This is a genomic window from Aurantiacibacter odishensis (assembly GCF_003605195.1).
Taxonomy (GTDB): Bacteria; Pseudomonadota; Alphaproteobacteria; order Sphingomonadales; family Sphingomonadaceae; genus Alteraurantiacibacter; species Alteraurantiacibacter odishensis.
Genome location: NZ_QYOS01000025.1, coordinates 502,646 through 557,921, shown reverse-complemented (window position 1 = coordinate 557,921; position 55,276 = coordinate 502,646). Strand labels below are relative to the sequence as shown.

58 protein-coding genes and 2 tRNA genes (2 of these 60 cut by a window edge) are annotated in these 55,276 nt (G+C 62.7%); 38 read left to right on the top strand and 22 right to left on the bottom strand.

What is annotated here, in order from left to right:
- Together D4Q51_RS14645 and lpdA are read left to right on the top strand one after the other, a co-directional pair.
- Positions 1–296: the 3' end of a dienelactone hydrolase family protein gene (locus D4Q51_RS14645; RefSeq protein ID WP_120078552.1), read on the top strand. It extends 502 nt beyond the left edge of the window; the window shows 296 of its 798 coding nt (coding positions 503–798); the start codon falls outside the window, past its left edge; its stop codon occupies positions 294–296.
- A 56-nt stretch (positions 297–352) separates the two neighbouring features.
- Complete coding sequence (lpdA, locus tag D4Q51_RS14640; RefSeq protein ID WP_120078551.1) at positions 353–1,765, top strand: dihydrolipoyl dehydrogenase; 1,413 nt, start codon at positions 353–355, stop codon at positions 1,763–1,765.
- 210 nt (positions 1,766–1,975) lie between these two features.
- Here lpdA and D4Q51_RS14635 read toward each other — a convergent pair.
- Positions 1,976–2,065: transfer RNA gene (locus tag D4Q51_RS14635), tRNA-Ser, on the bottom strand.
- A gap of 154 nt (positions 2,066–2,219) precedes the next feature.
- Between D4Q51_RS14635 and D4Q51_RS14630 the strand changes: the two genes are divergently transcribed.
- From D4Q51_RS14630 to mazG, 11 genes are all read left to right on the top strand, one after another.
- Complete coding sequence (locus D4Q51_RS14630; protein WP_120078550.1) at positions 2,220–3,089, top strand: DUF8021 domain-containing protein; 870 nt, start codon at positions 2,220–2,222, stop codon at positions 3,087–3,089.
- Between the two features lie 92 nt (positions 3,090–3,181).
- Entirely contained in the window at positions 3,182–4,213 is a 1,032-nt protein-coding gene (locus tag D4Q51_RS14625) for a lytic murein transglycosylase (protein WP_120078549.1), read from the top strand.
- A 142-nt stretch (positions 4,214–4,355) separates the two neighbouring features.
- Positions 4,356–5,192, top strand: a complete 837-nt coding sequence (locus tag D4Q51_RS14620; protein ID WP_205689510.1) for an SPOR domain-containing protein — start codon at positions 4,356–4,358, stop codon at positions 5,190–5,192.
- Positions 5,193–5,325: 133 nt separating this feature from the next.
- Positions 5,326–6,396 carry a D-alanyl-D-alanine carboxypeptidase family protein gene (locus D4Q51_RS14615; protein ID WP_240624775.1) on the top strand — a complete coding sequence of 357 codons (1,071 nt, stop codon included), beginning with the start codon at positions 5,326–5,328 and terminating at the stop codon, positions 6,394–6,396.
- Positions 6,393–7,028 (top strand): dTMP kinase, encoded by a 636-nt coding sequence (tmk, locus tag D4Q51_RS14610; RefSeq protein ID WP_120078547.1) that lies wholly within the window; start codon positions 6,393–6,395, stop codon positions 7,026–7,028. The genes D4Q51_RS14615 and tmk overlap by 4 nt, the downstream gene beginning before the upstream one ends.
- Positions 7,025–7,987, top strand: a complete 963-nt coding sequence (locus D4Q51_RS14605; RefSeq protein ID WP_120078546.1) for a DNA polymerase III subunit delta' — start codon at positions 7,025–7,027, stop codon at positions 7,985–7,987. Before tmk ends, D4Q51_RS14605 begins: the two co-directional genes overlap by 4 nt.
- Positions 7,980–9,539 carry a methionine--tRNA ligase gene (gene metG, locus D4Q51_RS14600; protein WP_120078545.1) on the top strand — a complete coding sequence of 520 codons (1,560 nt, stop codon included), beginning with the start codon at positions 7,980–7,982 and terminating at the stop codon, positions 9,537–9,539. Before D4Q51_RS14605 ends, metG begins: the two co-directional genes overlap by 8 nt.
- Positions 9,536–10,333, top strand: coding sequence for a TatD family hydrolase (locus D4Q51_RS14595; protein WP_240624774.1), 798 nt, complete (start codon positions 9,536–9,538; stop codon positions 10,331–10,333). The genes metG and D4Q51_RS14595 overlap by 4 nt, the downstream gene beginning before the upstream one ends.
- A complete protein-coding gene (locus D4Q51_RS14590; protein ID WP_120078544.1) occupies positions 10,330–11,097 on the top strand; it encodes an MBL fold metallo-hydrolase in 768 nt (255 codons plus the stop codon). Before D4Q51_RS14595 ends, D4Q51_RS14590 begins: the two co-directional genes overlap by 4 nt.
- On the top strand, positions 11,094–11,261 hold the full coding sequence (locus D4Q51_RS15810) for a hypothetical protein (protein WP_162925348.1): 168 nt from the start codon (positions 11,094–11,096) through the stop codon (positions 11,259–11,261). The genes D4Q51_RS14590 and D4Q51_RS15810 overlap by 4 nt, the downstream gene beginning before the upstream one ends.
- 83 nt (positions 11,262–11,344) lie before the next feature.
- A complete protein-coding gene (mazG, locus tag D4Q51_RS14585) occupies positions 11,345–12,103 on the top strand; it encodes a nucleoside triphosphate pyrophosphohydrolase (protein WP_120078543.1) in 759 nt (252 codons plus the stop codon).
- Here the strand turns inward: mazG and hflX are convergent.
- The 7 genes from hflX to dusB form a co-directional block, all read right to left on the bottom strand.
- Positions 12,100–13,422, bottom strand: a complete 1,323-nt coding sequence (gene hflX, locus D4Q51_RS14580) for a GTPase HflX (protein WP_205689520.1) — start codon at positions 13,420–13,422, stop codon at positions 12,100–12,102. The genes mazG and hflX overlap by 4 nt on opposite strands.
- Entirely contained in the window at positions 13,422–13,991 is a 570-nt protein-coding gene (hfq, locus tag D4Q51_RS14575) for an RNA chaperone Hfq (RefSeq protein WP_120078541.1), read from the bottom strand. Before hfq ends, hflX begins: the two co-directional genes overlap by 1 nt.
- A 165-nt stretch (positions 13,992–14,156) precedes the next feature.
- Entirely contained in the window at positions 14,157–15,542 is a 1,386-nt protein-coding gene (ntrX, locus tag D4Q51_RS14570) for a nitrogen assimilation response regulator NtrX (RefSeq protein ID WP_120078540.1), read from the bottom strand.
- Between the two features lie 20 nt (positions 15,543–15,562).
- Entirely contained in the window at positions 15,563–17,791 is a 2,229-nt protein-coding gene (locus tag D4Q51_RS14565; RefSeq protein WP_240624773.1) for a sensor histidine kinase, read from the bottom strand.
- Between the two features lie 57 nt (positions 17,792–17,848).
- Positions 17,849–19,255: a sigma-54-dependent transcriptional regulator gene (locus tag D4Q51_RS14560; RefSeq protein WP_120078539.1), complete on the bottom strand. Its 1,407-nt coding sequence runs from the start codon at positions 19,253–19,255 to the stop codon at positions 17,849–17,851.
- A gap of 18 nt (positions 19,256–19,273) precedes the next feature.
- Positions 19,274–20,383 (bottom strand): two-component system sensor histidine kinase NtrB, encoded by a 1,110-nt coding sequence (locus D4Q51_RS14555; RefSeq protein WP_240624771.1) that lies wholly within the window; start codon positions 20,381–20,383, stop codon positions 19,274–19,276.
- On the bottom strand, positions 20,380–21,402 hold the full coding sequence (gene dusB / locus D4Q51_RS14550) for a tRNA dihydrouridine synthase DusB (RefSeq protein ID WP_120078538.1): 1,023 nt from the start codon (positions 21,400–21,402) through the stop codon (positions 20,380–20,382). The genes D4Q51_RS14555 and dusB overlap by 4 nt, the downstream gene beginning before the upstream one ends.
- A 73-nt stretch (positions 21,403–21,475) precedes the next feature.
- Between dusB and D4Q51_RS14545 the strand changes: the two genes are divergently transcribed.
- Both D4Q51_RS14545 and D4Q51_RS14540 read left to right on the top strand, forming a co-directional pair.
- Positions 21,476–22,645 carry a bifunctional 2-C-methyl-D-erythritol 4-phosphate cytidylyltransferase/2-C-methyl-D-erythritol 2,4-cyclodiphosphate synthase gene (locus tag D4Q51_RS14545; protein ID WP_120078537.1) on the top strand — a complete coding sequence of 390 codons (1,170 nt, stop codon included), beginning with the start codon at positions 21,476–21,478 and terminating at the stop codon, positions 22,643–22,645.
- Positions 22,642–23,139, top strand: a complete 498-nt coding sequence (locus D4Q51_RS14540; RefSeq protein WP_120078536.1) for a CinA family protein — start codon at positions 22,642–22,644, stop codon at positions 23,137–23,139. The genes D4Q51_RS14545 and D4Q51_RS14540 overlap by 4 nt, the downstream gene beginning before the upstream one ends.
- Here the strand turns inward: D4Q51_RS14540 and D4Q51_RS14535 are convergent.
- Positions 23,100–23,561, bottom strand: coding sequence for a type II toxin-antitoxin system RatA family toxin (locus D4Q51_RS14535; RefSeq protein ID WP_120078535.1), 462 nt, complete (start codon positions 23,559–23,561; stop codon positions 23,100–23,102). The two genes, D4Q51_RS14540 and D4Q51_RS14535, sit on opposite strands and share 40 nt — an antisense overlap.
- Positions 23,561–24,520, bottom strand: coding sequence for a lipoyl synthase (lipA, locus tag D4Q51_RS14530; RefSeq protein WP_120078534.1), 960 nt, complete (start codon positions 24,518–24,520; stop codon positions 23,561–23,563). The genes D4Q51_RS14535 and lipA overlap by 1 nt, the downstream gene beginning before the upstream one ends.
- A 94-nt stretch (positions 24,521–24,614) precedes the next feature.
- Between lipA and D4Q51_RS14525 the strand changes: the two genes are divergently transcribed.
- Positions 24,615–25,250: a carbonic anhydrase gene (locus D4Q51_RS14525; RefSeq protein WP_120078533.1), complete on the top strand. Its 636-nt coding sequence runs from the start codon at positions 24,615–24,617 to the stop codon at positions 25,248–25,250.
- Between the two features lie 72 nt (positions 25,251–25,322).
- Here D4Q51_RS14525 and D4Q51_RS14520 read toward each other — a convergent pair whose 3' ends face one another.
- Complete coding sequence (locus D4Q51_RS14520) at positions 25,323–26,246, bottom strand: OmpA family protein (RefSeq protein ID WP_120078532.1); 924 nt, start codon at positions 26,244–26,246, stop codon at positions 25,323–25,325.
- 364 nt (positions 26,247–26,610) lie between these two features.
- Between D4Q51_RS14520 and D4Q51_RS14515 the strand changes: the two genes are divergently transcribed.
- The 3 genes from D4Q51_RS14515 to D4Q51_RS14505 all read left to right on the top strand — a co-directional run bounded on the left by D4Q51_RS14515 (position 26,611) and on the right by D4Q51_RS14505 (position 29,162).
- Positions 26,611–27,324, top strand: a complete 714-nt coding sequence (locus D4Q51_RS14515; RefSeq protein WP_120078782.1) for an NYN domain-containing protein — start codon at positions 26,611–26,613, stop codon at positions 27,322–27,324.
- 243 nt (positions 27,325–27,567) lie between these two features.
- Positions 27,568–28,371: a DUF1206 domain-containing protein gene (locus tag D4Q51_RS14510; protein WP_120078531.1), complete on the top strand. Its 804-nt coding sequence runs from the start codon at positions 27,568–27,570 to the stop codon at positions 28,369–28,371.
- Positions 28,368–29,162: a glutaredoxin family protein gene (locus D4Q51_RS14505; protein WP_240624768.1), complete on the top strand. Its 795-nt coding sequence runs from the start codon at positions 28,368–28,370 to the stop codon at positions 29,160–29,162. Before D4Q51_RS14510 ends, D4Q51_RS14505 begins: the two co-directional genes overlap by 4 nt.
- Positions 29,163–29,165: 3 nt before the next feature.
- Here the strand turns inward: D4Q51_RS14505 and D4Q51_RS14500 are convergent, their stop codons facing one another.
- Together D4Q51_RS14500 and mutL are read right to left on the bottom strand one after the other, a co-directional pair.
- Positions 29,166–29,666, bottom strand: coding sequence for a hypothetical protein (locus D4Q51_RS14500; RefSeq protein WP_120078530.1), 501 nt, complete (start codon positions 29,664–29,666; stop codon positions 29,166–29,168).
- Complete coding sequence (gene mutL / locus D4Q51_RS14495) at positions 29,666–31,489, bottom strand: DNA mismatch repair endonuclease MutL (protein WP_120078529.1); 1,824 nt, start codon at positions 31,487–31,489, stop codon at positions 29,666–29,668. The genes D4Q51_RS14500 and mutL overlap by 1 nt, the downstream gene beginning before the upstream one ends.
- Before the next feature lie 183 nt (positions 31,490–31,672).
- Here mutL and D4Q51_RS14490 point away from each other — a divergent pair, with 183 nt between their 5' ends.
- The 6 genes from D4Q51_RS14490 to D4Q51_RS14465 all read left to right on the top strand — a co-directional run bounded on the left by D4Q51_RS14490 (position 31,673) and on the right by D4Q51_RS14465 (position 37,553).
- A complete protein-coding gene (locus D4Q51_RS14490) occupies positions 31,673–32,719 on the top strand; it encodes a rod shape-determining protein (RefSeq protein ID WP_120078528.1) in 1,047 nt (348 codons plus the stop codon).
- Positions 32,720–32,750: 31 nt separating this feature from the next.
- Positions 32,751–33,674 (top strand): rod shape-determining protein MreC, encoded by a 924-nt coding sequence (gene mreC / locus D4Q51_RS14485; RefSeq protein ID WP_120078527.1) that lies wholly within the window; start codon positions 32,751–32,753, stop codon positions 33,672–33,674.
- A 101-nt stretch (positions 33,675–33,775) separates the two neighbouring features.
- Entirely contained in the window at positions 33,776–34,228 is a 453-nt protein-coding gene (gene mreD, locus D4Q51_RS14480; protein ID WP_240624766.1) for a rod shape-determining protein MreD, read from the top strand.
- Positions 34,229–34,231: 3 nt separating this feature from the next.
- Positions 34,232–36,253 (top strand): penicillin-binding protein 2, encoded by a 2,022-nt coding sequence (gene mrdA, locus D4Q51_RS14475; RefSeq protein WP_120078525.1) that lies wholly within the window; start codon positions 34,232–34,234, stop codon positions 36,251–36,253.
- Positions 36,250–37,368, top strand: coding sequence for a rod shape-determining protein RodA (rodA, locus tag D4Q51_RS14470; protein WP_240624764.1), 1,119 nt, complete (start codon positions 36,250–36,252; stop codon positions 37,366–37,368). The genes mrdA and rodA overlap by 4 nt, the downstream gene beginning before the upstream one ends.
- A gap of 109 nt (positions 37,369–37,477) precedes the next feature.
- A tRNA-Lys gene (locus tag D4Q51_RS14465) sits at positions 37,478–37,553 on the top strand.
- Between the two features lie 89 nt (positions 37,554–37,642).
- Here the strand turns inward: D4Q51_RS14465 and D4Q51_RS14460 are convergent.
- From D4Q51_RS14460 to D4Q51_RS14450, 3 genes are read right to left on the bottom strand one after another with little or no spacing between them, the layout of a single operon-like run.
- Positions 37,643–37,864 (bottom strand): hypothetical protein, encoded by a 222-nt coding sequence (locus D4Q51_RS14460; RefSeq protein WP_120078523.1) that lies wholly within the window; start codon positions 37,862–37,864, stop codon positions 37,643–37,645.
- 24 nt (positions 37,865–37,888) lie between these two features.
- Entirely contained in the window at positions 37,889–38,548 is a 660-nt protein-coding gene (locus D4Q51_RS14455; RefSeq protein WP_120078522.1) for a cytochrome b/b6 domain-containing protein, read from the bottom strand.
- Positions 38,538–39,017, bottom strand: a complete 480-nt coding sequence (locus D4Q51_RS14450) for a c-type cytochrome (protein WP_120078521.1) — start codon at positions 39,015–39,017, stop codon at positions 38,538–38,540. The genes D4Q51_RS14455 and D4Q51_RS14450 overlap by 11 nt, the downstream gene beginning before the upstream one ends.
- Positions 39,018–39,163: 146 nt before the next feature.
- Between D4Q51_RS14450 and D4Q51_RS14445 the strand changes: the two genes are divergently transcribed.
- The 3 genes from D4Q51_RS14445 to D4Q51_RS14435 are packed head-to-tail and all read left to right on the top strand — an operon-like array spanning position 39,164 to position 42,021.
- A complete protein-coding gene (locus D4Q51_RS14445; RefSeq protein WP_120078520.1) occupies positions 39,164–39,892 on the top strand; it encodes an SDR family oxidoreductase in 729 nt (242 codons plus the stop codon).
- Positions 39,892–41,040: an alpha-hydroxy acid oxidase gene (locus tag D4Q51_RS14440; RefSeq protein WP_120078519.1), complete on the top strand. Its 1,149-nt coding sequence runs from the start codon at positions 39,892–39,894 to the stop codon at positions 41,038–41,040. The genes D4Q51_RS14445 and D4Q51_RS14440 overlap by 1 nt, the downstream gene beginning before the upstream one ends.
- Positions 41,041–41,061: 21 nt before the next feature.
- Complete coding sequence (locus D4Q51_RS14435) at positions 41,062–42,021, top strand: PDZ domain-containing protein (protein ID WP_162925347.1); 960 nt, start codon at positions 41,062–41,064, stop codon at positions 42,019–42,021.
- On the opposite strand, the gene D4Q51_RS14430 is transcribed toward D4Q51_RS14435, so the two are convergent.
- On the bottom strand, positions 42,018–42,539 hold the full coding sequence (locus D4Q51_RS14430; RefSeq protein WP_120078517.1) for a flavin reductase family protein: 522 nt from the start codon (positions 42,537–42,539) through the stop codon (positions 42,018–42,020). The two genes, D4Q51_RS14435 and D4Q51_RS14430, sit on opposite strands and share 4 nt — an antisense overlap.
- Positions 42,540–42,643: 104 nt before the next feature.
- On the opposite strand from D4Q51_RS14430, the gene ribB reads away from it, so the two are divergent.
- The 4 genes from ribB to D4Q51_RS14410 all read left to right on the top strand — a co-directional run bounded on the left by ribB (position 42,644) and on the right by D4Q51_RS14410 (position 45,713).
- On the top strand, positions 42,644–43,948 hold the full coding sequence (gene ribB / locus D4Q51_RS14425) for a 3,4-dihydroxy-2-butanone-4-phosphate synthase (RefSeq protein ID WP_120078780.1): 1,305 nt from the start codon (positions 42,644–42,646) through the stop codon (positions 43,946–43,948).
- Positions 43,948–44,367, top strand: coding sequence for a 6,7-dimethyl-8-ribityllumazine synthase (gene ribH, locus D4Q51_RS14420; protein ID WP_120078516.1), 420 nt, complete (start codon positions 43,948–43,950; stop codon positions 44,365–44,367). The genes ribB and ribH overlap by 1 nt, the downstream gene beginning before the upstream one ends.
- Positions 44,364–45,320 (top strand): aldo/keto reductase, encoded by a 957-nt coding sequence (locus D4Q51_RS14415; RefSeq protein ID WP_120078515.1) that lies wholly within the window; start codon positions 44,364–44,366, stop codon positions 45,318–45,320. Before ribH ends, D4Q51_RS14415 begins: the two co-directional genes overlap by 4 nt.
- A gap of 144 nt (positions 45,321–45,464) precedes the next feature.
- Entirely contained in the window at positions 45,465–45,713 is a 249-nt protein-coding gene (locus D4Q51_RS14410) for a hypothetical protein (RefSeq protein ID WP_120078514.1), read from the top strand.
- A 51-nt stretch (positions 45,714–45,764) separates the two neighbouring features.
- On the opposite strand, the gene eno is transcribed toward D4Q51_RS14410, so the two are convergent.
- Entirely contained in the window at positions 45,765–47,051 is a 1,287-nt protein-coding gene (gene eno, locus D4Q51_RS14405; protein ID WP_120078513.1) for a phosphopyruvate hydratase, read from the bottom strand.
- A gap of 148 nt (positions 47,052–47,199) precedes the next feature.
- Here eno and D4Q51_RS14400 point away from each other — a divergent pair, with 148 nt between their 5' ends.
- The 5 genes from D4Q51_RS14400 (at position 47,200) to D4Q51_RS14380 (ending at position 49,423) form a co-directional block, all read left to right on the top strand.
- Positions 47,200–47,730, top strand: coding sequence for a hypothetical protein (locus D4Q51_RS14400; RefSeq protein WP_120078512.1), 531 nt, complete (start codon positions 47,200–47,202; stop codon positions 47,728–47,730).
- Between the two features lie 6 nt (positions 47,731–47,736).
- Complete coding sequence (locus tag D4Q51_RS14395; RefSeq protein WP_120078511.1) at positions 47,737–48,198, top strand: hypothetical protein; 462 nt, start codon at positions 47,737–47,739, stop codon at positions 48,196–48,198.
- The gene (locus tag D4Q51_RS14390; RefSeq protein WP_120078510.1) at positions 48,191–48,556 is read left to right on the top strand and encodes a hypothetical protein; all 366 of its coding nucleotides are present in this window, start codon (positions 48,191–48,193) and stop codon (positions 48,554–48,556) included. Before D4Q51_RS14395 ends, D4Q51_RS14390 begins: the two co-directional genes overlap by 8 nt.
- 27 nt (positions 48,557–48,583) lie before the next feature.
- On the top strand, positions 48,584–49,075 hold the full coding sequence (locus D4Q51_RS14385; RefSeq protein ID WP_120078509.1) for a hypothetical protein: 492 nt from the start codon (positions 48,584–48,586) through the stop codon (positions 49,073–49,075).
- 108 nt (positions 49,076–49,183) lie between these two features.
- Positions 49,184–49,423: a DUF4170 domain-containing protein gene (locus D4Q51_RS14380; protein WP_120078508.1), complete on the top strand. Its 240-nt coding sequence runs from the start codon at positions 49,184–49,186 to the stop codon at positions 49,421–49,423.
- Positions 49,424–49,495: 72 nt separating this feature from the next.
- Here D4Q51_RS14380 and greA read toward each other — a convergent pair whose 3' ends face one another.
- The 4 genes from greA to carA form a co-directional block, all read right to left on the bottom strand.
- On the bottom strand, positions 49,496–49,963 hold the full coding sequence (gene greA, locus D4Q51_RS14375) for a transcription elongation factor GreA (protein ID WP_120078507.1): 468 nt from the start codon (positions 49,961–49,963) through the stop codon (positions 49,496–49,498).
- A 113-nt stretch (positions 49,964–50,076) separates the two neighbouring features.
- Positions 50,077–53,400 carry a carbamoyl-phosphate synthase large subunit gene (carB, locus tag D4Q51_RS14370; protein WP_120078506.1) on the bottom strand — a complete coding sequence of 1,108 codons (3,324 nt, stop codon included), beginning with the start codon at positions 53,398–53,400 and terminating at the stop codon, positions 50,077–50,079.
- Positions 53,400–53,723: a ribonuclease E inhibitor RraB gene (locus D4Q51_RS14365; protein WP_162925346.1), complete on the bottom strand. Its 324-nt coding sequence runs from the start codon at positions 53,721–53,723 to the stop codon at positions 53,400–53,402. Before D4Q51_RS14365 ends, carB begins: the two co-directional genes overlap by 1 nt.
- Complete coding sequence (carA, locus tag D4Q51_RS14360; protein WP_120078504.1) at positions 53,720–54,898, bottom strand: glutamine-hydrolyzing carbamoyl-phosphate synthase small subunit; 1,179 nt, start codon at positions 54,896–54,898, stop codon at positions 53,720–53,722. Before carA ends, D4Q51_RS14365 begins: the two co-directional genes overlap by 4 nt.
- Before the next feature lie 153 nt (positions 54,899–55,051).
- Between carA and D4Q51_RS14355 the strand changes: the two genes are divergently transcribed.
- Positions 55,052–55,276, top strand: the beginning of a protein-coding gene (locus tag D4Q51_RS14355; protein ID WP_120078503.1) for a GatB/YqeY domain-containing protein. Its footprint extends 228 nt past the window's final position; 225 of the gene's 453 nt are visible here — the first part of the coding sequence; it begins with the start codon at positions 55,052–55,054; its stop codon lies off the right edge, out of view.

Genomic DNA, 55,276 nt, shown 5'->3' with positions numbered 1-55,276 from the left:
CCTTCGAGGCCAAAGTGCCAGTGCTGGTATTGCAGGGCGAAAGCGACGACCTGACAACCGCCGAAGCGCTCGAGACCTTCCTTGCCAATGCAGGCCCTGCCGAGAACTTCACCGTCCACCGCTATCCGGGTGCCGAACACGGCTTCGACATTCCCTCGCTGACGCTGCCTGTCGAATACAACGGCGGCGTCTTCCTCTATCAGGAGGAAGCCGCCGCTGCCGCCGGGCGCCAGGCTGATGCCTTTATCGCCCGCATCCTTGCCAATCGACCAGACGCCGAATGCGGGGGAGCCTAGGCCATGCGCTCAGCCCTCCGCCTCATCCACACACCATTTTGCCTGCAGGATAAATCATGAGCAATTCCTACGACGTCATCGTTCTCGGTTCCGGCCCCGGCGGCTATGTCGCGGCAATCCGCTGCGCCCAGCTTGGCCTGAAAACCGCCATCGTGGAACGCGAGAACCTGGGCGGCATCTGCCTCAACTGGGGCTGTATCCCGACGAAGGCGCTTCTGCGCTCGGCAGAGATCCTGCACTATGCCCAGCACGCCAAGGACTATGGCCTGAAGATCGCGGGCGAGATCGAGGCCGACCTCGAAGCCGTGGTGAAACGCAGCCGCGGTGTTGCCAAGCAGCTGAACCAGGGCGTGACGCACCTGATGAAGAAGAACAAGATTGCTGTTCACATGGGGGAGGGGACGCTGACCGGCCCCACCTCGCTGACGGTGAAGGGCGAAAAGGGCGAGGAGAAGCTCACTGCCAAGCACGTGATCGTCGCCACCGGCGCTCGTGCCCGCGACCTGCCGTTCGCCAAGGCCGACGGCAAGCGCGTGTGGACCTACCGCCACGCCATGACGCCAAGTGAAATGCCGAAGAAGCTGCTGGTTATCGGTTCCGGCGCAATAGGCATCGAATTTGCCAGCTTCTACAACGACATGGGCGCCGATGTTACCGTGGTCGAGATGCTCGACCGCATTGTGCCGGTCGAGGATGCGGAAGTCTCCGCCTTCCTTGAAAAGAGCCTCACCAAGCAGGGCATGACCATCATGACCGGCGCTGGCGTGGAAGACATCAAGGCCACCGACAAGGCAGTGACCGCCAAGATCAAGGGCAAGGACGGCAAGGTTGCCGAAACCGAGTTCAGCCACTGCATCGTCGCCATCGGCATCATGCCGAATACGGAAAACGTAGGCCTCGATAAGCTGGTCGAAATGGATCGCGGCTTCATCCAGATCGACGATTACGGCCGCACGAAGTCCAAGGGCCTGTGGGCCATAGGCGACTGCACGCCGGGACCTTGGCTGGCGCACAAGGCGAGCCATGAGGGCGTGACTACGGCTGAGGCCATAGCCAAGGAACTTGGTAACAAGGACGTGCATCCGCACCCGCTCAATCGCGATGCCATTCCGGGCTGCACCTACTGCCACCCGCAGATCGCATCCGTCGGCATGACAGAGGCCAAGGCAAAGGAAGCGGGCTACGAGGTGAAGGTCGGTGTATTCCCCTTCATCGGCAACGGGAAGGCCATCGCGCTGGGCGAGGCCGAGGGTTTCACCAAGACCGTGTTCGATGCCAAGACCGGCGAACTGCTGGGCGCGCACATGGTCGGCGCGGAAGTCACCGAGATGATCCAGGGCTATGTCGTGGGCAAGACGCTGGAGACGACCGAGGCGGAACTGATGCAGACGGTCTTCCCGCACCCTACGATCTCCGAATCGATGCACGAAAGCGTGCTCGGCGCCTACGGCCGGGCGATCCATATCTAGGGCAAGCCTTGCGACGAACCGCTGGTCGCAAATGCCGGAAAACATTCACCTCTCGCGCGTTTTGCGGGTGAGAGGTGATTGCCATGGAATACGAGATTTCAGACCAGCCGCAGGAAAGTTACCGCCCCGAACGCACGGCCATCGACGGCGTCTCTCCCGAACGCCGTGGTGCGCCGGAGCCGGATGATCAGCAAATGCAGTAAGCCTCGCTGGCGGACAGGGTGGGATTCGAACCCACGAAGGGCTTGCACCCTTGCCGGTTTTCAAGACCGGTGCATTCAACCGCTCTGCCACCTGTCCGCGCGAGCACGCGCTGGCTAAACGCAAGAGCGGCGATTGTCACCCACCAATCGGCGCAACTGGCAGGTGACAGGCGCGAAAGGCCGCGCTAGAAATCGGATGAAGTCAATTTGCCGGGAGAAACCGGCTAATTTGTTCGAGAGGATCGCTCACCATGAATCGCAAGCTTTGCGCTACCCTTGCTGCAACCACCGCCATCGCACTCGCTTCTCCGGCGCAGGCCCAGGGCGCATGCGACAGGGAACTGCTGCAAGGCATCGCCGGTGACTGGATCGAGGCGCTTGAGCAGGGGACCATGATGACCATGCAACTCGGCGAATGGGTGGAGTACAACGAGAACTTCCAGCGCGGTTCGCTGGGGAGTTTCCTTACTCCGGCACGCGAAGTGGATTGGCATATGGCGCTTCTCGACACTACGACCTGCCAGGTCTTCGTCGAGGCCGTCATGCTGGACGAGGAACGCCCGATTGTAGCTGCCACGCAGATCGGCAACGGATTCTTCGGTGTCGGCCCGTTCGACAACATCGTGACCGACGAAGGCGACTGGCTGTTCGACGCAGAGGCGACTTACGAATACGCCCGCCGCGAAGACTGGAGCGATATCCCCGAAGGCGAACGCGCAACGCGTGACGAACTCATCGCAGCCGCCGATGCCTATCTCGACCTGTTCAGCGATCCCACTGTCGAAGTGCCATGGGGTGAGCCATGCGCCCGGCTGGAAGGCGGGGTCTACACCGGGCGCGGCGAACCGACCGACAGCTGCAACGTCGGCGTTCCCGAAGGTGTCGAGTTGAAAAACCGCCGCTACATTGTCGATCCTGTAAAGGGCGCGGTGAACGTGTTCCTCGAGTTCGGCGATAACGCGCTGCCTGACAGCCACACCTTCCGAGTTGAAAACGGCAAGATCCGCTACATTCACACGGTGACCGCATGCGAAACCGAGAATTGCGGATTCCGTCCATTCGCGGAAATGCTCGCCGAGAATCCGGACATGCAGCCGCCTTACGCTCCGCTGGACGAATAGGCGCGGGTAACCCGGCGCAAGCCAGCGGCATTTCGGCGCATCGGTAAATTGGGGGATTCCCTTGGCGGGGGCAGTGCAGTAGTCTTTGCCCCATGCTTTTCAAAAACCTGCGCCACATCGGCGCCTTTGCCGCCGTCGCCGTTCTTTCTACCGCTCCTGCCAGTGCGCAGCAGGAGACGTTCGGGGAATACCTGGATATCGTCGCCCAGCACGCCCGGTCCGAAGGAGTGAGCCAGGCGACCATCGATCGGGTATTCACCGGGCTCAGCCCTAATGACCGTGTGCTGGCGCTGGACCGGGACAACGTCTCGTCCAGCGGCAACAATACTTCCACGGGCTTCCCGTCGATGGCGGGCTATCTCAATCGCCATAACACTGCGTCGCGCATCAATGGCGGGGTTCGCAAGCTCTCAGAAGTGCGCTCCATCGGCTACGACGTGGAGCGTCAGTATGGCGTGCCGGCCGAGATCGTCGTCGCGATCTGGGGGCACGAAACGGCCTATGGTGCGGTGATGGGCAGCTTCGACCTGCCGCGCTCGCTGGCAACGCTGGCCTGGGAAGGGCGCCGCCGCGAACTGTTCGAGCGCGAATTGATCGACGTCCTGAAGATGGTCGACATGGGCGTGCCCCGTTCTCGCCTGGTCGGTAGCTGGGCCGGCGCTTTCGGCAACGGCCAGTTCCTCCCCAGCGTCTACCTGCGCCTTGCCGTCGATGGCGATGGCGACGGGCAGAAGGACCTGTGGAATTCCGATGTCGACACCATGCATTCCATCGCGAACTATTTCCGCGATGCCGGGTGGCGGACGGGGGAACCCTGGGCGGTGCGCGCCTACGTTCCCAATTCCGCAGATCGCAGCGGTATCGAGAACCGCGTTGTCTCTCCCGTGTGCCCGCGTGTGCACGAACGTCACAGCCGCTGGCTGACCGTTCGCGAGTGGCGCGAGCGGGGCATCGAGCCCCGCGCGCCCATCGGTGATGACGTGATGGCGTCGCTGTTCGAACCGGACGGCCCAGCGGAACCCGGCTACCTCTTAACTCAGAATTATAAGGTTATCCTCGAATATAACTGCTCGAATTACTACGCGATGAGTGTGGGATTGCTTGCAGATGAGATCAGTCGATAGCCCCGAAAGCCGTTGCCAGGCACGTGCGCTGGTAACTATTGTCCTTTCCGTTGGGCTTGCTGCCTGCAGTGCGCCGGGCACGGAAAGTGTGGCATCAGCTTCGGCGTTGTCGGATTACGGACCCCAAGCGGATTATCCGATCGTGATCGGCGAGCCTTACGAGGTGGCGGGCACGAACTACACGCCTGAGGACGTGCTCAACTATGACGAGGTGGGTTACATCGCGCTCGACGCTGGCACGATGGGCTATTCCGCATCGCATCACACCCTTCCGGTGCCCAGCTACGTCGAAGTGACCTCGCTGGAATCGGGACGCACGATACTCGTGCGCCTGGAACGCCGCGGACCTATGGATACCAATCACATCCTTGCTCTTTCGCCGGCGGCGATGGCGCAACTGGCGGGTAACGTGGAAACTCCTGTACGCGTGCGCCGCGTCAATCCGCCCGAAGAACAGCGCGCCATGCTGCGCCAGGGGAATGCTGCGCCGCTGCGAATGGAAACGCCATCGTCCCTGCTCACCGTCATGCGTCGCCGCTTACCGGAAAGCGGATCGGTTTCCCTGTCTGCCAGCGCCCAGACCCCGCAAGCGCTCGAAACTGTCGAGCTTACCGCTTCAACCGCCGCGCCTGACACGTCAGCGGCGCCGCCGGAAATCGCGTCTGCTCCTGTGGAGCCCCCTACCGACATAGCGACTGCCTCCACGAGCGAAGCCTTCCAGGAGCCTGCTTCCACCGAACTTCCGGCGGATGTCGCCAGGGCAGAAATCGAGCCCGGGTTCGTGGTGCAGGCAGCAGCCTTTGCAAACCCGGACAACGCACGCCGCGCGGCCGATGCCTTGGGCGGCGAGGTATCCCAATCCGGGCGATACTACCGCGTCCGCACCGGCCCCTTTGCGACCCGTGGAGAAGCCGAGGCATCCCTCGCCAACGTGCAGCAGGCGGGTTATAGCGATGCCCGAATCCTGACCAGCGGCTGAGGCCTAGCCCGCCGCGCCAAGCGGTGGAGAGCGTGTGCACCAGTTAAAGGCCATGGCCCTGGCAACGGCGGCATTGTGCCTCGCCTCCAGCCCAGCCTTGCCCGCGTCCGGTTCCGCCCCAGTTTCCGCACCGGTGCCTCAGGATATCCCCGTTGGCCTGCTGGTCGATCTGTCGACCGGACAAACGCTCTTCAGCCGGGAGGAAGCCCGGCGCTTCGTGCCCGCCTCCGTCACCAAGGTGATGACCGCCTACACCGCGTTCAAACTGATCGACGAGGGCGAACTGCGGCTGGATATGCGGTTCGAATACCCGCAAGAGTTGGAGGACGCTTGGTATGCCGAGGGGTCCAACATGTTCCTGCGCGCCGGCGATCAACCCACCATCGGGCAACTGCTGCTGGGAATCACGACCGTCTCCGGTAATGATGCCAGCGTGGCCATGGCCGTTGCGGCAACCGGTTCGCTGGAAAACTGGGTTGCGCTGATGAATGCCAATGCGGCAGAACTTGACATGCGCGACACGCATTTCGGGTCCGCAAACGGCTTTCCAGACGGCGGGCAGACCTACACTTCCGCGCGGGACCTCGCGAAGCTGGGCCGCGCCATCGTGGAGCGGTATCCCGGCCTTTACGATCGCTACTTCGGGCACCGATCGCTGCGCTGGCGGGACATCGCCCAGGCCAATCACGATCCGGTAACTGGCCGCGTCGAGGGTGCCGACGGGATGAAGACGGGTTACACGCGCGAAGCGGGCTTCACTTTCCTCGGTTCTGCGGAGAGGAATGGTCGCAGGCTGGTGATGGTCCTCGCAGGGGCTCCCGATGGCAAGACGCGGGACGAAACCGCCCGCGCCCTGCTTGAATGGGGTTTCGACGCATTCGAGCAGGAGATGATCCTGCCTGCCCGCGTCGAAGTAGGACGCGCACTGGTGCAGGACGGAGCCGATAGCAGCGTCGTGCTGCGAACGCCTGAGCCCGTAATCGCCGCTCTTCCGCAAGGTGCCGACACATCACGCTGGGAAATGGAAATACAATATCGTGGTCCGATCCAGGCCCCCGTCATCGCCGGTGACCGGATCGCGCAGCTCCGCCTGACGCTTGACGGAGAGACAATGCTCGAAGTGCCGCTCGAGGCAGCCGAAACCGTCCCGCAGGCCAACGCCTTCCAGCGCGTCGCCAATGCGTTGAGGAAATGGCTGGCATGACGAGCGGACGCTTCATTACCCTCGAAGGTGGCGAGGGCGTGGGAAAGTCGACCCAGACGCGGATGCTGGTCGATGCCCTGCGCGGGCGCGGGCTGGGCGTGGTGCAGACGCGCGAACCCGGCGGAACGCCGGGAGCCGAGGCAATCCGCAACCTGCTGCTGGACAAGCGCTTCGACTGGGATACCCGCGCAGAGGCGCTGCTGTTTGCCGCCGCCCGTTCGGACCATGTAAAAAACCTCATCGGCCCGGCGCTGGACCGCGGCGACTGGGTGGTGTGCGATCGCTTCATCGATTCCTCCCGCGCCTACCAGGCCGGGGGAGGGGAGTGGTCGGACGATGCCGTCCTTTCGCTGCACACGCTCGGCTCCCACGCGCTGATGCCTGACGTTACATTCCTGCTCCAGGCCCCGACCGACGACATCGCCGAGCGCCTGCACGCCCGCGACGGCGAAAATTCGGACAGGATAGGCGGCAAGGCAGCCGCCTACCACGCGCGCGTGGCGGAGCATTTCCGCAAGATGGCCCAGACCGATCCCGAACGCTTCGTGATCATCGATGCGAGCGGCACGCCGGGCGAAGTGCACGATCGTATCCTGCGCGCGATGGCTCCTTTCACCGGGGAAGGCGGTTGAGCTACATCGGTCACGAGAAGGCATGGGAGGATTGGCGCCGCGCACTCGCCGGCGCACGCATGCACCACGGCTGGATTCTTTCCGGGCGCAAGGGCGTGGGCAAAAGCGCCTTCGCCTTGGCCGCCGCGCGCGAACTGGTGGCCGAACCCGGCATTCCGCAGCCAGAGGGCGAGCATCCCGATATCCGCTACATCAGCCATCCGCCGAAGAACGATGCCGAGACAAAGAAGCGCGATGACGGCAAGCCCTACGAACTGGCCCGCAACATCAAGGTGGACCAGGTGCGCGAGTTGCAACGCCGCCTCACCACGCGGCCAACGCTGGGAAGCCGCCGCGCCGTCATCATTGATCCGGCGGATGACATGGAAACCAGCGCCGCCAACGCCCTCCTGAAGAGCTTGGAGGAGCCGCCCGCCGGCACCTATTTCCTGCTGATCGCCCATCGCATCGGGCGGCTGCTGCCGACGATCCGTTCGCGTTGCCGGGTGCTGGATTTCCCGCGCGTATCCGATCTCGACATGGATGCCGTGCTGGCGCGTGAAAGCCCCCAGGCCAGCCCTCAGGAGCGCGCGGCAGCCATTGCTGCGGCCAGTGGGTCGCCCGGCGCCGCCATCGATTTCGTGGAACTGGACCTCGGTAAGATCCATACGCTGATGAAGCAGGTGGTGGAGCAGGGCGATCCGGACTTCGTCCTGCGCGGCAGGCTGGCCGGTGCCATGGGCCAGCGCCCAAGCCGGGAGAAGCAGCTTGCCGCGATCGAACTCGCGAGGGCCGTCGTGGCGGATCAGATGCGCAGCGTCACCCCTTCGCAAATCCCCGCCATGGTCGATACCCATGGCGAACTGGTGCGCCTTGCGGGCCAGGCCCCGACATACAATTTCGATCCCGGCCTGCTGGTGATGGAAATCGGCACCTTGCTTGCAGGTCTGGCGGGTTCTAGGACGCCCGCAAATGGCTGACACCTTCTATCTCACCACCGCGATTCACTATCCCAACGGCAAGCCGCACATCGGCCATGCCTACGAGACGATTGCGGCTGACGTCCTCGCCCGCTTCCACCGGCAGATGGGCCGCGAGGTCCGCTTCCAGACCGGCACCGACGAGCACGGCCTGAAAATGGCGCAGAAAGCGCGCGATCTCGGCATGACCCCGCGCGAGCTTGCGGATGAAATGTCCGGATATTTCCGTGATTTGTTCGAAACGCTTGATATCTCGTATGATCGTTTCATCCGCACAACGGAAGAGGATCACTACCGCGCCAGCCAGGCGATCTGGAAGGCGATGGAAGCCAATGGCGACCTCTACCTCGATCGGTACGAGGGTTGGTATTCCGTCCGCGATGAAGCCTACTACGACGAAAGCGAACTGGAAGAAGGCGAGGGCGGCGAGAAGCTTTCGCCGCAAGGCACGCAAGTGGAATGGACCGCCGAGGAAACGTGGTTCTTCCGCCTCTCCGCCTATGGCGAGAAGTTGCTGGCACTCTACGAGGAGAACCCGGACTTCATCCGGCCCGAAAGCCGCCGCAACGAGGTGATGCGTTTTGTCGAAGGCGGCCTGCGCGATCTCTCGGTAAGCCGCACCAGTTTCGACTGGGGCGTGCCGGTGCCGGGTAGCGAGGGGCACGTGATGTACGTGTGGGTCGATGCGCTCACCAACTACCTCACCGGCCTCGGCTATCCAGACGAGACGGAAAACATGGCGAAGTTCTGGCCTGCGGACCTGCACCTGGTGGGTAAGGACATCACGCGTTTCCACACCGTGTACTGGCCTGCTTTCCTGATGAGCGCCGGGATCGCATTGCCCAAGCAGGTCTATGCGCACGGTTTCCTGCTCAGCCGTGACGGCAAGAAGGAAAGCAAGTCCGCCGGCAACGTCACCGATCCCGCCGCATTGGTAGATTCCTATGGCGTCGACGTGCTGCGCTATTTCCTGTTGCGAGAATTTTCCTTCGGGCAGGATGGTAGCTATTCGGCAGAGGCCATTGTAAACAGAGCAAATTCCGAACTCGCCAACAGCTTCGGAAACCTCGCGCAGCGCGTGATGAGCTTCATCGCCAAGAATTGCGACGGCTCGATCACGGCAGAAGCGCCGGTGGAAGAAGTCGACGAGCAACTGCGCGCCCGCGTGCGGCAGGCCTGTGCCATCGAACTGCCTTCCCAGTTCGAACAGCTGGCTTTTGCTGCCGGCCTCGAAGCTTGGATGCAGGCCGTTTATGCCTGCAACGCCTACGTTGACGAACAGGCGCCATGGGCGCTGCGCAAGACGGACCCTGAGCGAATGAGGCGTGTACTCGCGACACTCTGCGGCTGCATCCGCGATCTGGCCATTGCCGTTGCACCGGTGATCCCCACCGCGTCGTGCAAGATCCTCAATGCGCTGAGCATTCCGGCTGCCGAGCGCGACTACGCGGCGCTTTCCGCATCAGACCCCGCCATGGACACGATCACGATCGACAATCCGAAACCCGTCTTCCCGCGTCTGGACATGCCTGCCGGGGAGGACGCATCGTGACGATCCATGCCCCGCTGATCGACAGCCATTGCCACCTCAATTACAAGGGCCTAGCCGAGCGACAGGACGAAGTTCTGGCCAATGCCCGCGCTGCCGGTGTTACAGGCTTCCTCAATATTTCGACGCGCGAAAGCGAATGGCGCGATGTCGTCGCCACGGCAGAGCGGGAGAACGATGTGTGGGCCACCGTGGGCATCCACCCGCACGAGGCGGACCAGCACGCCGACCTTGGCCGCCAGGTGCTGCGCGAGGCGACCGACGCGCCGCGAGTCATCGGCATCGGTGAAAGCGGGCTCGACTATTACTATGACAAGTCCGACCGCGCAGTTCAGCGCGACCTTTTCCGCATGCATATCGATGTGGCGCGCGAGACCGGACTGCCGCTGGTAATCCATACCCGCGATGCGGAAGCCGACACCGCCGATATCCTGGCGGATGAAATGGGGAAGGGTGCCTTCCCCGCCTTGATCCACTGCTTCACGGCCAGCGCCGAATTCGGTCGCAAGGTGCTGGACCTTGGCCTCACGATCTCGCTGTCGGGCATCGTCACCTTCAAGAACGCGGCGGAGTTGCAGAACTTCGCGAAGGAAATCCCCACGGACAAGTTGCTGGTGGAAACCGACAGCCCGTTCCTTGCCCCGGTTCCGCATCGCGGAAAGACCTGCGAACCGGCCTTCGTGCGCCATACAGCGGAATTCGTGGCGGAACTGCGCGGAGAAAGCATCGAAGAGCTCGCTGCAAATACCTCGCGCAACTTCTTCAATTTATTCACGAAAGCTGAAGGCGGCTCGTGAAGCTGATCGTGCTTGGATGCGGCACGTCGACCGGTGTGCCACGGATCGGCAACGACTGGGGCGAATGCGATCCGAACGAGCCTAAGAACCGTCGCAGCCGCGTATCCATCGTTGTCGAGAGCCATGAAGGCGCGAGAATCCTGGTGGATACCTCGCCGGACCTGCGCAACCAGTTGCTCGCCAACAACATCGGCAAGCTCGACGGGGTTTTCTGGACGCACGATCATGCGGACCACTGCCACGGCATCGATGACCTGCGCCCGATGCGCTATGGCCGCGGCGGACCGATCGCAGGCTTCGCATCGACCGAATGCTGTCGCCGGTTGCGCAATCGCTTCGGGTACGTGTTCTCCGGCCAGTACGGCTATCACACGATTGTGGAACTCAACTCTCTTGATACGCTGCGAATTCACGCAGGTTTCGGTGTCGAAAGCGTAGAGATGCCGCACGGACCGATCACCACGACGGCGTATCGTTTCGATGCAGACGGAAAATCAATAGGTTACGCGACGGACTTTAGCGAAATTACCGATGATATGGTCGACCTGTTCGAGGATATCGACATCCTCGTGACAGACTGCCTGCGTCGCGAACCGCACCCGACCCACGCGCATCTTGGCATGGCGCTGGAACTCGCCGAACGGTCGGGAGCGCGCAAGACCGTGCTGTCGCATCTCGACAAGAGCATGGATTATACGACGCTGAGCGGAGAAGTGCCCGATGGCGTGCTAGTCGGGTACGATGGCATGGAGCTTATCGCATGAGCGAGGTATCGCTGGTGTCCATCGTTGCGCTGCTCGGCTGGTTGATCCTTGCGCTCGGTGCCTATCGCTCGCACCAGGTCAACATGTCGAAGACGATCCGCATGGCGCTGATCTGGGCCTGTATCTTCACCGGACTAGCGTTCTTTTTCTCACTGGTGATGTGAACGAGAACGAAGAAAAGCCCTTCGATTGTATTTAACATAATATATATTATCATTCTATAGTTTCTCGCGCACCGGAGCATTCCATGGCCGAACAATTGACCCGCCTCCTCGCCATCATGGCGCGCCTGCGCGATCCACAGCACGGCTGCGAATGGGACGTCGCGCAGACATTCGAGACTATCGCGCCGTATACCATTGAGGAGGCCTACGAAGTTGCCGACGCAATCGACCGGGCCGACATGGACGATCTTCGCGGCGAGTTGGGTGACCTGCTGCTCCAGGTCGTGTTCCACGCGCGCATGGCGGAGGAAGCCGGACATTTCGACTTTCACGACGTTGCCCGCGCCATCTCCGACAAGATGGAAGCGCGCCATCCGCATATCTTCGGTGACGAAGGCGGCGCGATGGACGCTCAGCGCTGGGAAGACATCAAGGCAGCGGAGCGCTCAGAGGGCGGATCGACCAGCACGATGGATGGCGTTGCCCGCGCTTTGCCGGCGCTGCTGCGCGCCGAGAAATTGCAGAAGCGCGCCGCTCGCGATGGCTTCGACTGGCCCGACCAAGAAGGACCGGCAGACAAGTTGGCCGAAGAAGTGCGAGAATTGCAGGAAGCCGGGCAGCAAGACCGCGCCGAGGAAGCGGGCGACCTTCTGTTTGCGGCGGTCAATCTCGTGCGGTCATATGGGATCGGTGCGGAAGAAGCTCTGAAGGCTGCGAACGCGAAGTTCGAGCGTCGGTATCGCGCGATGGAAGACCTTGCAGGCGGGGATTTCGCGGCCCGCGATCTCCATGCGCAGGAAGCCCTGTGGCAGGAAGTCAAACGGCAGGAACGCGAAGCCTAAAGCGTCTCGAACCGACCCCATTCCTTTTCCGTCAGCCGCACCTCGATGTGGCGCATGGGACCCTCTGCCCCCTGCCCGCCGTCATTGTCGGAGAGGACTTCGCCGTGGGCATGCAGCCAGGCAATGCGTGCGCCGTCACTCGCGGGAATCATCAGCGAATGGCGCCGCGCGCCTTCGGTAAGCACGGCGCCCAGCTTCTCGCGCAATTGCTCGATGCCCTCGCCGGTAACGGCGGAAATCGGCATGACCTTTTCATCGTTGGCGGCAACGCCAGAAAGCTCTTCGCGAAGCTCGTCATCAAGCAGATCCCACTTGTTCCAGACTTCGAGGATCGTCGTAGGCTCCCCTTCCCCGTCCTCCTCGTCGATCACACCAAGATCGGAAAGGACCTGCAGCACCTGTTTCTTCTGGGATGCGCTGTCCGGATTGGCAATATCGCGCACGTGGAGCACGATATCGGCCGCCGTTACCTCTTCCAAGGTCGCGCGGAACGCGGCCACCAGCTGAGTCGGCAGATCGGAAATGAAGCCCACCGTGTCCGACAGGATGGCTTTTTCCACGCCGGGCAGCGTGATGGCCCGCATCGTGGGGTCCAGCGTGGCGAACAGAAGGTCTTCCGCCATCACATCAGCGCCGGTCAAGCGGTTGAAAAGCGTGGATTTACCGGCGTTGGTGTAACCCACCAAAGCGATGACGGGCCAAGGCGCTCTGCCCCTGCGCTTGCGGTGCAGTTCGCGGGTTTTGCGGACCTGTTCCAGTTCGCGCCGCAGCTTCGCCATGCGGTCACGGATGAGACGTCTGTCCGCCTCGATCTGCGTTTCACCAGGGCCGCCAAGAAAGCCGAAGCCACCGCGCTGACGCTCGAGGTGGGTCCAGCTGCGTACGAGACGGCTGGCCTGGTAATCGAGGTGCGCCAGTTCCACCTGCAAGCGGCCTTCCGCCGTGGCAGCGCGTTCGCCGAAGATTTCGAGGATCAGGCCGGTGCGGTCGATGACCTTGCGGCCGATCTTCTCTTCCAGGTTGCGCTGCTGGATCGGCGACAGGGCCCCATCGACGATGACGAGCTCCGCCTCGTGCAGTTCGCAGTCGGTAGCTATCCGCTGCACCTGCCCTTCCCCGAACAGGGTGTTGGGCCGCACTTCGCGCACGGGAATTATGAACGCCTCGGCCACGATGATGCCGATGGCAAGCGCGAGACCCTTCGCCTCCTCGAGACGCGCGTCTGGATCATCGTCGCGGCGCTGGGCGCGGATGTCCGGACAAACGACAAGCGCCCGCGCACCGCGGGTTACTTCGCCTTCAATATCGTCGTCTACAATCAGTCGTTGTCGCCTTCGTCTTCATCCAGCTCGTCGTCGGTCAGATCGACCGGCCTGTCCGGCTGGATCGTGGACACGGCGTGCTTGTAGGCGAGCTGAACGTATCCGTCACGCTCCAGCAGCATGCAGAACAGGTCGAAACTGGCGATACGGCCTTGCAGCATGACGCCGTTCACGAGGAACATCGTCACCTGCACGCCTGCATCGCGCACGCGGCTGAGGAAAATGTCTTGTAACAGGCGCATTTTCTTGCCGCCGTCGGGCCCGCTGCCGAACTGGTCTGCATCGACGGGCTGGCCCGGCATGATCGTGGAGATTGCGTGCTTGTAGACCAGCTGGGACTGTCCATCGCGCCGCAGCAGGATGGAAAAGTTGTCAAACCACGTGACGATGCCCTGAAGTTTCACGCCCTTGACAAGGAACATGGTGACAGGCGTCTTTTCGCGGCGAAGGTGGTTCAGGAAAACATCCTGCAGGTTGGCATTCTTGTTGCCATTGGCAGGCTTTGCGGCGCGCGGTTCGGGCTCTGCGACCGATCTTGGTCGTGCCGAAAGGGTGCCCTTGGTCATTTCTTTGACTCCATGGTTCTTGGCGAGCCGAAACCCGCAGTCTGGCAATCCCGCGTGACAACTGCGGGAATCACCGGCTGCACTTTTGTGCATTGCAGCGTATATGAGCAAAAACTTTCGGGCGGCAAATAGTTCCTGACCTTCCCGAAAGTCCTGGACGCTTTTTTAGTCTTCGTCGCCGTTGCCGTTGCGCTCGTTCATGCCGAGCAGCTTGAGCTTACGATGAAGAGCCGAGCGTTCCATGCCGATAAAGCCAGCAGTCTTGGAGATATTTCCGGAAAAACGCCGGATCTGGATGCGCAGGTATTCCCGCTCGAAACTCTCGCGTGCTTCGCGAAGGGGAACGCCCATCAGCGAGGAAATGCCTCCGGAACCCTCTTCGGAGCCGCCGGTAATTTCGGCCGGCAACATGCCGGGCGTGATGGTCTTGAAATCCTCTCGCGGCGCAAGGATCACCGTGCGCTCGATGACGTTGCGCAACTGGCGCACGTTGCCCGGCCAGTCATAGGCCTGCATGGCAGCCAGTGCTTCGGGTGCGATGGTGGGCGGCTCCAGACCCTGCTCGCGTGCGTAGCGGGTGAAGAAATGATCCGCTAATGCAGGAATGTCGTCGCGGCGCTCCGACAGCGGAGGAATGTCGATCGGCACCACGTTCAAGCGGTAGAACAGGTCCTCGCGGAAGCGCTTTTCCTCGATTTCCGCAAGCAGATCCCGCGCGGTCGAGGAAACCACCCGGACGTCCACCCCAACCTGCCGGTTGCCGCCCACGCGAACGAAACTCTGGTCGGTGAGTACGCGCAGGATGCGTGCCTGCGTACTTTCGGGCATGTCCGCAACCTCATCCAGATAGAGAGTGCCACCATCGGCCATCTCCAGCAAACCAGCCCTCAGCAGCTTGCCGTCGGCCTCCTCGCCGAACAGCTCGTGTTCGAACCGCTCGGCAGTGATCCGCGCGGAATTGACCGTCACGAAGGCCTTGTCGGCGCGCGGGCTCCACGCGTGGAGCAGGCGCGCCGCCACTTCCTTGCCCGCTCCTGCCGGACCGCTCACCAGTACGCGGCTGCCGGTATTGGCCACGCGCTTGAGCGTGGCGCGCACGGCATTGATGGCGCTGGAATTGCCCGTGAACTCGTCGTGTGATGCCATGCCTTCGCGCAGGCGCTCGTTCTCGCGGCGCAGGCGCTCGGTCTCGGTTGCGCGCGAAACGAGGTGGAGCAGCTTCTCGGCCTCGAAGGGCTTCTCGATGAAATCCATTGCCCCGCGGCTCACCGCCGAGACTGCCGTATCGACATTGCCGTGGCCGGAAAAGATGATGACGGGCAGGTTCGGCTCACGCTGCTTGATGGCATCGAGCACTTCGAGCCCGTCCATCGGGCTGCCGTGCAGCCACACGTCCAGCAGCACGAGGCTGGGACGTCGTTCGTCGATCATCCCAAGCGCGCCGTCGCTGTCTCCGGCAGTGCGACATTCGTAACCTTCGTCACTGAGTACGCCAGCGACGAGATCGCGGATGTCGCGTTCGTCATCGACGACGAGGATATCGAGTGCCATTCAGTGCTCTCCTGCAAAAATCATTCAGCCGCTTCGCTGTTTTCATCCAGGTCGCCCGGGTGGATGGCGAAGCGCAATATTGCCTTGGTGCCCCCGTCCGGGAGTGCCGAGAATTCGAGGTCGCCAGCGTGCTCCTCGACGATCTTCTTCACGATCGCGAGACCGAGACCAGTCCCCTTCTCGCGCGTGGTGACATAGGGTTCGATCACGTTCTCCCCGCCTTTCGGCAGGCCGATGCCATTGTCCGTGATGGCGATCTCTATGTGCTCCCCATCCTGTCGCATCGCGACGTTGATGCGTCCGCGCCAGTCGGCCGGGGCGTCGGGGATGCGAGCATCAACCGCCTCGGCAGCGTTCTTCAACACGTTTGTCATGGCCTGGCCGACCTGGTGCCGGTCACACTCTACCGGAGGAATGTCGCGCGCGGCAGAGAATCCATAAGTAATTTCGGGATGCGCGACCTCCTGCAGGAACAGCGCCTGACGTACCAGATCAACCGCATCCTCGCTACGAAACACCGGTTTCGGCAGGCGTGCGAAGCTGGAAAATTCGTCCACCATCTTGCGCAGGTCCCCGACCTGCCGGATGATCGTGCCGGTCAGTTCGTCGAACAGCTCGACATCCTTGTCGATCTGCTTGGAATAACGCCTCTTCAGCCGTTCGGTCGCCAGCTGGATGGGCGTAAGCGGGTTCTTGATCTCGTGCGCGATGCGCCGCGCAACGTCGCTCCACGCGGCCTGACGCTGATCGAGCAGCTGGCGGGTGATGTCTTCGAAAGTTATTACGAAACCGTCGGCATCGGGGGCGAGCTGCACCGCCAACGTCAACAGTTCGCCGCCTCGGCTGATCTGGATGATTTCGCTCATCGAGCCTTCGGTGACCAGCTTGGCCATCTGCGGAGCGACCTCCTCCAACGGCACGTTGACCGGCACTGGCCCTTCCTGACCCAACAGCAGGCGCTGGGCGGAATTGTTCATCAGCTGAATGCGCCCCTGCTCGTCTATAGAGACGATACCGGCGGTGATCGATTGCAGCACGGCTTCGATGAAGGCGCGGCGTTCATCCAGCTGCTGGTTGGCGCCCAGCAGCGCGTCGGTCTGCCGCTCGATCTGGGCGGTCATCCGGTTGAACGCACGATTGAGCAGGCCGATCTCGTCCTGCCCGGTACGGCCGGACACGCGCATGGCGTAATTACCCGCTCCGATCTCCTGCGCCACCTCGGCCAGTTCTGCCAGCGGCTTCACCTGGCGATCGGCAAAGCGCAGCGCGGCCCAGACGGCAAGGGCGACGAGAGCGAGGGATACGCCGAAAAGGGCCAGGTTGAATTGCAGTTGCAGCACCCGCGCGCGCTCGGTCAGGTCGTCGTACGCGCCGGCTACGTTCTGCGCCTGACGATAGAGGCGCGCGGCTTCGGGACGGGCATCGCGGGCAACGTAGATGTAAAGGTCCAGCTCTTCGTCAAGCATGGCAATAGCTTCGGTCCGCTCCGGCGTGGAGGCCACGGTAAAGGACTGCCCGCTGCGCAGCGGTTCGATCGCGTCGTTGGTAATGCGCTGACGCTCCCGATCGTCGTCGGGATCAGCGAGGGCTATCAGGCGGTATTCCCCGTTTTCCGGCAGACGGATGATCGCCGCCTCGCTCAGTTCCCGCGAATAGGTCTGGTACAGGAACTGGTCGATAAACTCATTGCTGGCCACGGGTACGTTTTGCATGACGAAGCGCATGTCGCCCGCCATGGCCACGGCGTTGTTGCCCACCCCTCTCAGGTTCTCGTTGTAATATCCTTCGGCCAGGTTGTTGGCATTCTCGAGGATGCCGCGCGAATCGTCGCTGAACCAGAACTGCACCCCGGACTGGAACAGGATGGAGGCGAAGACGGCGACGAACAGCGTCGGGATGGCCGCGAGCAAGGAGAAGAAGAACACAAGGTTCACATGCAGCCGCGCCGTGGTGCTGCCCGCCCGGCGGATGGCAATGCGCCTGCCCCACAGGACGATCAGGCCAAGCGCGGGAAGGAGTGTTCCCACCAGCAGCGCAGCCGCTTGCCACGAAGGGATCGGCTCTCCGTAGGTGGGGCGCCCTGCAAGGGTGAACCACACCGTCAGCACCATCAGCGCAAGCGCGATGTAGCAAAGGACTTCAAGCCAGAAGAACAGGTTGAGACGACGCGATGCGACTGCTGCGCGGCGGAAGAAGCGTGACCTTCTCGGGGCGCGGTTCGCCGTGTCGGGGTGTGGCGTTTCTGTCACGTTGCAGGCATACAACAACGCTGTTGCTGCTTTGCAAGTTAAAAGCGCCGTTATCCCCTAATTGCGCGAGAAACTCTCCGGATCGATGTCCAGTTCGGAGAGACGCTTGCGCAGCGTGTTGCGGTTTATGCCGAGCAATTGCGAGGCCTTGAGCTGGTTCCCGGCGGTCCTCGCAAGGGCATGACGAAAGAGCGGCCGTTCAAGCTCGGCAAGGGCTTCGTGGTAGAGGTTTCCCTCGCCGAACTGAGTCGCTTGAAGCCAGTTCGTAACCGCATCGCCAATGTTGTCGCCCGCCGATCCGTGTCCATCTGGAGCGGTGTCCAGCAGGGAGACGATCGTCTCTGCGTCGATCACGTCCTCTCGCGAAAGCAGGGCGGCGCGGTAGATCAGGTTCTGCAATTCACGCACGTTGCCGCGCCACGGCTGTTTCATCAGCAATTGCGCGGCATCCTCTCCCAGCGACCGTCTAGGCAGCCCCTCCCCTGCCGCGCGAGAGAGGAAGTGCAGCGCAAGCGGCGCGATGTCGCCCGTACGATCGCGTAGCGGCGGCAGCTTGATCGGCACTACGTTGAGCCGGTAGTACAAGTCCTCGCGAAACTCCCCAGCCGTGATCATCGGCAACAGGTCGCGATTGGTCGCGGCGATGATCCGCACGTTGACGGCAATCTCCTCGCTCCCGCCGACGCGGCGGATGCGGCCCGATTGCAAGGCGCGCAGCAGGCGGGTCTGCGCTTCTGCGGGCATGTCGCCAATTTCGTCGAGGAACAACGTGCCACCCTGCGCCTGCTCGAACTTGCCGATGCTGCGCGCAGTGGCTCCGGTGAAGGCGCCTTTCTCGTGGCCAAACAACTCGCTCTCGATCAGTTCGCGCGGGATCGCGGCGGTGTTGACCGGCACGAACGGCCCCGTCTTGCGCGCGCCAAGTTCGTGGATCGCCTCGGCGACTAGTTCCTTCCCTGTGCCGCTTTCGCCTAGAACCAGCACGGTGAGGTCGTTGTGAAGCACGCGCGTGATCAGGCGATAGACCTCCTGCATCGCCTGGCTGCGCCCGATCAGCGGCAGGCCCTGCCCCGGATCTTCCTCGCCGGAGATCCCGCTCTTGGCGGTCTCGACCGCCTGCCGCGTCGCGCGGACCAGTTCGTCGAGATCGAAGGGCTTGGGAAAATACTCGAACGCCCCGCGATCGGTGGCGCGCACGGCTGTATCCAGCGTGTTCTGCGCTGAAAGAATGATCACCGGCATGTCCGGAAATTCGTCCCGCACGGCGCCCAGCGTCTCGATCCCGTCGCCGTCCAGCAACATGACGTCGGTGAGCATCACGCCATAATCCTGCTTCGACAGGGCCTCGTCTCGACCGGCCACCGTGTCGGTGCTGTCGACTTCGAAGCCCTCGTCCTGCAGCGCGGCACGGATAACCGTGGCGATGGCGTTGTCGTCCTCTACCAGCAGCGCGCGGTGTGCCATGCTATCCCCTCTCGAATTCTAGCGAGCCATCGGCAGGTGGATGCGGAAATGCGTCCAGCCCCCGTCCTCGTCCCGTTCATGGCTGACGCGCCCGTCCATGTCGCGCACCAGTTTCTGCACCAGCGCGAGCCCCAGCCCCTGACCGTTGGTCTTGCTAGAAACGAAGGGCTCGAAGATATCGTCGCGGATCGACGGATCGACGCCCGGACCGTTGTCGCTGATACAAATCTCGATGGGCAGTTTGACCGGACGACCCAGGCGAATCACGTTCATCACCATGCCGCTGACAAAGCGCGTGCGTACCGTCACCTGCGGTGCGACGCTGTCGCTGCAGGCGTCGCAGGCATTGGCCATCAGGTTCACCAGCACCTGCACCAGTGCCCCCTCGTTGCCGAGGACCGGGGGCAGCGAGGGATCGAACTCCTCGCGCCAGGCCACCGTTGCATCTGTCGAAATGCGCACCGTTTCCTGCGCCCGGCGAATGGCCTGGTGCAGGGTGACGGGACCAACGGGCTCGGCCCGCTCCCGCCCTAGGCGTTGCATCCGGTCGATCAACTGGGCGATGCGATCGACTTCGTCGGCGATCAGCCCGGTCAATGCCGTTTCGCTCTCTCCCACTTTCCTTTGCAAGAGCTGCGCTGCCCCGCGAATGGCGGCCAGCGGGTTCTTGATCTCGTGCGCCAGCACGGCCGGGCCGCGCAATTGCCCGCGCCGCTCCTGCTCCTCAAAGCGCTCGCCCTGGCTTGCGTCGGAAAGCGTCGCCATGCGCCAGCCCGGATGGTTGGAGAGCGTGGACATGGTGATGTTCAGCCGCAGGTCGCGCTTGCCGACGGTGACATCCACGCCGCGCGCCACCAGTTGTCGCTCCGTGTCAGCAAGCCGGTCCCGCACACCGCTGTGCACGAAATCGAGAATGTCTAAGAATGACTTTCCACGCATCCGTTTCAGGCTGACGCCCAAGAGGCTTTCGGCTGCGGGATTGACCTCGCGGATGACGTGCTGGGGATCGAGCAGCAACATGCCGAAGCCGAGACCGTTCAACTGTTCGCGCGGGCCCGGTAGCGACGGATTGGCTAGCGGGGTATTAGGCAGCGCCGGATCGGGCTGCGCGGGCGGCTCCGCGCTCACGCGGCGCGGCGCCTCAGGAACGGCTCATAGAACCGCTCGAGTTCGCCCTTCACCTGCGCAGGATCGTCGATGAAGTTCACCTTGTTGCGGAAGTCGGCGCTGCCGTGCATTCCCTTGGTGTACCAGCCCAGGTGCTTGCGCGCGATCTTCACGCCCACGTCCTCGCCGTAATGCTCAAGCATGGCATCGTAGTGCTCGGCGACGGTTTCGTACTGCTCGTCGAATGTCGGGCTCTCCAGCATCTCGCCGGTGCGCCACCAATGCATGACCTGACCCAGCAGCCACGGCCTGCCATAGGCGCCGCGTCCGATCATCAGGCCGTCCGCGCCCGATTGCTCCAGCGCCTGCGCGGCATCCTGGATCGAGCAGATATCCCCGTTGACGATGACGGGGATCGACACCGCGTCCTTCACCTTGCGAATGAAAGACCAGTCTGCGCTGCCCTTGTACATCTGGTTGCGCGTGCGACCGTGGACGGTGATCATCTTCACGCCCAGGTCCTCGGCGATGCGGCTGAGTTCGGGAGCGTTGAGGCTGGCATGGTCCCAGCCCATGCGCATCTTGACCGTCACCGGGACGGAGACAGCCTTTACCGTCGCTTCCATCAGCTTCGTGGCGAGGCCCACCTCGCGCATCAGCGCGGAGCCTGCCAGCTGACCGACGACCTTGCGCACCGGGCAGCCGAAGTTGATATCGATTACTGCTGCGCCATTGTCTTCCTGAAGCTTGGCCGCTTCGCCCATCGATAGGGGGTCACAACCGACGAGCTGCATCGATACCGGTTCCTCGGTCGGGTGCCACTCGGCCTTCTGGATGGACTGGCGCGTTTCGCGGATCGCAGCCTCGCTGGCGATCATCTCGGTCACGTTGAGGCCGGAGCCATAGCGGCGCACCAGCGTGCGGAACGGCAGGTCTGTCACGCCCGTCATCGGCGCGAGCACGACCGGGCATTCGATCCGCACGGGACCGATGTCGATGGGCGTGATCGCCGGGGGCGAAGGGATAGCGTGGGTGCTCATAAGAATTGTGCCTAAAATATAGGCAGGCGCATAGTGGATTGCGAGGACAGTCTCAAGCGGCTAGCGCGCGCCTGTGTCCGAGAGCCTTTCCAGTCCCCCTGACTCCAGCTTTGCGGCAGTAATCGTCGCCGCCGGAAAGGGCATGCGTTCGGGCCAGACCGTGCCCAAGCAATTCGCGCCGTGGAAAGGCAGGCCGGTGCTTGCCCACTCGGTAGCGGCATTGCGCGACGCAGGCTGCGGAATGATCGTGATCGCTGCCCCGTCGGGGATGCACCAGACGGCGCTGGACGCGGCTGGTGTGGAAGAGGGCGTGACCGTGATCGACGGCGGCGAGACGCGCCAGCAGTCGGTCGCGGCGGGGCTGGAAAGGCTTGCCGAGTTCGATTTCGCAAACGTGCTGATCCATGATGCGGCGCGGCCGGACCTGCCGCAATCGGTCGTCACCCGGTTGCTGGAAGCGCTGAAAGACCATCCCGGTGCAATACCAGTGCTGCCTGTGGTGGACTCGATGGTGGTCGCCGATGGCGAACTGATGGCCGCCGACGCCAGGCGGGAGACGCTTCGCCGCGTGCAGACCCCGCAGGCGTTTCGCTTCGCCGAAATCCTTGGCGCTCATCGCAGCTGGCAAGGCGAGGCGACCGCCGGAGACGATGCGCAGGTGCTGCGCGCCGCCGGGGGTGAAGTGGCTCTCGTGAATGGCGACGAGCGGCTGAAGAAACTTACCTATGCGGAGGATTTCGTGTCCGAAACCGGCTTACCCCAACCCGTGCGTGTCGGCATGGGATACGACGTTCACAGGCTCGCGGCGGGTGAGGAGTTGTGGCTCTGCGGCATCCAGATCGATCATGACAAGGGCCTTGCGGGGCATTCCGATGCCGACGTCGGCCTGCACGCCGTGGTCGATGCAATCCTGGGTGCCGTCGCGCAGGGCGATATCGGCCAGCACTTCCCGCCCAGCGATCCCGCGTGGAAAGGCGCGCGCTCGGCGCAATTCGTTGAGCACGCGGTGAAACTGGCACGCGAGGCCGGTTATACGGTCGGAAACGTGGATCTCACCCTCATCTGCGAAGCGCCCAAGATCGGCCCGCACCGCGACGTTATGCGCACAAGGCTCGCGGAACTGCTGGGTGTGGACGTGGGTTCCATCAGCGTGAAGGCCACGACGACCGAGAGACTGGGCTTCACCGGGCGCGGCGAAGGTATTGCGGCGCAGGCCGTGGCAACGATGGTGGCAAAGGCATGAGCGACTTCCTTCTTCCCGACGATATCGTGAACCTCGCCCGCCGCGTGGTGGAGGAGAACGCCGCTGCCGGCCGCAAGATCGCGCTGGCGGAAAGCTGCACCGGCGGCCTCGTCGCCGCCGCCATCACCGAGATACCCGGCAGTTCTGCCGTGCTGGACCGCTCTCTGGTCACCTATTCGAACGAGGCAAAGCAGGCCGAACTGGGCGTAGCGAGCGACATCATCGAGGCTTTCGGAGCCGTTTCCGTCGCCTGCGTCTACGCCATGGCGCGCGGCGCGCTGGAGCGCAGCGATGCGGATGTGGCCGTCGCAATCAGCGGAATCGCAGGCCCCGGCGGCGGGAGCGAAACCAAACCGGTCGGCACCGTTGTCTTCGCACGCTTGGAAAAGGGGCAGGATGAGCCCGAAGCCGAGGACCGGTTGTTCGAGGACACCGGTCGCTCAGGCGTTCGTCGTCAGGCGACGCTTTGTGCGCTGGAGCTGTTGTTGCCGTAAAGCTCGTGGGCGCGCTTTTCGAACGCATCCACCATCTTGCGGAAAGCGCGGTCGATATACTGGCCGGCCAGCGTTTCGAACATGATATTCTTGAAGCTGAAATCGACGCAGAAATCGATCTCGCAGCAGTTCTCTCCGCAATCGCGGAACGTCCAGTTGTTGTCGAGATCGCGCAGCGGCCCATCGACGTAGTGGACATTGATCGAGTTGGGCCGATCCTTCACCACCTTGGACGTGAACTTCTCGCGCAGCGCCTTGAAGCCCACCAGCATGTCGGCAGTCATCTCGGTATCGCTGTCGCGCCTGACGCGCGTCGCCACGACCCAGGGCAGGAACTCCGGGTACTTGTCGACATCGGCGACGAGGTCGAACATCTGCTCTGCCGTATAAGGCAGCCGGTGCGTTTCGCGGATCGAGGGCATCAGGCCCCCTTCCCTTCCTTCGCGCGCTGCTTCGCCAGCTTGGCTTCGCGGGCCGCCTGCATCTGGGCGAAATCGTCGCCCGCATGATAGCTGGAACGCGTCAACGGTGTGGAGGCGACCTGCAGGAAGCCCTTGGCACGCGCGATGGAGCCGAAAGCGTCGAACGCCTTGGGCGTCACGAAATCTTCCACCTTGGCGTGCTTCGGCGTGGGCTGGAGATACTGGCCCATCGTGATGAAATCGACGTCTGCACTGCGCATGTCGTCCATCACCTGATGCACTTCCAGACGCTGCTCACCCAGCCCCAGCATGATGCCGGACTTGGTGAAGATCAGCGGGTTGTGGCTCTTCACCTCTTCCAGCAGTCGCAGCGAGGCATAGTAGCGCGCGCCGGGGCGAATGGTGGGATAGAGGCGTGGCACAGTTTCGAGGTTGTGATTGTAAACGTCTGGCCCGGCTTCACAAATCGCCTCCACCGCCGCACGCATCTTGCCGCGGAAATCGGGGGTCAGGATCTCGATCGTCGTGTTCGGGGTTTCCCTCCGCAGGGCCTGGATGACCTTCACGAACTGGCCGGCGCCGCCGTCTGGCAGGTCGTCACGGTCGACACTGGTGATGACGATATGCTCCAGCCCCATCTTCGCAGCCGCAATGGCGGTGTTCTCCGGCTCCATCGGGTCGACGATGCGGGGCATCCCCGTCTTCACGTTGCAGAAGGCGCAGGCACGGGTGCAGACATCGCCCAGGATCATCACCGTGGCGTGCTTCTTGCTCCAGCATTCACCGATGTTCGGGCACGCTGCCTCTTCGCAAACCGTGTTCAAGTTGAGCTCGCGCATCATCTTGCGCGTCTCGTGATAACCCTTGCTGACAGGGGCCTTCACGCGGATCCAGTCCGGCTTGCGCTGGCGGACCGGGCGATCGTCTTCGGGGGCGGGCGTGGATGAGAGGTCGTTCATTGGGTGCCCACTTAGTGCCCTACCCCGCCGTGGGCAACCCGCATGGTCCTTTGGCCTCTTGCCGAATCCCGAAAATCAAGGCAGCGAAGGAGGCATGAAGACATTCGAAGAAATGATCGACGGCTACGGCCGATTTCGGGAGACCGATTGGCAGCACCAGCGCGAGCGTTGGGAGGAACTGAAAGAGGGCCAGTCACCGCAGGTAATGGTGATCTCTTGCTCCGACAGCCGCGTGGACCCGGCGCAGATTTTCGACGTGGCACCCGGCGAACTGTTTGTCGTTCGTAACGTCGCCGCGCTTGTCCCGCCATTCGAGACGACACCCGGCCGCCACGGCGTCTCAGCCGCGCTGGAATTTGCCGTCCAGTTCCTGAAAGTGAAGGAAGTGGTGGTGATGGGCCACGGCATGTGCGGTGGGTGCAAGGCCGCGCTGACGCAGGACCTGCACGGCAACGATCTTGGCGCAGGCGGCTTCGTCGCCCACTGGATCGACATGCTGGACGAAACGCGCGAGCCCATTGCCGCCAAGCTCGGCACGACAGGCAGAGAGGCGGAGCGGGCGATGGAGCTGGCCGCGGTGAAGGTCAGTCTCGCCAACCTGCGCACCTTCCCGTGCGTGCAGGAGAAGGAATCATCTGGCGAACTGGCCCTGCGCGGTGCCTATTTCGCCATTTCCGATGGCGTGCTGCACCTGCTTGACGAGAAAAGCGGCGATTTCCGGCCCGCATAAAAGCAAAGCATAACAAAAAAACCCCCGCGCCATTGCTGACGCGGGGGTCTTATTTGTCCGAAGCCGGTCGGCTTACATGTTATCGACAGCCTTGCTGACGAGGATGTTCACCGAAACGCGGCGGTTCTGCGCCCGGCCAGCGGCGGTGGTGTTGTCGGCCAGCGGATCGGCCTCGGCCATGCCGGTCGGCGTCAGCATGCGCCAGGGTGCCCAGTCACACTCCTGCTGCAGGTAGTTGACCACGCGGCCCGCGCGGCGCTCGCTCAGCGTCTGGTTGTAGTCGTAGTCACCAACGTCGTCGGTGTAGCCGACAACCAGTAGCAGGGCGTTGTCCATCTCGCCGGCTTCACGCGCGGCGTTGCAGAGATCGCGTTGCGCTGCAGGGGTCAGATTCCACTTGCCGGTATCGAAGTAGACGTTCGCCGTACCGCGCACGTTGTACTGGTCGATATTGGCAACCCGGCCACGCAGGGCTTCGGTGGCAACCGCGTTTTCCTCGATCGCCATTTCGTTCTCGCTAAAGCGCTGGTCGGTCGCGCCGCGGATCATCTCTGCGGTTTCCAAGTCGTCATCCTTGAAGCGGACGCTGCTGGCGACGAGGCCGCCTTCCCACTGCACCGTTTCCACAGTGACGGGCAGGCCGTTGAGCAGGGCTTCGGGGCCGAGTTCCGTGCGGCCGAGGCCAAGGAAGCCGCCACGCGCCCGGATATCGGTGGTGTCGGCCACGAACACGTTGGTGGCAGCGCCGTTCTCGGTCGTCACCGTCAGTTCACGGCCACGACGCTGGGAGATGAAGCCATCGAGTTCGGGACCTTCGGCAAGTCCCGAGAGGTCGCTCGGCAGGGAACCGACGACGTCGATCCGCTCTTCGCGGACCTGGGCATTTGCACTGGCGGATGCAGGGTTGAGTTCCTGGGCGGAAAGGCTGCCAGCGGCTGGCAGGGCCAGGGCAGCAACGAGAGCCATCCCGATCGGCTTTTTCGCGGTGGTAATCATGTCGTACTCCTTCTGTAAGGCAGACCCGTCCAAAGGGGGACACGGCACATGGTAAGAATGCCATCTTGGCCGGGTCAGCCGGAAAACTGCAATAGTCTCCATTGAAATGCGGGCTCGCACGGGGCGAAAACCGCGGGGTTGCGAAATCAGGCGGGCTGACTGTTCAGCTTTCCCTGTCTGGTAAATGAACGCTTTTGAAAGAGGTCGATATGCGGGGGCCATTGGAGATGCCTGTGCGATGAGTTGAGCCCTGGAGGCTTTATCTCCGTCACTTTTTTGCCGCATTCGACTCGCCACGACTTAGACGCAGGGAATCGTCCGAGCGGCCTTGCTTTCGCGCCGCAGCGCAGCCATTTCATCGCCCATGCCTGAAGCAAGCCTCAAGAATATCGCCCTGCTGATCGATGCAGACAATGCCAGTCACCACGGCATCGACCCCGTCCTGACCGTGCTTGCGGAGCTGGGGCAGGTGAACATCCGGAGGGCCTATGGCAACTGGGCCAAGCCCGCGCTTGCCAACTGGAACAAGATCTCGCACCGTTACGGCCTGCAGCCGGTGCAGCAGTTCGACCTGACCAAGGGCAAGAACGCCACCGATATCGCCATGACCATCGATGCCATCGACCTGCTGAATGCCGGCAAGGTGGACGGCTTCGGCATCATGAGCAGCGACAGCGATTTCACGCCGCTAGTCACCCGACTGCGGCAGGACGGGCTGATCGTCTACGGCTTCGGCAGCGACAAGGCACCGAACGCGTTCAAGACGGCGTGTACGCGCTACATCGACGTGGACCAGTTGATCCGCACTTCGGCTGACGAGGACGGCAAGCCCGATAATGGCGAGGCGATCGACACCGAACTCATCGGCTTGTTGGGGGCAGCGTGGAAGGCAGCCAGCCGCGATGACGAGGGCTATGCGCGCCTCCACGAGGTCGGTCAGATCGCGGGCAACCGTTCCAGCTTCGACGTGCGCAATCATGGGTTCAAACGGCTTTCCGACCTGATGCGGGCGGCTAGCGACAATTTCAAGATGGAGCGCCGCGATGACAACCAGCTCTATGTGAAGCGGCTGCGCTAAGGGCCTTCCCTACTCCACCGCAAGTGGGACAGAGGCGCGGCTATGTCGGCCGCATCTGCAACCTCTCCCTACCCTTCCGGAAAGCCATCAAGTCATGGAGTGGAAGGGCTTTTGTCAGCCCCCCAGTTTTTCGGTCCTGGACAGTGTTCCAGGTGTTCCAGGTTCGTCGGCCTCGAAACCCGCTCGGCACAATCTGCGCCCTCGCCCGTTGCTGGGAAAACGGTTCAGAGGAGTGACCCCGCAATGGTCGACAAGTCCGAGAAATTCAACTGGCTGGTAAGGGTAGGCTATTTCAGCCGCGCCATCCTATACGCGGTCGTAGGCATCATCGCCCTCACCAGCGCGCAGAAGATAGCCGATGGCACCAACGGCGTCTTTCGCGCCATCGAGGATTTCCCCGCCGGAACGGCAATCCTCTGGATCATGGTAATCGGCCTTGCGGCCTATGGCCTGTTCCGGCTCTGCTCACCGCTGTTCGACATCGAGAACGAGGGCTCCGATGCCAAGGGCTGGGGCAAGCGCCTTGGCCACCTGGGTAGTGCGGTCGGCCACTTCGCACTCGCTTATTCCGCATACAAGTTCGCCAGCAGCGATGGCGGCGGTTCCAGCGGCGGCGGCGCGCAGGAAGCAGCTTCGGGTGTGCTGTCGGTAGAATTCGGCGGCATCATCCTTGGCCTTCTGGGCATTGCCTTCTTCATCGCTGCGTTCGCGCAGGCGAAGAAAAGCTACACCGGAGAGTTCATGCACCGGATTTCCGGACAGGCCCCTGATCACACCCGCACGATCGGCCGGATCGGTTATGCAGCACGCGCGGTCGTCTTCGTGGTAATCGGCTGGTCGCTGTTCCAAGCCGGCTTCATGTCCGCAGGCAGCGAGCAGGTGAAGACACTGGGTGACGCCGTGGCCAGCCTGGCCGATGACGGTGCGATCTTCACACTCGTGGCCATTGGCCTGATCGCCTTTGGCATCCTTTCACTCATCCTCGCCCGCTACCGGATCATTCCGGAAATGGGCCCCCACGGAAAGGTCCCCAGCTTCCGCGCATGACCGACATGAGTACCAATCCCGATATCCGAGCCAATTCAGGGGCGCGCGGCGAAAAAACAGCGCGCCTCTACCGCATGGTGATGGAAAAGCACGTCTGTCCCTACGGACTGAAGGCGAAGTGGCTACTCGAGAGGAAAGGTTACTCGGTCGAGGATCAATACCTCACCACGCGCGAAGAGACGGATGCCTTCAAGGAGAAGCATGACGTCAAGACGACGCCGCAGGTGTTCATGGGCGGCAAGCGCATTGGCGGATACGACGCCCTTCGCGAATATTTCGGTGAGGAAACGAAGGACGAGGGCGAAACGAGCTACACTCCGGTAATCGCGGTGTTCGCTGTCGGTCTCGGCCTCGCCCTTGCCCTGAGCTGGTGGAGTTTCGGTACTCCGCTGACGATCCGCGCGGCCGAATGGTTCGTCGCTTTCTCGATGGCCATGCTGGCGATGCTGAAACTGCAGGACGTGGAGCAGTTCTCCACGATGTTCCTCGGCTATGACCTGCTCGCGAAAAGGTGGGTGCCCTACGCCTACCTCTACCCATTTCTGGAAGCAGGTGCCGCGATACTGATGGCCGGGCGACTGTTGCCCTGGATTTCGATACCCGTCGCGCTGTTCATCGGCACGATCGGTGCAGCAAGCGTGTTCTATGCAGTCTATATCCAGAAGCGCGACATCAAGTGCGCCTGCGTTGGCGGCAGTGGCAACGTCCCTCTCGGGTTTGTATCGCTAACGGAAAACCTCGCCATGATCGGTATGGGTATCTGGATGCTGGTGCGGCCGGCGCTTGTGTAAACGTCAGGCGCCGCAGCTTACAGCGCCGGTGCCCTGATAGATCACCCGGTCCCACCGGTCTCGCAGCCAGACCGTGCCTTCGAGAAAGGGCGTATCCGTTTCGGCATCAGCCTCCTTGTCGACAACGTTGAGCCGCAGCGAATATTCGCGACCATTGTAAAGCGAGCGGCTCTTGGCCGGCAATTCGCGCGATCCGGGGTCGGCAGCGAAGCGGATCACGTCACCGTCGACCTTGACGAAAGCGTCGGCCTCTCGGGCGATGACCCTCGCGCCCATGCTTGTCCCCGGCGCGTAGGAACAGGCAAGCCCAAACAGGTCATGCGCTTCCATGTCGGGATAGAGGATCGGTTCCGGCACGACCTGCACGAGAGGCGGCGCGGCTTCGTTGGCCTCGCGCACCCGCTCCACGACTTCGCGATCCTGCTCGGCGCGCTCGGCTTCACTCAGCTCGTCGCCGCAAGAAGCCAAGGTTGCGGCGAGGCACACGATCAAGGGCAAGCGCATCAATGCCTCCCGAAGAGTTTTTCGACGTCGTCCATCGACAGTTTCACCCATGTTGGACGACCATGGTTGCACTGCCCTGAACGCGGGGTGGCTTCCATCTCGCGCAGGAGGGCATTCATCTCGGCAACGTTCAAGGTCCGCCCTGCCCTCACCGATCCGTGACAGGCCATTGTCGCCAGGACATGCTCGATTTTCTCGCCCAGCAGAAGGGAGGAACCGTGCTTCGCCAAGTCATCCGCCAGATCGTAGAGCAGCTTCTCAGGGTCAGCTTTCCTCAGAGTGCCGGGCAGAGCTCGCACCAGCATGGCACCGGGGCCGAAACGTTCGATCACGAGGCCAAGGGAGGCGAAATGGTCGATCTGTTCCTCAAGGCGGTCGCAGGCGGGTTCGTCCATCTCCACCACTTCGGGCATCAGCAGCGCCTGACTCGCAGCAACCTTGTCGCTGGCCCCGGCGGCGCGGAGGCGTTCGAGAACGATCCTCTCGTGCGCCGCGTGCTGGTCCACCAGCACCAGCCCGTCGGCGGCTTCTGCGACAATATAGGTGTTCGCCACCTGCCCGCGCGCAATGCCGAGCGGGTACTGCTCCGCGTTCTCGGGCAATCTCTCGGCTTCCTCGGCCCTGCCCTGCGGCGCGGCCATCACCCTCGTGTCGCCTGCCCATTCCATCCGCTGTTCCGAGACGTGGGACACGGAAGGGGCGGGAGCGGACCAGTCCCGACCGGCGAAGATCGAACGAAGCGCGGGCGCAGGTTCGTCGCGGAGCGGCTCCTGCTGCCAGCGGCTCATTGCCCCTGAATCGGGGCTTTGCGCCGAACGCCTGTCCCCGGTCGACAAGGCCTGCCGCAATCCGGAGACAATGAAGCCGCGAACGGCGGCGGCATCGCGGAAGCGCACCTCGGTCTTGGCGGGGTGTACGTTCACATCCACATCGGCGAAAGGAATGCTGAGGAACAGCGCCAGCACTGCGTGGCGATCACGTGCCAGCATGTCGGCATAGGCGCCGCGCACCGCGCCGGTAAGCAACCGATCCTTTACGGGCCGACCGTTGACGAACAGATACTGGTGATCGGCAATGCCGCGGTTGTAAGTCGGCAGTCCGGCGACGCCTGTCAGCCGCATGACTCCGTCATCGCCGCTCGGCCGCTCAAGGTCGATGGAAACGCCGTTGTCCGCCAGTTCGCGCGCCACGATCTGCGCCACGCGCGCCTCGGTGCCCTCCCCGCCCTGCACCTGGAATATGCGCCTGCCGCCGTGCTCGAAAGTGAACCCGATGTCGGGCCGGGCCATGGCAAGTCGCTTCACCACGTCCTGGCAGGCGGCGTACTCGCTGCGCGGCGTGCGCAGGAACTTGCGGCGTGCAGGGATCTTGGCGAACAGGTTCTCCACCCGGACGCGTGTTCCCGGCGGCAACGCGGCAGGTCCTTCCTCCGCCAGCGCGCCGTGATCGACCACGCGTTTCCAACCCTGTTCTGCACCGCGAACGCGGCTTTCCAGCGTCAGGCGCGACACGCTGCCGATGGAAGGCAGCGCCTCTCCGCGGAATCCGAGCGTTCCGACTTGTTCGATAGCTTCGTTCGGTAGCTTGGAAGTCGCATGGCGTTCCAGCGCCAGCGCCATTTCCTCAGGCGACATGCCGCAGCCGTCATCGGTGATCTCGATGGAATCGAGGCCGCCCTCGACAATCGACACGGCGATCCGGCCGGCCCCTGCGTCGATCGCGTTCTCGACCAGTTCCTTCAATGCGGAAGCCGGACGCTCCACCACCTCGCCGGCAGCGATGCGATTGACCAGGGTCTCGGGAAGGCGGCGAATTTCCGGCATCGGGCTATCCTATCGGCCAGTTGCCGCATTTTCGAGGCAAACCGGGGCAAAACTGCGTCTTTGTCGACAAATTTTTTGGCCTTTGCTGCAATCAGGCGTTAAAGACCCGCCAATTCCTGAACACCTGTGGCGGATGTGCGGAGTCTCTCCGCCACCAAGCTTTCCTAAGATACGGATTTCTCGATGAGTTCTTTCTTCTCCAATTTCTTCAAGTTCGGCTCCCAGAACATGGCCATTGACCTCGGCACGGCCAACACGCTGGTGTATGTGCAGGATCGCGGGATCGTCCTGAATGAACCCTCGGTCGTCGCCATCGAGACGCTGAACGGCGTGAAGCGGGTGAAGGCCGTGGGCGAAGATGCGAAGATGATGATGGGCAAGACGCCCGACACCATCGAGGCGATCCGTCCCCTGCGCGACGGCGTGATCGCCGACATCGAAATCGCCGAGGAGATGATCAAGCACTTCATCCGCAAGGTGCACAACAAGCGTACGCTGCTGCGCTATCCCGAGATCGTGATCTGCGTGCCGTCGGGCTCGACCTCTGTCGAACGCCGCGCCATTCGCGATGCCGCCAGCAATGCCGGCGCGTCCGAAGTTTTCCTGATCCTCGAACCGATGGCAGCCGCCATCGGCGCGGACATGCCGGTGACCGAGCCGGTCGGCTCCATGGTGGTCGATATCGGCGGCGGCACGACCGAGGTCGCCGTCCTGTCGCTGCGCGGCCTTGCCTACACCACTTCGGTACGCACCGGGGGTGACAAGATGGACGAAGCTATCGTTTCCTACGTCCGCCGCCACCACAACCTGCTGATCGGCGATGCCACGGCGGAGCGGATCAAGAAGGAATACGGCTGTGCCACCGTGCCGGAAGATGGCGTTGGCGAGAGCATCATCATCAAGGGTCGTGACCTGGTGAACGGTGTTCCCAAGGAAATCACCATCAACCAGGCGCACATCGCAGAAGCACTTTCCGAACCGATCGGCGCGATCGTGGAAGGCGTGCGCATCGCGCTCGAAAACACGGCACCCGAACTCGCCGCAGATATCGTCGACCAGGGCATCGTGCTCACCGGCGGCGGCGCCTTGATCCAGGGCCTTGACGATCACATCAAGGAAGAAACCGGCCTGCCCGTCAGCATCGCAGAAGATCCCCTTACCTGCGTTGCCATCGGCACCGGCAAGGCCATGGAAGACCCGATCTATCGCGGCGTGTTGATGACCGCGTAATCGACGCAAGTTACTGGAGGTATCGGCGGTTATGGCGCCGCCATCGGCTAAGAGAGCAGGATCGAACAAGAAGGCGCAGCTGGGGCTGTTCGCCGGGTATCTTGCTGCCGGTCTTGGTGCCACGCTGGGTGCCTTGCTGCTCGCGATATCGCTTTGGCGCCCCGGGACGTTCAACGGCTTGCGCTCCATGGCGAGCGATGCCGCGGCACCCGTGGGCGAAGTCGGCGCGGCCGGCCGCGTGGGTTCGCGCAACTTCTTCGAAGCTATTGCCGGATACTATGACGCTGGCAGCAAGAATGCCGAGCTGGAGGAAGAAATCCGCATCGCCCGTGTGCGACTGGCGGAAGCCCGCGCGCTGGAGCAGGAAAACCAGCGACTGCGTGCCGTGCTGGAACTGGCCGAGGGCGACGTGGAGCCTGTTACAACCGCGCGGCTGATCGGCTCGACCTCCAGCAGCGCGCGGCGCTTCGCCTACCTGTCCGCAGGCAGGCGTGATGGTGTCGAGCCGGGAATGCCGGTCACTTCCCCGCTGGGCCTTGTCGGCCGCGTGCTGGAAGTGGGCGCCAACACCTCGCGCGTCCTGCTGCTGACGGACACCGATAGCGTCGTTCCCGTTCGCCGCGCGACCGACAACGTCGTGGCCTTTGCAGAAGGCCGCGCCGACGGCTCCCTGCGCATTCGCCTTATCAACCTCGGCATCAATCCGCTTGAGGAAGGCGACATCTTCGTGACTTCGGGCGCGGGCGGCCTGTTCCATCCGGGTACTGCCGTCGCCATGGTGACCGAAGTGACCGACGACGGGGCCATCGGCCAGTTGCTGAGCAATCCCGCCGCGACCGATGTCGTGATCGTCAAGCCGATCTGGCAGGGTGACGTGGTAAGGGACATGGAACTCCCGCTCGATTCCGAGCTCGAGGCCGGGCCTGAGTCCGCGTCAGGGCAGGCTGGAGAGTAATGGAGCGGCTTGCCCCCAACGCGCGGCGCGACGCCTACGGCAGCAAGATCAATCGCGACCATTCGCCGGTTCTCGCTTACGGATTGCCCTGGCTCACCATCATGCTCGGCTCCCTCACGCCGTTGCTGCCCGTTATTGCCCCTGCTCCGATCCTGCCGCCACTTGGTTATCTGCTGTTGCTCGCCTGGCGCATGTTGCGCCCCGGCCTCTTGCCGATGTGGGCGGGTCTGCCGCTCGGCCTGTTCAATGACCTTTATTCCGGCCAGCCAGTCGGCAGCGGGATACTGCTGTTTTCTGTAACGATGATCGCGCTGGAGCTGCTGGAAATCCGTTTCCCCTGGCGCAGTTTCTGGCAGGACTGGCTGGTCGCGGCCCTGTTCGTTCCCGTCTTCCTGCTCTTCAGCGCATTGTTTTCAGGCGCTTCCATCGGCTTTCGGCAACTTGCCCTGCTGATGCCGCAGCTCTTGCTCTCTGTCATTGCCTTTCCCATTGTAGCAAAGATGGTTTCCCTTCTAGACAGAGTGCGATTGACGCGTGTGAGGCGCATCGGCTGAGCCATGGACCGCAAACTCACGTCGAATTCCCTCAAGCAGACTTTTGACAGGCGCAGTTTCGTTGTTGGCTCGATCCAGGGCGGCATCGGGCTGCTGCTGGCTGCGCGCATGGGTTACATCGCCGTTGCCGAGAACGAGAAATACGAGATGGAGGCGGAGAGCAATCGGGTGAACCTCACCCTGATCCCGCCCCGCCGTGGCTGGATTCTCGATCGCAACGGCTCTCCCCTCGCGTCCAACCGCGCGGATTTCCGAGTCGACATCATTCCCGAAAGGCTCGAAGATCCCGATGCCACCGTGGAGATGCTGGCAGAACTGCTGGACTTCACCGAGCCGGAGAAGGCAGACCTTCGCGACCGGCTGGATGAATCGCGTGGTTTCGCCGCCGTGCCGGTCGCGAACGGGCTGGATTACGAGAAATTCGCCGCCGTCAGCGTTCGCATTCCCGAGCTTCCGGGCGTCATACCCCAACGCGGCTATTCGCGCTTCTATCCTACCGGCGCATCGGTAGGGCACCTACTTGGCTATGTGGGCGCGCCCAGCCGCGAGGAATACGACGCCGACCCGCAGCCGCTGCTGCTCACTCCCGGGTTCAAGCTGGGCAAGGACGGGATCGAGCAGCAGTTCGAGCAGGAATTGCGCGGCGAACCCGGCGCACGCCGCGTGGAAGTCACCGCCTCCGGCCGCATCGTGCGCGATCTGGAAACGCGCGAGGATGTGCAGGGCAACGCCGTTCATTTGACGATCGACGGCCCGCTACAGGATTATGCGGCGCGTCGCCTCGGGCTGGAATCCGGCTCCGTCGTCGTGATGGATTGCCTGACCGGCGAACTGCTGTGCATGGCCTCCATGCCCAGCTTCGATCCCAACAGCTTTTCCGACGGTATCGGCCGCGTCGAATTTGCCATGCTGCAAGGCAACGACCGCGTGCCCTTGCGCAACAAGACACTGAAGGGTCTCTACCCGCCCGGCTCCACGGTAAAGCCCATGCACTCCATGGCCTTCATGCACGAAGGGGTCGATCCTTCCGAAACGATCTCCTGCGGCGGCGGGCGACGCATCGGCAACCGCTTCTTCAATTGCTGGAGCAATCACGGCACGGTGGATATGGCCAAGGCCATCTACCAGAGCTGTGACAGCTACTACTACCACTTTGCCCAGCAGGTGGGCTTCGACAAGGTCGCCGCCTATGCGCGGCAATTCGGCCTTGGCCAGCAATTCGACCTGCCGGTGGCCAGCCAGTTCTACGGAACCGTGCCGGACCCTGCCTGGAAGCTGGAGAAGTACGGCCGCGAGTGGCAGCCCTACGACACCGTCAACGCGTCCATCGGCCAGGGCTACTACCTGACGAGCCCCCTGCAACTCGCAGTAATGACCGCACGCATCGCCACGGGCATGAGCGTAAATCCGTCGCTGATCAAATCGGCGACGGCCCCGCAGTTCGCCTCCATGAACTATCGCCGGGACGAGATAGAATACGTGCGCCAGGCAATGAGCGACGTGGTCAACGGGCCAGGCACCGCGGGCCGCGCGCGCCTGCCGCTGGAGAACATCCTGCTGGCAGGCAAGACCGGTACGGCGCAGGTGGTGAGCCTGAGTGTGTCGGACGGTCGCTCAGGCCCTTGGAAATACCGCGACCACGGCCTGTTCGTGTTCTTCGCGCCCTTCGACAACCCGCGCTACGCGGGCGCTGTCGTGATCGAACACGGCGGCGGCTCGGGCGCGGCCTATCCCGTTGCCCGCGACGTGATGACCTTCCTGCTCGACCCACAGAAGGGCCTCGACGCTCTCCATGCTCTAGAGGAGCAATGGGGCGGGACGGCCCAGCAGCGGCTCGACGCGCAGTACCAGGCCTATGCCTCGGCCGCCGGGGTCGATCTGCCGCCCGCCCCTCCCCCTGTCACTCTGGCAGAGCAGGTGGATGCCGAGGCGCGCGCGGCCTATTCTGGCCCGGAAGAGGCGGACAGCACGGTGTTCGCGCCGCGAGAGGAAGCGAATCCCCGCTCCGAGGAGTCCTCGACATGAGAGGCGAGATGAGCCTGCCCGCACCCATCGCGGAATTCCCCTGGCGCGTCGTCATCCCGCTCACCCTGCTCGTCGCGTTTGGTGCAGCCGTGCTGCATTCGGCGGGGGGCGGCTCCTTCAGCCCCTATGCCGACTCGCACCTTATCCGGTTCGGTGTCTTTCTGGTCATGGCCCTGGTCATGTCCTATTTTCCGGAGGACTGGGCTAGGCTCGCAGCCGTACCGGTCTACGTTGTCGTGCTCTTGCTGCTGGTAGCGGTGGAAGCGGTGGGACAACTGGGCGGTGGCAGCCAGCGATGGCTCGAGCTGGGCTTCATGCGCCTCCAGCCGTCGGAGCTGATGAAGCCCGGCATTGTCCTGATCCTGGCTGCATTCTTCCATTCCATGCCGGTCGGCATGATCGGAAGCTGGCGTGCCCTTCTCGTACCCGCAGGCATCATCGTGGTGCCGATGGGACTCGTCCTGCTGCAACCCGACCTCGGTACGTCGCTCGCGATCGCATTCGGCGGCGTGGTGGTGATGTTCCTCGCGGGGATACCACAGAAATGGTTCATCGGCGGGGGTATCGCAGCGCTCTTCCTGATCCCGCTGGCCTATTTCTTTGGATTGCAGCCTTACCAGCAACAGCGCGTTCTGACCTTCCTCGATCCGGCCAGCGATCCGCAGGGCAGCGGCTACCACATCATCCAGTCGAAGATTGCCATCGGGTCGGGAGGCCTGTTCGGCAAGGGCTTCGGCGAAGGCTCCCAGAGCCAGCTCGACTACCTGCCTGAGCCCCACACCGATTTCGTCTTCGCCACAATGGCGGAGGAATGGGGGCTGATCGGCGGTCTGTTCGTCCTGCTGGTGTTCGGTATCGTCCTGCGCTGGGGCCTGATCACAGCGCGCGAGGCTACGACGCGCTTCTCCAGGCTGCTGGCAGGCGGGATGACGGCGACGATCTTCTTTTACGTCGCGGTCAACCTGATGATGGTGATGGGCCTCGCTCCCGTGGTCGGGATTCCGCTACCCTTCATGAGCCATGGCGGCTCTTCGATGATGACGAACATGATCTGCGTGGGGGCGCTGATGATGGTCGAGCGGTGGAACCGACACTCCACGTCGTCGGGTTTGTGAAACAGGCCCTTTACACGCCCGCAACAATCGCTATTTGAGCGCCTCCCCCGCCGACTCGCGGATGCGAATCAGCCGAGGCGAACTAGGGGACTATCGGCAACGCCGGTATGGACGCATAGCTCAGTTGGTAGAGCAGCTGACTCTTAATCAGCGGGTCCTAGGTTCGAGCCCTAGTGCGTCCACCACCCCCCTTATTGTCCAAGACGCTATTCAGGGCGACTTCGGGGACGCGACCCGTAAGTGTTTCCCTCACCATAGATCGGCAAAGCATCGCTCATGGCCTGCGCCAGAAGATCCTGATTAACGCCGACGCCACGATGGCAAACAGCAGCGAGTAGCCAACTTTCTCGAAGCTGTTATCGTAGAAGTCCGTCGGTCGATCGAACCAGCCCGCCATTTCCGGATTGTTTGCGGCGTAGACCATGAATGCCGCGATCCCGAGCAACAGCGCGAACATGATCGGACCCAGCGGCCCATTAACGTTGCCCTTGGCCATCGTATGCCTCCCAAAAGGCCAAAGTCAGTCTGCGACGAACCAGATCCAGATCGGAACGGCGGCTGCGACGGCGAAGCACACCACTGCTCGCATCAGCGAAGCGCTCTCGATGCCGCCGGTTTCTGCCTGCCCTTCACGCTTTCCCGTCACCATCGGCGTCACGAGGTTCTCATGCTTCACGAGGAGATAGTAGAGTATCGCAGCGATGTGCAATGCAATGAGGCTTAAGAGCACGTTGAAGCCGATCTCGTGCCAGTCCGTCATCCAGCCTGCCGTCATCGCGCCGACGATGTGATTGAGTGGCCCTGTTGCGCCGTCATAGGGATCGCCCGAAAACAGTCCCAGACCGACTTGCGCCAGCATCACCCCCAGCAGCACCAGAACGCTCCACCCGCCAGCCGGGTTGTGGCCGATTCCTGCTGCCCCCTCGCGCCTGTTGCCAGTCAGGTAGGATATAACGGCACCCGGCCCTTTCACGAAGGACCCGAAACGAGCGGTCGAACTGCCGAAGAAACCCCACAGGATGCGGAACAGCAGCAGCGCCAGCAGCACGGTGCCAAGGCGCATGTGCCACGTCATCTCGCCGTTTTCGGCCGTCCACCACATGGCAGGGATGATCAGGACGATCGTCCAGTGGAACAACCGTATCCAGCCGTCCCACACCTTCACGGTATCACTCGTCATCGAGGCGGAAGGTGTCGTGGCAATTCTTGCAGGCGCCTCCGAGTTCGGGAACACCCTCGGCCACGGCCGCGGCGTCGCCGGCATCGGCCGTTTCGAGGAAAGCCGCGCTGGCCGAGACGAGACGTTCGTGCGCGGCGGCAAACTCTTCCGGGCGTTCCCAGATCGTTGCCAGCGCCTCACTGTCGTAACCATCGTCCATACCGGTGCCCGGCGGGAAGTGTCCTTCGATATTCATGGCATTGGCATTGATGATTTCCGCGTTGGCGGAGATCACCGCCATGTCCGGCGCATCGTTTTCCAGTTCGCCGCGGATCACGCGAAAGGCATCCCCGATTTCCTCGAAATTATCCTGCCGTTCGCCGATCACGGCGGGCTCGGGCGTATCGCTGGACGCTGTCTCCCCGTTCGAACCGCAAGCTGTCAGAGCGATCAGGACAGCCATTGCCAGTCCGGTATTGCGAAGTGCCATCGATGTTGTCTCCCCGTTGCCGCTGATGCGAAGCGTGCAGACTAGGCAAAGAATTGCGAATGCCAAGACCCGTTCTGAAGCGATAGCATGTTGACTTGGTCCACGCTCATTCGCCAACAGGCAGTGGATATGGGAGAGCAAAGTCAATGAGCATTCTTGATGGCCGCGTTGCGGTGGTGACGGGAGCGAGTTCTGGCATTGGCGAGGCCTGTGCGGTCGAATTCGTGAATAAGGGCGCGAAAGTGGTGCTTGCCGCCCGCCGTCAGGACCGCCTCGATGCACTTGTGGAGAAGCTGGAAGCGCTGGACGGCGAGGCGCTTGCCGTCGTTACCGACGTGACCAGCGAAGCGGATGTCGAGCGGTTGTTTGCCAAGGCAGTGGAGCGGTTCGGCACGGTCGATGTGCTGATCAACAATGCCGGCATCGCCGAGAACACGCCGGTCCACGAGTCCTCGCTGGAACACTGGCACAAGGTCATAGACACCAACCTTACGAGCGCATTCCTGGGAGCCAAGCATGTCTGGCCGATCTTCCTGAAGGGTGGCCATGGCCGCATTGTGAATGTCGGATCGATCTCGGCCAAAGTGCCCCGCAGCGAGTGCCCCAGCTATACCGCCAGCAAGTTCGGCCTGCAGGGTCTGACCCACGCGCTGGCGGTGGACGGCCGCGATAACAACATTGCCGTTTCCATCTTCCATCCCGGCATCGTGGCAACCGAGATCATGCCGGGTTCTGTGAAACTGCCCGATAACTTCGCGGCCACGCCGGAGGAGATCGCCGAGGTCATTGTCCATATGTGCGACCTGCCCGACCACCTGAACTTCTACGAAGCATTGGTGGTGCAGAACAAACTGCCGTTCCTCGGCCGCGGATAGTGGGCAGCCTACAAGACTGCTGGAATATCGAGGACCTGCGCAAGCTGGCGCGCAGGCGTTTGCCCCACGGCGTGTGGGAATACCTGGAGCGCGGCGTCGAGGACGAGACCGGCATGACGCGCAATCGCGAGGCGTTCGAGCGGATCACCTTCCGCCCGCGCGTGCTGCGCCACGTTGACCGGATCGACTTCTCCACCAGCCTGCTCGGCTCTGCCAGCGCCTTGCCCTTCGCCATCGCGCCAACAGGTGCTGCAGGCATGATGTGGTATCGCGGCGATCTCGCCTTGGCCAGGGCAGCGGCGAAAGCGGGCATCCCCTTCTGCATTTCCAGCGCCAGCACGATGGATGTGGAGGAGTTCGCCGAAATCGAGGGCACGCGCTGGTTCCAGCTATACATGTGGGAGAACCGCGAACTTTCGTTCGACGTCGTTCGCCGCGCCCACGAGGCGGGCTGCGAGGCGTTGTTCGTCACGCTCGACCTGCCCGTGCCGCCCAACCGCGAATATCTGTGGCGCAACGGCTTCGGAATGCCGTTCCAGCTCAACCGCCGGAATGTGACCGATATGCTGGCGCATCCGCGCTGGTTTGCCAGCGTCGTCGGGCGTTACATGCTGGAAGGCGGACTTCCGCAGCAAGCGAACCTCCCGCACGAAATGAAACACTCGGTGGTACGCGGTGCCAAGCCCGGTGCCTTGTTCAAACAGGACAACCTCGACTGGGAGGACGTTAAGAGGCTGCGCGACATGTGGCCGGGCAAGCTCGTCCTGAAAGGCATCCTCCACCCTGAAGATGCCTGCCTGGCGCAGCAAGCGGGTGCTGACGGGGTCGTGGTGTCGAACCACGGCGCGCGGGCGCTCGACCATTCGATTGCCGCCATCGATGCGCTGCCCGAGATCGCCGCCGCCGTAGGGGGCGGTATGAGCGTGCTCCTCGACAGCGGCATCCGGCGCGGCAGCGACGTGGTAAAGGCGCTGGCGCTAGGCGCGGAAGGAGCAATGGTCGGCCGGGCAACGCTCTACGGCATGGCAGCTGCGGGCGAGCCGGGAGCGACGCGGGCAATCGAACTGCTGAAGGACGAAACCTCGCGCACGATGGCAATGCTCGGCCTCACTTCCTTGGCGCAAATCGACAGCAGCGCGCTGGCGTGATTGCTGCTAGGCGCCGACGCGATGAAATGCTTGCTCGCCATGTTGCTGCTGTTGCTTCCCGCCGCCTCATTTGCGCAGTCTAGCGAGGAATTGGCCGAACAGGACTTGCGTCTCGCCCGGATTGCCGACGCCATGCTAGTGGGTAATGCGAAGCTGTGTCGTCAGACGATGCCGGTCACGGGGATAATCCTCCACAGCGCGGACCAGTATGGCGATGGAGCGCAAGCTCTCTTCGCAGGTGGCCCGCTGGCAATCGCCGAAGTCGTGTCGGGCTCAGCCGCAGATCAGGCAGGTCTTCGCGCCGGAGACACAATTGCCGCGATCAATGGCACGCCCGTCAGTCACCTCAGCCCGCAAGGGGAAGACCACTTGCGCGAACTGGCGTTCTTCCTGCTTGCGGATACGATCGAAAACGAGCCGATCGCCCTCACCGTGGTTCGCGACGACGAAGTACTAATGACCAATTTCAGCGCCCCGAACGGCTGCCGTTCGCTGGTCGAGATACTGGTGGCAGACGGCCCCAAGGCCCTCTCCGACGGGCGCGTGATACAGTTGCAATACGATTTCGCCACCAGTCTGACGGACGAGCAGATGGCCGTCGTTCTCGCGCACGAACTGGCGCATACAGTGCTGGAACACCGCCGGCGAAAGGAAGCGCTCGGGATCGACAATGGCAGCATCATGCGCCACTTGGGGCGCAATCAGCAGGTGAACCGGCGGGCCGAGGTGGAAGCTGACCGGTTGTCCGCACACCTTCTTGCCAATGCAGGCTACGATCCGATGCTCGTGCCACAGTTCTGGCAGTCGCCGGAAGGGATCCGTGCGGGCGGAGGATCTATGCCGAGTTTCGTTTATCCCTCCCAATCCGCACGTGCGGAAATCGTGGAGAGGGAAATAGCGATGTTCCTGCCTTCGCGCCGCGGGCCAAGCTGGCCCGGCCACCTTCTCGAACTGCGGGACCGCAGCCTGGCTGCCGATTAGTCGCCGTGCTCAGAACGCTGCGGCGCTGCGCTGATGTCTATGTAATTACGATCGAAGTAGGTGAGCGGCGTCGCATCCTGCCGGTGCTTGGCCGCCAGCAGCTCCCCGATAAAAATCGTGTGCGTGCCGAAGACATGACGATGCACGGTGCGGCAAACCAGGCTTGATTGTGCGGAAGTTAGCATCGGGGTGCCGTGATGGTCCTCCCATTCGCCCACCGCGAAGCGATCGGCATGAGGGATCATGAAATGCTCGGCCACATCGCGGTTGCCGAGGCCCAGCACGTTCACGCAAAAGCGTTCCGCCCTCTCCAGCGGGTCATGCAACGAGGCCGTGCGATTTACGCAGACGAGCAGCGAAGGCGGTTCGAAGCTTAGCGAACTGACAGCAGTTGCCAGGATTCCGTAGCGATTGCCGTTGTCGATCGTAGTGACTGCATAGACCGTAGCGGCAACATGGCGCATCGCTTCTCGAAAAGCGTCGACCAGGTCGGCTTCGCTCTGTCCCACATCGCTCATAGCCGCTCTTTGAAGCGTGGCGAGTCGCGGTGCAAGAGCGAATTTGCACAAGCAATGTGACACGCCTGACTTGCGATCACACTATAGTGTGATACATGCCGCGCATGAGCGACATCATAATAGCCCGAGTCCGCGAGATCATCGCGGAAGGAAAAATGACCCGCGCCGGCCTTGCCCGCGCTGCCGGCCTTCATGCCAACACCCTGCGCGATTGCAACGAGGAAGGTTGGAACCCAACCAGCGAAACCCTCGGCAAGCTCGACCGCTTCCTGACGGAGAACGACGATTCCCCCGTCCTCGTCGGCATCGAGGAGATTATAGAGGAAGCGCGCAACGGCCGGATGTACATCCTGGTCGATGACGAGGACCGCGAGAACGAAGGCGACCTCATCATCCCCGCACAGATGGCCACGCCCGATGCGATCAACTTTATGGCGACCCATGGACGCGGCCTCATCTGCCTCTCCCTCACCCGCCGCCGCGGCGAGGAATTGGGCCTGCAGATGATGAGCAACCGCAATCGCGAGAGCCAGCAGACCGCCTTCACCGTCGCCATCGAGGCGCGCGAGGGCGTCACCACCGGTATCAGCGCAGCAGACCGGGCGCGGACCGTTTCTGTCGCCATCGATTCATCCAAGGGACCGGACGATATCGTCACCCCCGGCCACGTCTTCCCGCTGATTGCCCGCGAAGGCGGCGTGCTGGTGCGTGCCGGGCATACCGAAGCGGCCGTTGACATTTCGCGCCTCGCGGGCCTCAATCCCAGCGGCGTGATCTGCGAGATCATGAACGAAGACGGCTCGATGGCGCGGCTGGAAGACCTGATCCGTTTCGGTCGCAAGCACGGCATGAAGATCGGCACTATCCGCGACCTCATCGCCTATCGCCGCAAGCACGACCACATCGTCGAGAAGCGTGAGGAAGAGCGTTTTACCAGCCACTGGGGCGGCGACTGGCGCGCGGTCAGTTTCTATAACACCGCCACGCGTGGCGAGACGCTGGCGCTGGTGAAAGGGCATATCGACAGCGAGAAGCCCACGCTAGTGCGGATGCATGCCCTGTCGATCTTCGACGACGTGTTCGCCCGCGATTCACAGCGCAGCGGTCTGCTTGAAGGCGCGATGCGGATCATTGCGGAGGAAGGCTCCGGCGTGGTCGTTCTGATAAACCGCCCCAACCCCGACTACGCCTCGCGCGCGGTGCGCACGCTGGCGAACAGGGTCTCTCGCGAGCAGCCGCCCGTTACCGAGGAGCAGCGCGATTATGGCGTTGGCGCGCAGATCCTTACCGAACTGGGCGTTAGCGACATGGTGCTGCTCACCAACACCAGCCATTCGCTGGTCGGACTGGACGGATATGGCCTCTCCATCGTAGGCGAGCGTCCGATCGATACCGAGGAGAACGATTGATGGCCCGCTTTCTGATCGTGGAAGCCCGCTTCTACGGCCACCTGAACGACATGCTGATCGAAGGCGCGAAAGCCGCGCTGAAGGATGCGGGGCATGATGCAGACGTCCTTACCGTGCCCGGCGCTCTGGAAGTGCCCGGCGCCGTCGCGATGGCTGCCGAGAGTGGACAGTACGATGGCTTCGTCGCAATTGGCGTGGTGATCCGCGGGGAGACCTATCACTTCGAGATCGTCGCCGGGGAAAGCGCCCGCGCGCTGATGGCGCTGACGATGGACGGTATCGCTATCGGCAACGGCATCCTGACGACCGAGAACGAGGAGCAGGCCCTCGTCCGCGCAGACCCGGCGCAGAAGAACAAGGGCGGCGAGGCGGCTCAGGCCGCGATCCGCCTACTGGAACTGCGTGAGGAGTTCGCATGACTTCGCATGGCTTTATCGCCGGACTGCCGCTGGTACTTGGCGGCAACGTGTTCGGTTGGACTGCCGATGGCGACGAAGGTTTCGCCGTGCTCGATGCCTTCTACGAGGCCGGTGGGCGGATGATCGACACTGCCGACGTCTACTCGGCTTGGATCGACGGACACGAGGGCGGCGAATCCGAAGCCTACCTCGGCAAGTGGCTGGCCTCTCGCGGCGTGCGCGACGACATGCGCATCCACACGAAAACCGGCATGTTGAGCAAGAAAAAGCCAAGCAATCCCGGTTCCATGGGCGATCCGGACCTCTACAAACCAGAGGAAGTGCTGGCCCACCTCGATGCTTCGCTGGATAGGCTTCAGACCGATTATGTCGACCTGTACTACGCGCACCGCGATTACGAAGAGCTGGAGATCGGCGAGATCGTCGATGCTTTCAATGGCGCGGTCGACACCGGCAAGGTGCGGGCGCTCGGCGCGTCCAATTTCAACGCCGACCGGCTTGGCAAGGCTCTCGACCATGCCGACGCCGCGGGCAAGGTGGCCTTCTCCGCCTTGCAGAACGAATACAACCTGGTGGCGCGGGATTCCTACGGCCCGGACCTGCAGGCGATGTGCACCTCGCGCGGTATCGCGATGCTGCCCTTCTTCGGGCTTGCTGCGGGCTACCTCACCGGCAAGTACCGCAAGCCAGAGGACTTCGAACAAGGCAATCGCACCCACCGGGTCAGGGACTACGCGGAAAGCGGTCCTCCGGTACTCGCCGTGATGGACGAGATTTCCGCCGATACCGGCGCCAGCCTTCCAGCCATCGCCCTTGCATGGCTCGTCCGCCAGCCCGGCATTCCCGCCCCCATCGCGAGTGCCCGCAACCTCGACCAACTGGAATCGCTGCTGGAATTCGCCCGCATTGGCCTTTCCGACGATCAGGTTTTCCGATTGACTAACGCCTTGTAGGAGCGAAGATCGATCACACTGCGGTGTGACGATTAGCAGGACGGCAAGGGTCCGATCTCGGACAGAGCGGTGCCGGGAGGCGCCATGAACTGGTCTCGTGCAGTCCATACGGAACCGGATCGCGGTTTGCGCGCTCAATCGCGCATGGATGGACCACTCGAATGGATCGCCGCCGTCGGCACGATGATCGCGGCATCACTCATTGCTTTCGACCTCGGCAGGCGCGCAACGGCCTGGGGCTTCGTGTTGTTCTGCGTCGTCTCGATTACGTGGATCGTCTCAGGACTGACCGGCGGATCGATGCCGATCGCGGCGATGAACTTCGTCCTGTTGCTGATTAACGCCTGGGGCGTGTGGCAGTACTGGCTCCACCCGAAGAACAGCGACGGCTAGGTCCATCAAGGCTGCACCCCGCGCGTAGCGAAGGTGCAGCCTTCAAGCGCCCTACCCTAATTTAGCGAAGCAGCCGCGCCCGGCGTATTTCGCGCTGTCGCCCAGTTCTTCCTCGATGCGGATGAGCTGGTTGTATTTCGCCAGCCTGTCGGAACGGGCGAGCGAGCCGGTCTTGATCTGGCCGCAGTTGGTAGCAACCGCGAGATCGGCGATCGTGGCGTCCTCGGTCTCGCCCGAGCGGTGGCTCATCACCGAGGTGAAGCCTGCGCGGTGCGCCATGTCCACGGCAGTCAGAGTTTCGGTGAGCGTGCCGATCTGGTTGACCTTTACCAGCAGCGAGTTGGCCATGCCCTGCTCGATGCCCATCTTCAGGCGCTCCGGATTGGTTACGAACAGGTCGTCACCCACCAGCTGCACCTTGTCGCCGATCATCTGGGTCAGCGCTTTCCAGCCGTCGAAATCGTCTTCGGCCATGCCGTCCTCGATCGACTTGATCGGATAGTCCTCGCACAGTTTGGCGAGATAGGCGGCCATTTCGTCACCCGTCAGCGAGAGCTTTTCGCCCGAAATCTCGTACTTGCCGTCGCGGAAGAACTCGGTGGAGGCGCAGTCCAGCGCCAGCACCACGTCGTCACCCGGCGTGAAGCCCGCTTTCTCGATGCTGGTCATGATGAAGTCCAGCGCGTCGCGGGTGCTGGCAAGGTTGGGCGCAAAGCCGCCCTCGTCGCCCACCGATGTCGCCAGACCCTTTTCGGAAAGGCCCTTCTTCAGGGTATGGAAGATCTGGCTGCCCCAGCGCACGGCCTCGGCAATCGAGTCTGCGCCCACCGGCATCACCATGAATTCCTGCACGTCGATCGGGTTGTCGGCATGCTCGCCGCCGTTCACGATGTTCATCATCGGCACCGGCAGCAGGTGGGAGGAAACGCCGCCGACGTAGGCCCACAGCGGAAGCCCGCGCGCGTTCGCCGCCGCCTTGGCCACGGCCATGCTGACACCCAGGATGGCGTTCGCGCCCAGCTTGCCCTTGTTGGCCGTGCCGTCGAGGTCGATCAGGGCCATGTCGATATCGCGCTGGTTCTCCGCATCGGGGCCCAGGACGAGGAGCTCGGAAATCGGGCCGTTCACCGCCTGCACGGCCTTTTTAACGCCCTTGCCGAAGTAGCGATCCTTGTCCCCATCGCGCAACTCCACCGCTTCGTGCGCGCCGGTTGAGGCACCCGAGGGAACGGCGGCGCGGCCGAAGCTGCCGTCTTCCAGCAGGATATCCACTTCCACCGTGGGATTGCCCCTGGAATCGAGAATTTCGCGGGCGTGAATATCGATGATAGCGGTCATGGAAACGGGCTCCTAAGGTCGTGGTCGCACGCCTCCTATCGCCCGGAACTTTGCACTGCAACACGCGTTGAACTATTGAACCGGGGTGTCTTAGCCCCATAATACATCGAGGGACACCAAACGAGTGATCTCAGGAAGGGAAACGACAATGGCAGCCAAGAAACCCGCAACCACGACGAAGGCTCCTGCCGCAGAACCCGAAACGGTAGCGACCACTTCCAAAACCACCTCCCCCAACACTGCCGAAGCCAAGTCGCGCTTCAACGCTGCGCTTGATGAAGCGAAGGCCGGTGCCGCTGCTCTTGGCGACGAAGCCAAGGCGCGCGTCGGTGCCTACCGCGAGAAGGCGAAGTCGGGCAGCAAGGACTGGTCGACGGAAGCCAAGTCCACTGCTGGCAGCCTTGCAAATGAAGGCAAGCACAAGGCCAGCGAAGCCATGACCGGCCTTTCGCGCGTGATCGACGAAAACGCCGCCTCGCTCGACGAGAAGCTGGGTCCGAAATACGGCGATTATGCCCGCAATGCATCGAAGTCGCTGCAGGATAATGCTCGCAAGCTGGATGAGAAGAGCCTGGACGAACTGGCCGAGGAATCGCGCGAAGCGATCCGCAAGAGCCCCGCTGCCGCGGTCGGCCTCGCCGCGCTGGTCGGCTTCCTCTTCGCGCGCCTGTTCCGCTAAGTCGCGGTGCAAGCCACGAATGAATACAGCGGCGTAGACCCGCTGCACGCCAGCGAGACTACGCCGGGCGCACCGTACCCGCAGGATGACCCGGCTTTGGCCGAAGATAATGCTGCGGGTACGCGCTCGCTTGCAGACGATCTGGAAGCTCTGGTCGAGGATGCCCGCATCTACCTTGATGCAGAACTGTCCTACCAGAAGACCCGCGCCGGCTTCGTTGCCGACAGGCTGAAGAAGACCATCGCATTCGGCGCAGTCGCGGCTTTTCTCGCCGTACTTGCACTGATTGGCCTGACGGTGGGCCTTATCATCGCGCTGACGCCCCTCATCACGGCCTGGGGTGCGACCGCCGTGGTCGTCCTAGGCATCCTCCTTATCGCTTACCTGTTGGTACGAAAGGCTGGCCAGGCATGGAATTCGATGATGGGTGCGATGAAAGACAAAGAGGAGCAGGCAGATAATGGCTGACCTCGAACACCAGCTTCAGCAGGATCGCGCTTTGCGTAATGCCGCCAAGCGCCTGGTAAAGGCCGATTTCGGTTTCGTGAAAGGCGACATGGCGCAGAAGGGCCTCGGCGGCCGGATTGCAGGACGCGCAAAGGACGGCGCGGCAGACATTGCTGAAAGCACCGCAGACTACGCCAGCGAACACCGCCTTCAGGTCGGCACGGGAATTGCCGTGGCCGTCGCTGCCTTCGCAGGATGGATCTTTCGCGACCGCTTGGCCGATGCCGTCTACAACCTCTTTCACGAGAAGGGTTTGATGGAACAGGCGGCTGATAAGGCGGAACAATTGGCCGAAGATGCCCGTTCATTATTTGATTGAACCAAACAACTACCCGGAGACATCCCGATGAACGATCCGAAACGTGCCGAAATCAAGGCCCGCATCGCTGCCGCACAAGCGCGCGAAGAGGCCAAGCGTGAACAGTCCACCACGCGTAAGGTTGCCGACAAGGCATCCGAAGCGGGTGACGCTTTCACCAGCTTCGTGAAGGAACACCCGATTGCCGCCACCGCCGGTGGTCTTGCTCTGGGCATCCTCGTCGCGGGCATGTTCAAGGGCCCGCGCCGCGCAGCCGTTCGTGGTGGGACCAAGGCCGTTGGCCTCGCTGCCATCGGAGCCGAAATCGCCTCCGCCTTCGCCAGCGAACTGCTGGACGATGCGAAGGACGTGGGCCGTTCGGGCGCACGCCGCGCGGAAGACATGGGTGACGCCATCGGCGACCGCGCTCGTTCAATCCGTCGTAACGCCAACTATCAGGCAGACCGTGCCGGCGATGCCGCGCGGATTGCAGGACGCGAAACGGGCAAGCGCATCGCTCGCGCCTTCCGCCGACACTGATAGCTACGTTCACAAGCTTTAAGGGTTACAAGTCCCCTTGCGCTCTGGTGCTGATCGCCTAGAGCCGAGGGGACTTTTCATTTCACTCGTTACCGAAAGGCCCCTTGCATGTCCGAAGAGCACGAACAGCAGCTTCTCCACATGGTCATCGGCGGCCGCGTGGTCGATCCGCGCGGCGCGGAATTCCAGGACCTCAAGGATATCCACGTGGTCGGCTTTTTCCCGGACTATTCCACCGCTGAGGAAGCCTGGCGCGGCTGGGCGCAGCGCACCGTGGACGATGCCGAGATGAAGTACGTGATCGTCCACCTGCACAAGCTGCTGGAGCCGGACCTGCCCGGCAAGTGATCGCGCTATTGCCGGAATACAAAAAAGCCCCGCATCATGCGGGGCTTTTCGTATCCAGCGCTATGTTGCAGCCTATTTGAACTCGATCTTGTCGATCAGGTAGAACTTCTCACCGCTCGGCACGGTCACTTCTACCTCGTCGCCCACGCTTTTGCCGATCAGGGCGCGCGCGAGCGGGCTTTCGTAGGAGACGCGGCCGCGCTTGGCGTCGCTCTCCGCCTGGCCCACGATCTGGTAGGTCACCGGCTTGTCGTCCTCGTCCAGCAAGGTGACGGTGGCACCGAACACCACCTTGTCGCCCGAAAGCGTGGCGGGATCGATGATCTGCGCGCGGCTGGTCTTGTCTTCCAACTCGGCAATCTGGGCCTCCACCTGGCCCTGCCGCTCCTTGGCGGCGTGGTATTCGGCGTTTTCCGAAAGGTCGCCATGCGCGCGCGCTTCCTCAATCGCATCGACGATCTTGGGGCGTTCCTCACGCAATGCCTTCAGGTCCGCGGTCAGCTTTTCGTAGCCTTCCGCCAGCATCGGCACTTTCTGCATTCTATTCCCTGCTTTCTGGTCTTGCCGTTTGGCCGCTCCCGTCAAAACGGCCCCGCCCCGCCCTACCGGGCGGCTGCAAAGGCCGGAATGGGGGAGAAATGAGTGTCTAGTCGCTACCCATAATAGTCCTGCAGCGAACGCACTTCAAGTTCGTCTGCATTTACGGATACGATGGCGTTGGCGGCGGCCGCCGAAGCAGCGGCGGTGGTGTAGTAGGGAACCTTCATTTCCAGCGCCGATGCGCGGATGGACTGACTGTCCTTGTGGCTCTGCCAACCTTCGGTGGTGTTGAACACCAGTGCCACTTCGCCATCGCTGATCTTGTCGACGATGTGCGGGCGGCCCTGCGCCACCTTGTTCACCTGCTCCACTGGAAGACCCTGCTCCTTCAGGTAGTCCGCCGTGCCGCCTGTCGCGATCACGTCGAAGCCAAAATCCACCAGTTGCTTCACCGGGCCGACGATGGCGGCCTTGTCGCTATCCTTCACGGAAACGAACAGGGTGCCCGCCTTGGGCAACTTGCTGCCTTCGGCAATCTGCGCCTTGGCGTAGGCGGTGGCGAAATCGCGGTCGATGCCCATCACTTCGCCGGTGCTCTTCATCTCCGGGGTCAGCACGGGGTCCGAACCGGGGAAGCGGGCGAAGGGGAACACGGCTTCCTTCACGGCCACGTAGTCGAGGTCACGCTTGATCTTCGGCAAGTCCGCCAGCATCTCGCCCGCCATCACGCGCGCGGCAATCTTGGCGATCTGGGAGCCGCTGGCCTTGGCGACGAAGGGCACCGTGCGGCTGGCGCGCGGGTTCACCTCGATAAGGTAGACCTCGCCGTCCTTCACCGCGAACTGCACGTTCATGAGGCCGCGAACCTTCAGCGCGCGGGCGAGCGCGTCGGCCTGGCGCTCCATCTCGTCGATGATGTCCTGCGGCAGGCTGTAGGGCGGCAGCGAGCAGGCGCTATCGCCCGAGTGCACGCCGGCTTCCTCGATGTGCTGCATGACGCCTGCGATCACCACGTCGGTGCCGTCGCACAGCGCGTCGACATCGCATTCGATGGCATCGCGCAGGTACTGGTCCACCAGTACGGGGCTGTCGCCCGACACTTCCACGGCAGTGTTGATGTAATTGATGAGCTGCGCGTCGGAATCGACGATCTCCATCGCGCGACCGCCCAGCACGTAGCTGGGGCGCAGCAGCACGGGGTATCCGATGCGGTGCGCCACGGCGAGCGCCTCCTGCTCCGAATAGGCGATGCCGTTTTCGGGCTGCTTCAGCTTCAGCTTGTTGACCAGCTTGGCGAAGCGTTCGCGGTCTTCGGCAAGGTCGATGGCATCCGGACTCGTTCCGAGAATGGGTATACCCGCCTGCTCCAGCGGTCCGGCCAGCTTCAGCGGGGTCTGCCCGCCGAACTGCACGATCACGCCTTTCAGCTTGCCCTTGCTATGCTCGACGCGCAGGATTTCCAGCACGTCCTCTGCCGTCAGCGGCTCGAAATAGAGACGGTCGGAGGTGTCGTAGTCGGTGGACACCGTTTCCGGGTTGCAGTTGACCATGATGGTCTCGTAGCCCGCCTCGGAAAGCGCGAAACAGGCGTGGACGCAGCAGTAGTCGAACTCGATGCCCTGCCCGATGCGGTTCGGACCGCCGCCCAAAATCACCACCTTCTCGCGGTCGCTCGGCCAGGCCTCGTTCTCGGGCTCGCCGAACGATGGAGCCTCGTAGGTCGAATACATGTAGGGCGTGATCGCCTCGAACTCGGCGGCGCAGCTGTCGATGCGCTTGAACACCGGCAGCACGCCCAGCTTCTGGCGCAGCTTGCGCACCTCGTCCTCGCTGGTGGCACCCGCCATGGCGCGCAGGGCATCGTGCAGCAGGCCCGAACGCTTGGCCTGCGTCTCGCCGAGACCGCCTGCCACGCCCACGGAGCGGACAGCGAGCGTGGCCAGCCGCTTGTCGGAAAAGCCCATGGCTTTCAGTCGGCGCAGTTCGTCTGCCGTGTTCGGCAGGCCCTCGGCCCCGATCATCTTCTCTTCGTAGATGATCTCCTCGATATGGCGAAGGAACCACGGATCGTAGAAAGTGATCGCCTGCACTTCCTCCACGGTGAAGCCTTCGCGGAAAGCCTGCGCGATGTTGAGAATGCGATCCGGTGTTGCCTGGCTGAGCGCGGCGGTGATGAAATCGTGGCTCTTGCCTTCCAGCTCCGGCATGCGGTTGAAGCCGTCGAGTCCGGTCTCGAGGCCGCGCAGCGCCTTCTGCATCGATTCCTTGAAGTTGCGGCCGATGGCCATGACCTCGCCTACCGATTTCATGGCAGTCGAGAGATGGTTGTCCGCGCCCTTGAATTTCTCGAAGGTGAAGCGCGGGATCTTGGTGACGACGTAGTCGATGGTCGGCTCGAAGCTTGCGGGCGTTGCGCCGGTGATCTCGTTCGTCACCTCGTCCAGCGTGTAGCCCACGGCCAGCTTCGCCGCGACGCGCGCGATGGGGAAGCCGGTAGCCTTGGATGCGAGCGCAGAGGAGCGCGAGACGCGCGGGTTCATCTCGATCACGATCAGGCGGCCGTCTGCGGGATTGACCGCGAACTGCACGTTGGAGCCGCCCGTCTCCACGCCGATCTCGCGCAGCACCTCGATGCTGGCGGTGCGCATGATCTGGTATTCCTTGTCCGTCAGCGTCAGCGCTGGGGCGACGGTGATGGAGTCGCCGGTGTGAACGCCCATCGGATCGACGTTCTCGATGGCGCAGATGATGATGGCGTTGTCGTGCTTGTCGCGCACGACTTCCATTTCGTATTCTTTCCAGCCGAGCAGGCTTTCCTCGATCAGCACCTCTGTCGTGGGGCTGGCGTCGAGGCCGTTCTTCACGATCCGCTCGAACTCGGCCTTGTTGTAGGCCACGCCGCCGCCGGTGCCGCCCAGCGTGAAGCTGGGACGGATGATGGACGGCAGGCCGGTGCGCTCAAGCACCTCGTAAGCCTCGGCAATGGTGTGCGCCACGCCGCTGCGCGCGCTTTCAAGGCCGATCTTGTCCATCGCCTCGCGGAAGCGCTGGCGGTTCTCGGCCTTGTCGATGGCATCGGCCTTCGCCCCGATCATCTCCACGCCGTGTTCCTTGAGGACGCCCATCTCCTCCAGCTTCAGCGCGCAGTTTAGCGCCGTCTGCCCGCCCATCGTCGGCAGCACCGCATCGGGCTTTTCCTTGGCGATGATCTTGGCGACGATTTCCGGCGTGATCGGCTCGACATAGGTCGCGTCGGCAAATTCCGGGTCGGTCATGATGGTGGCCGGGTTGGAATTGACCAGGATGACGCGGTAGCCGTCTTCCTTAAGCGCCTTGATCGCCTGGGTGCCGGAATAGTCGAACTCGCAGGCCTGCCCGATGATGATCGGACCGGCGCCAATGACGAGGATGGAGGAGATGTCAGTGCGTTTGGGCATTATTGCGGCTTCTCTATTGATGTTTCCCAGCCATCGTAGTCGGCAGCTGTGCCTTCCAGTGCTGCTTCAATTTCGTTCGTCATCGCGATGATGGCTTCATCCGATGTCGGTTGAGTTCTGGACGCGAGAATGGACCATTCCTCCCCATCCCTCTCGGGAATGGTGTCGTCCCAGTTATCAGCCAATCGGTCTGCAACTTTGTTTAGGTCGTCTTGAGAGCCATAAATCCAGATTCTGATCTCTCTAGGGATTGCTGGATGGTCTCCACCTTCCCGCAATGAAGACAGAACGGCCTTATCGGCTGGGATGAGTTCTGTCCTCACCCCAACATCCCCACGAACTTTTCGAACAGGTAGAAGCTGTCCTGCGGTCCCGGCGAGGCTTCCGGGTGGTATTGCACCCCGAAGGCCCGCTTGCCGCTGATCGCGATGCCGCAGTTGGAGCCGTCGAACAGCGAGACGTGCGTCTGCTCCACGCCTGCGGGCAGGGTGTCGCCGTCGACTGCGAAGCCGTGGTTCATCGAGGTGATTTCCACGAGGTCGCGGGTTTCGCCCCAGCTTTCACCCACGCGCTGAACCGGGTGGTTCGCGCCGCGGTGGCCCTGGTGCATCTTCACCGTCTTCGCGCCCGCTGCCAGCGCCAGCATCTGGTGGCCGAGGCAGATGCCGAACAGCGGCATGTCCGCCTCCAGCAGCGCCTTGATCACCGGCACCGCATATTCGCCCGTCGCCGCCGGGTCGCCGGGGCCGTTGGAAAGGAACACGCCGTCGGGCTTCAGTGCCAGGATATCCTCCAGCGAGGTTTTCGCCGGAACCACCGTGACCCGCGCGCCCGCCTTCACGAGGTTGCGGAAGATGTTGTCCTTGCTGCCGTAGTCGATGGCGACGACGTGGGGTTTTCCCTCGCGCTCCGCCGTGCCGTAGCCGTGGCCCAGCCGCCAGTAGCCGCCTTCCCAGTCCTCCTGGTGCTCGCGGCTGACGCGCTGGGCAAGGTCCATGCCTTCCAGCCCGGGCCATTCCTGCGCGCGTTGCAGCAGCGCGTCGAGATCGAAATTGCACTTGGGATCGTGGGCGATCACCGCGTTGGGCGCGCCTGACAGGCGGATGCGGCGGGTCAGCGCGCGGGTATCGACGCCGGCAAGACCAATCTTGCCCATCTTCGCCATCCATTCGACGAATTCCGCTTCGGAGCGGAAATTGGACTGGCGCGTCACTTCCTCGCGAACGATGCAACCCACCGCGCCCTCGACACGGCTTTCGAAGTCTTCCTCGTTCGTGCCGACGTTGCCGATGTGGGGGAAGGTGAAGGTGACGATCTGGGCCGCGTAGCTCGGGTCCGTCATCACTTCCTGGTAGCCCGTCATCGCGGTGTTGAAGCAGACCTCGCCTACCGCGCTGCCGGTGGCGCCGAAGCCCTTGCCCCACACAATGGTGCCGTCGGCAAGAACAAGAACACCCGTTGCTCCCTTGGGCGCAGACGAAGAGGCGAGAAAGGCCATGGGTGGCTCCCGTTGAATCAGTGGACCGACAATGTGTGCTAAGTCCCAGCCGCTATAGGCCAGTCCGCCCCCCGTCAAGCGCGAGGCTTGGCTTTATTTTTCCCGGCCCTACATGGGGCCTCGAAACTTCAATCTTTTGCACACGAGAGCACCATGATCCGCGACACCATCAAGGCCGAAACCGTCACCGCCATGAAGGCGAAGGACAAGGAACGCACCGCCGCGCTGCGCCTGATCTCCGCCAAGATCAAGGACCGCGATATCGAGCAGCGCACCAAGGACGACGTTGCCGACGACGATGCGCTGGTGATCGACGTTTTGCAGAAGATGGCCAAGCAGCGCCGCGAATCGATCCAGATGTACGAGGACGGCGGCCGC

Coding starts and splice junctions, on each gene's coding strand:
- D4Q51_RS14450 (WP_120078521.1), bottom strand. CDS start 39,017: ATGGCACTTCGCAATACCGGACTGGCAATGGCTGTCCTGATCGCTCTG.
- D4Q51_RS14505 (WP_240624768.1), top strand. CDS start 28,368: ATGACCGACATGAGTACCAATCCCGATATCCGAGCCAATTCAGGGGCG.
- D4Q51_RS14520 (WP_120078532.1), bottom strand. CDS start 26,246: ATGATTACCACCGCGAAAAAGCCGATCGGGATGGCTCTCGTTGCTGCC.
- D4Q51_RS14630 (WP_120078550.1), top strand. CDS start 2,220: ATGAATCGCAAGCTTTGCGCTACCCTTGCTGCAACCACCGCCATCGCA.
- mreD (WP_240624766.1), top strand. CDS start 33,776: ATGCTCGGCTCCCTCACGCCGTTGCTGCCCGTTATTGCCCCTGCTCCG.
- D4Q51_RS14430 (WP_120078517.1), bottom strand. CDS start 42,539: ATGAGCGATGTGGGACAGAGCGAAGCCGACCTGGTCGACGCTTTTCGA.
- D4Q51_RS14410 (WP_120078514.1), top strand. CDS start 45,465: ATGGATGGACCACTCGAATGGATCGCCGCCGTCGGCACGATGATCGCG.
- D4Q51_RS14460 (WP_120078523.1), bottom strand. CDS start 37,864: ATGGCCAAGGGCAACGTTAATGGGCCGCTGGGTCCGATCATGTTCGCG.
- D4Q51_RS14455 (WP_120078522.1), bottom strand. CDS start 38,548: ATGACGAGTGATACCGTGAAGGTGTGGGACGGCTGGATACGGTTGTTC.
- rodA (WP_240624764.1), top strand. CDS start 36,250: ATGAGAGGCGAGATGAGCCTGCCCGCACCCATCGCGGAATTCCCCTGG.
- mrdA (WP_120078525.1), top strand. CDS start 34,232: ATGGACCGCAAACTCACGTCGAATTCCCTCAAGCAGACTTTTGACAGG.
- D4Q51_RS14435 (WP_162925347.1), top strand. CDS start 41,062: ATGAAATGCTTGCTCGCCATGTTGCTGCTGTTGCTTCCCGCCGCCTCA.
- dusB (WP_120078538.1), bottom strand. CDS start 21,402: ATGAGCACCCACGCTATCCCTTCGCCCCCGGCGATCACGCCCATCGAC.
- ntrX (WP_120078540.1), bottom strand. CDS start 15,542: ATGGCACTCGATATCCTCGTCGTCGATGACGAACGCGACATCCGCGAT.
- D4Q51_RS14390 (WP_120078510.1), top strand. CDS start 48,191: ATGGCTGACCTCGAACACCAGCTTCAGCAGGATCGCGCTTTGCGTAAT.
- D4Q51_RS14385 (WP_120078509.1), top strand. CDS start 48,584: ATGAACGATCCGAAACGTGCCGAAATCAAGGCCCGCATCGCTGCCGCA.
- D4Q51_RS14540 (WP_120078536.1), top strand. CDS start 22,642: ATGAGCGACTTCCTTCTTCCCGACGATATCGTGAACCTCGCCCGCCGC.
- carA (WP_120078504.1), bottom strand. CDS start 54,898: ATGGCCTTTCTCGCCTCTTCGTCTGCGCCCAAGGGAGCAACGGGTGTT.
- mutL (WP_120078529.1), bottom strand. CDS start 31,489: ATGCCGGAAATTCGCCGCCTTCCCGAGACCCTGGTCAATCGCATCGCT.
- D4Q51_RS14525 (WP_120078533.1), top strand. CDS start 24,615: ATGAAGACATTCGAAGAAATGATCGACGGCTACGGCCGATTTCGGGAG.
- mazG (WP_120078543.1), top strand. CDS start 11,345: ATGGCCGAACAATTGACCCGCCTCCTCGCCATCATGGCGCGCCTGCGC.
- D4Q51_RS14445 (WP_120078520.1), top strand. CDS start 39,164: ATGAGCATTCTTGATGGCCGCGTTGCGGTGGTGACGGGAGCGAGTTCT.
- D4Q51_RS14415 (WP_120078515.1), top strand. CDS start 44,364: ATGACTTCGCATGGCTTTATCGCCGGACTGCCGCTGGTACTTGGCGGC.
- D4Q51_RS14510 (WP_120078531.1), top strand. CDS start 27,568: ATGGTCGACAAGTCCGAGAAATTCAACTGGCTGGTAAGGGTAGGCTAT.
- tmk (WP_120078547.1), top strand. CDS start 6,393: ATGACGAGCGGACGCTTCATTACCCTCGAAGGTGGCGAGGGCGTGGGA.
- D4Q51_RS14535 (WP_120078535.1), bottom strand. CDS start 23,561: ATGCCCTCGATCCGCGAAACGCACCGGCTGCCTTATACGGCAGAGCAG.
- D4Q51_RS14380 (WP_120078508.1), top strand. CDS start 49,184: ATGTCCGAAGAGCACGAACAGCAGCTTCTCCACATGGTCATCGGCGGC.
- D4Q51_RS14560 (WP_120078539.1), bottom strand. CDS start 19,255: ATGGCACACCGCGCGCTGCTGGTAGAGGACGACAACGCCATCGCCACG.
- metG (WP_120078545.1), top strand. CDS start 7,980: ATGGCTGACACCTTCTATCTCACCACCGCGATTCACTATCCCAACGGC.
- D4Q51_RS14515 (WP_120078782.1), top strand. CDS start 26,611: ATGCCTGAAGCAAGCCTCAAGAATATCGCCCTGCTGATCGATGCAGAC.
- hfq (WP_120078541.1), bottom strand. CDS start 13,991: ATGACCAAGGGCACCCTTTCGGCACGACCAAGATCGGTCGCAGAGCCC.
- greA (WP_120078507.1), bottom strand. CDS start 49,963: ATGCAGAAAGTGCCGATGCTGGCGGAAGGCTACGAAAAGCTGACCGCG.
- D4Q51_RS14625 (WP_120078549.1), top strand. CDS start 3,182: ATGCTTTTCAAAAACCTGCGCCACATCGGCGCCTTTGCCGCCGTCGCC.
- D4Q51_RS14400 (WP_120078512.1), top strand. CDS start 47,200: ATGGCAGCCAAGAAACCCGCAACCACGACGAAGGCTCCTGCCGCAGAA.
- D4Q51_RS14500 (WP_120078530.1), bottom strand. CDS start 29,666: ATGCGCTTGCCCTTGATCGTGTGCCTCGCCGCAACCTTGGCTTCTTGC.
- ribH (WP_120078516.1), top strand. CDS start 43,948: ATGGCCCGCTTTCTGATCGTGGAAGCCCGCTTCTACGGCCACCTGAAC.
- D4Q51_RS14490 (WP_120078528.1), top strand. CDS start 31,673: ATGAGTTCTTTCTTCTCCAATTTCTTCAAGTTCGGCTCCCAGAACATG.
- lpdA (WP_120078551.1), top strand. CDS start 353: ATGAGCAATTCCTACGACGTCATCGTTCTCGGTTCCGGCCCCGGCGGC.
- carB (WP_120078506.1), bottom strand. CDS start 53,400: ATGCCCAAACGCACTGACATCTCCTCCATCCTCGTCATTGGCGCCGGT.
- lipA (WP_120078534.1), bottom strand. CDS start 24,520: ATGAACGACCTCTCATCCACGCCCGCCCCCGAAGACGATCGCCCGGTC.
- D4Q51_RS15810 (WP_162925348.1), top strand. CDS start 11,094: ATGAGCGAGGTATCGCTGGTGTCCATCGTTGCGCTGCTCGGCTGGTTG.
- mreC (WP_120078527.1), top strand. CDS start 32,751: ATGGCGCCGCCATCGGCTAAGAGAGCAGGATCGAACAAGAAGGCGCAG.
- ribB (WP_120078780.1), top strand. CDS start 42,644: ATGAGCGACATCATAATAGCCCGAGTCCGCGAGATCATCGCGGAAGGA.
- eno (WP_120078513.1), bottom strand. CDS start 47,051: ATGACCGCTATCATCGATATTCACGCCCGCGAAATTCTCGATTCCAGG.